Annotated in this window: 48 protein-coding genes (1 of these 48 running past the window's edge); 11 read left to right on the forward strand and 37 right to left on the reverse strand. The window is 67.6% G+C overall.

Translation table 11 applies throughout. The features are described from left to right. Positions 1-80: the 3' end of an amidohydrolase family protein gene (locus tag AC30PD_RS23320; RefSeq protein ID WP_489538096.1), read on the forward strand. The gene continues 832 nt to the left of window position 1, outside the view; the window shows 80 of its 912 coding nt (coding positions 833-912); its start codon lies beyond the left edge, outside the window; it ends in the stop codon at positions 78-80. Positions 81-158: 78 nt separating this feature from the next. On the opposite strand, the gene AC30PD_RS23325 is transcribed toward AC30PD_RS23320, so the two are convergent. From AC30PD_RS23325 to AC30PD_RS23365, 9 genes are all read right to left on the reverse strand, one after another. Continuing rightward, positions 159-575: an SWIB/MDM2 domain-containing protein gene (locus AC30PD_RS23325; RefSeq protein ID WP_489538097.1), complete on the reverse strand. Its 417-nt coding sequence runs from the start codon at positions 573-575 to the stop codon at positions 159-161. Between the two features lie 215 nt (positions 576-790). Further along, on the reverse strand, positions 791-1,342 hold the full coding sequence (locus AC30PD_RS23330) for a cytochrome b/b6 domain-containing protein (RefSeq protein ID WP_489538098.1): 552 nt from the start codon (positions 1,340-1,342) through the stop codon (positions 791-793). Positions 1,343-1,352: 10 nt separating this feature from the next. Next, on the reverse strand, positions 1,353-1,622 hold the full coding sequence (locus tag AC30PD_RS23335) for a PepSY domain-containing protein (protein WP_489538099.1): 270 nt from the start codon (positions 1,620-1,622) through the stop codon (positions 1,353-1,355). Positions 1,623-1,661: 39 nt separating this feature from the next. Further along, positions 1,662-2,351: a Fe2+-dependent dioxygenase gene (locus AC30PD_RS23340; RefSeq protein ID WP_489538100.1), complete on the reverse strand. Its 690-nt coding sequence runs from the start codon at positions 2,349-2,351 to the stop codon at positions 1,662-1,664. A gap of 53 nt (positions 2,352-2,404) precedes the next feature. Then, a complete protein-coding gene (locus AC30PD_RS23345) occupies positions 2,405-4,741 on the reverse strand; it encodes a TonB-dependent receptor (RefSeq protein ID WP_489538101.1) in 2,337 nt (778 codons plus the stop codon). A gap of 134 nt (positions 4,742-4,875) precedes the next feature. Next, entirely contained in the window at positions 4,876-5,097 is a 222-nt protein-coding gene (hemP, locus tag AC30PD_RS23350; protein ID WP_489538102.1) for a hemin uptake protein HemP, read from the reverse strand. A 4-nt stretch (positions 5,098-5,101) separates the two neighbouring features. After that, complete coding sequence (locus AC30PD_RS23355) at positions 5,102-5,524, reverse strand: ExbD/TolR family protein (protein ID WP_489538103.1); 423 nt, start codon at positions 5,522-5,524, stop codon at positions 5,102-5,104. Between the two features lie 16 nt (positions 5,525-5,540). Continuing rightward, positions 5,541-6,296, reverse strand: a complete 756-nt coding sequence (locus tag AC30PD_RS23360; protein ID WP_489538104.1) for a MotA/TolQ/ExbB proton channel family protein — start codon at positions 6,294-6,296, stop codon at positions 5,541-5,543. Positions 6,297-6,299: 3 nt separating this feature from the next. Then, complete coding sequence (locus tag AC30PD_RS23365; RefSeq protein WP_489538105.1) at positions 6,300-7,046, reverse strand: energy transducer TonB; 747 nt, start codon at positions 7,044-7,046, stop codon at positions 6,300-6,302. Between the two features lie 162 nt (positions 7,047-7,208). Here AC30PD_RS23365 and AC30PD_RS23370 point away from each other — a divergent pair, with 162 nt between their 5' ends. After that, positions 7,209-7,559 (forward strand): phage holin family protein, encoded by a 351-nt coding sequence (locus tag AC30PD_RS23370; RefSeq protein WP_489538106.1) that lies wholly within the window; start codon positions 7,209-7,211, stop codon positions 7,557-7,559. Here the strand turns inward: AC30PD_RS23370 and pbpC are convergent. The 3 genes from pbpC to AC30PD_RS23385 are packed head-to-tail and all read right to left on the reverse strand — an operon-like array spanning position 7,556 to position 17,255. After that, on the reverse strand, positions 7,556-9,694 hold the full coding sequence (pbpC, locus tag AC30PD_RS23375; RefSeq protein WP_489538107.1) for a penicillin-binding protein 1C: 2,139 nt from the start codon (positions 9,692-9,694) through the stop codon (positions 7,556-7,558). The two genes, AC30PD_RS23370 and pbpC, sit on opposite strands and share 4 nt — an antisense overlap. Next, positions 9,691-15,561, reverse strand: a complete 5,871-nt coding sequence (locus AC30PD_RS23380; protein WP_489538108.1) for an alpha-2-macroglobulin family protein — start codon at positions 15,559-15,561, stop codon at positions 9,691-9,693. The genes pbpC and AC30PD_RS23380 overlap by 4 nt, the downstream gene beginning before the upstream one ends. 59 nt (positions 15,562-15,620) lie before the next feature. Then, positions 15,621-17,255, reverse strand: a complete 1,635-nt coding sequence (locus tag AC30PD_RS23385; RefSeq protein WP_489538109.1) for a M48 family metalloprotease — start codon at positions 17,253-17,255, stop codon at positions 15,621-15,623. Between the two features lie 40 nt (positions 17,256-17,295). On the opposite strand from AC30PD_RS23385, the gene moaC reads away from it, so the two are divergent. Beyond that, on the forward strand, positions 17,296-17,790 hold the full coding sequence (gene moaC, locus AC30PD_RS23390; protein WP_489538110.1) for a cyclic pyranopterin monophosphate synthase MoaC: 495 nt from the start codon (positions 17,296-17,298) through the stop codon (positions 17,788-17,790). Between the two features lie 7 nt (positions 17,791-17,797). Here moaC and AC30PD_RS23395 read toward each other — a convergent pair whose 3' ends face one another. The 5 genes from AC30PD_RS23395 to AC30PD_RS23415 all read right to left on the reverse strand — a co-directional run bounded on the left by AC30PD_RS23395 (position 17,798) and on the right by AC30PD_RS23415 (position 21,781). Then, on the reverse strand, positions 17,798-18,175 hold the full coding sequence (locus AC30PD_RS23395) for a type II toxin-antitoxin system VapC family toxin (RefSeq protein ID WP_489538111.1): 378 nt from the start codon (positions 18,173-18,175) through the stop codon (positions 17,798-17,800). Continuing rightward, positions 18,175-18,384, reverse strand: coding sequence for an AbrB/MazE/SpoVT family DNA-binding domain-containing protein (locus tag AC30PD_RS23400; protein ID WP_489538112.1), 210 nt, complete (start codon positions 18,382-18,384; stop codon positions 18,175-18,177). The genes AC30PD_RS23395 and AC30PD_RS23400 overlap by 1 nt, the downstream gene beginning before the upstream one ends. 61 nt (positions 18,385-18,445) lie before the next feature. Further along, entirely contained in the window at positions 18,446-20,230 is a 1,785-nt protein-coding gene (locus tag AC30PD_RS23405; protein WP_489538113.1) for a PglL family O-oligosaccharyltransferase, read from the reverse strand. A gap of 138 nt (positions 20,231-20,368) precedes the next feature. Beyond that, on the reverse strand, positions 20,369-21,136 hold the full coding sequence (gene tfpZ / locus AC30PD_RS23410; RefSeq protein WP_489538114.1) for a TfpX/TfpZ family type IV pilin accessory protein: 768 nt from the start codon (positions 21,134-21,136) through the stop codon (positions 20,369-20,371). A gap of 90 nt (positions 21,137-21,226) precedes the next feature. Next, on the reverse strand, positions 21,227-21,781 hold the full coding sequence (locus AC30PD_RS23415; protein WP_489538115.1) for a pilin: 555 nt from the start codon (positions 21,779-21,781) through the stop codon (positions 21,227-21,229). A 367-nt stretch (positions 21,782-22,148) separates the two neighbouring features. Between AC30PD_RS23415 and AC30PD_RS23420 the strand changes: the two genes are divergently transcribed. Together AC30PD_RS23420 and AC30PD_RS23425 are read left to right on the forward strand one after the other, a co-directional pair. Beyond that, a complete protein-coding gene (locus tag AC30PD_RS23420) occupies positions 22,149-22,280 on the forward strand; it encodes a hypothetical protein (protein WP_489538116.1) in 132 nt (43 codons plus the stop codon). Positions 22,281-22,569: 289 nt separating this feature from the next. Next, positions 22,570-22,761 (forward strand): hypothetical protein, encoded by a 192-nt coding sequence (locus AC30PD_RS23425; protein ID WP_489538117.1) that lies wholly within the window; start codon positions 22,570-22,572, stop codon positions 22,759-22,761. A gap of 54 nt (positions 22,762-22,815) precedes the next feature. Here the strand turns inward: AC30PD_RS23425 and AC30PD_RS23430 are convergent, their stop codons facing one another. The 13 genes from AC30PD_RS23430 to recA all read right to left on the reverse strand — a co-directional run bounded on the left by AC30PD_RS23430 (position 22,816) and on the right by recA (position 35,716). Next, a complete protein-coding gene (locus tag AC30PD_RS23430; RefSeq protein WP_489538118.1) occupies positions 22,816-23,595 on the reverse strand; it encodes an MBL fold metallo-hydrolase in 780 nt (259 codons plus the stop codon). After that, entirely contained in the window at positions 23,592-25,844 is a 2,253-nt protein-coding gene (locus AC30PD_RS23435) for a CHASE2 domain-containing protein (RefSeq protein WP_489538119.1), read from the reverse strand. Before AC30PD_RS23435 ends, AC30PD_RS23430 begins: the two co-directional genes overlap by 4 nt. Positions 25,845-25,902: 58 nt before the next feature. Further along, positions 25,903-26,583: an FHA domain-containing protein gene (locus AC30PD_RS23440; protein WP_489538120.1), complete on the reverse strand. Its 681-nt coding sequence runs from the start codon at positions 26,581-26,583 to the stop codon at positions 25,903-25,905. An 89-nt stretch (positions 26,584-26,672) separates the two neighbouring features. After that, the gene (locus AC30PD_RS23445) at positions 26,673-27,455 is read right to left on the reverse strand and encodes a Stp1/IreP family PP2C-type Ser/Thr phosphatase (RefSeq protein WP_489538121.1); all 783 of its coding nucleotides are present in this window, start codon (positions 27,453-27,455) and stop codon (positions 26,673-26,675) included. 44 nt (positions 27,456-27,499) lie between these two features. Next, positions 27,500-28,642, reverse strand: coding sequence for a serine/threonine-protein kinase (locus AC30PD_RS23450; protein WP_489538122.1), 1,143 nt, complete (start codon positions 28,640-28,642; stop codon positions 27,500-27,502). A gap of 235 nt (positions 28,643-28,877) precedes the next feature. Then, entirely contained in the window at positions 28,878-29,327 is a 450-nt protein-coding gene (locus tag AC30PD_RS23455) for a hypothetical protein (protein WP_489538123.1), read from the reverse strand. Between the two features lie 21 nt (positions 29,328-29,348). Beyond that, positions 29,349-30,047 (reverse strand): TerC family protein, encoded by a 699-nt coding sequence (locus AC30PD_RS23460; protein ID WP_489538124.1) that lies wholly within the window; start codon positions 30,045-30,047, stop codon positions 29,349-29,351. 302 nt (positions 30,048-30,349) lie between these two features. Further along, positions 30,350-31,042, reverse strand: coding sequence for a TerC family protein (locus tag AC30PD_RS23465; RefSeq protein ID WP_489538125.1), 693 nt, complete (start codon positions 31,040-31,042; stop codon positions 30,350-30,352). 108 nt (positions 31,043-31,150) lie between these two features. Continuing rightward, positions 31,151-32,044: a succinate--CoA ligase subunit alpha gene (sucD, locus tag AC30PD_RS23470; RefSeq protein WP_489538126.1), complete on the reverse strand. Its 894-nt coding sequence runs from the start codon at positions 32,042-32,044 to the stop codon at positions 31,151-31,153. Positions 32,045-32,157: 113 nt separating this feature from the next. Beyond that, positions 32,158-33,321 (reverse strand): ADP-forming succinate--CoA ligase subunit beta, encoded by a 1,164-nt coding sequence (gene sucC / locus AC30PD_RS23475; protein ID WP_489538127.1) that lies wholly within the window; start codon positions 33,319-33,321, stop codon positions 32,158-32,160. 19 nt (positions 33,322-33,340) lie between these two features. Beyond that, positions 33,341-33,925, reverse strand: a complete 585-nt coding sequence (locus tag AC30PD_RS23480; RefSeq protein ID WP_489538128.1) for a DUF2889 domain-containing protein — start codon at positions 33,923-33,925, stop codon at positions 33,341-33,343. 154 nt (positions 33,926-34,079) lie between these two features. Continuing rightward, positions 34,080-34,631, reverse strand: coding sequence for a regulatory protein RecX (locus AC30PD_RS23485; protein WP_489538129.1), 552 nt, complete (start codon positions 34,629-34,631; stop codon positions 34,080-34,082). Continuing rightward, the gene (gene recA / locus AC30PD_RS23490) at positions 34,631-35,716 is read right to left on the reverse strand and encodes a recombinase RecA (protein WP_489538130.1); all 1,086 of its coding nucleotides are present in this window, start codon (positions 35,714-35,716) and stop codon (positions 34,631-34,633) included. Before recA ends, AC30PD_RS23485 begins: the two co-directional genes overlap by 1 nt. A 118-nt stretch (positions 35,717-35,834) precedes the next feature. On the opposite strand from recA, the gene AC30PD_RS23495 reads away from it, so the two are divergent. Together AC30PD_RS23495 and AC30PD_RS23500 are read left to right on the forward strand one after the other, a co-directional pair. Then, complete coding sequence (locus tag AC30PD_RS23495) at positions 35,835-36,506, forward strand: response regulator (RefSeq protein WP_489538131.1); 672 nt, start codon at positions 35,835-35,837, stop codon at positions 36,504-36,506. Positions 36,507-36,602: 96 nt separating this feature from the next. Beyond that, positions 36,603-38,075, forward strand: coding sequence for a sensor histidine kinase (locus tag AC30PD_RS23500; protein ID WP_489538145.1), 1,473 nt, complete (start codon positions 36,603-36,605; stop codon positions 38,073-38,075). On the opposite strand, the gene rodA is transcribed toward AC30PD_RS23500, so the two are convergent. The 5 genes from rodA to AC30PD_RS23525 all read right to left on the reverse strand — a co-directional run bounded on the left by rodA (position 38,066) and on the right by AC30PD_RS23525 (position 43,941). Then, complete coding sequence (gene rodA / locus AC30PD_RS23505) at positions 38,066-39,223, reverse strand: rod shape-determining protein RodA (protein ID WP_489538132.1); 1,158 nt, start codon at positions 39,221-39,223, stop codon at positions 38,066-38,068. The two genes, AC30PD_RS23500 and rodA, sit on opposite strands and share 10 nt — an antisense overlap. A gap of 10 nt (positions 39,224-39,233) precedes the next feature. Then, positions 39,234-41,300 carry a penicillin-binding protein 2 gene (gene mrdA, locus AC30PD_RS23510; RefSeq protein ID WP_489538133.1) on the reverse strand — a complete coding sequence of 689 codons (2,067 nt, stop codon included), beginning with the start codon at positions 41,298-41,300 and terminating at the stop codon, positions 39,234-39,236. 8 nt (positions 41,301-41,308) lie between these two features. Continuing rightward, positions 41,309-41,830: a rod shape-determining protein MreD gene (mreD, locus tag AC30PD_RS23515; protein WP_489538134.1), complete on the reverse strand. Its 522-nt coding sequence runs from the start codon at positions 41,828-41,830 to the stop codon at positions 41,309-41,311. 31 nt (positions 41,831-41,861) lie between these two features. Beyond that, complete coding sequence (gene mreC / locus AC30PD_RS23520; RefSeq protein WP_489538135.1) at positions 41,862-42,788, reverse strand: rod shape-determining protein MreC; 927 nt, start codon at positions 42,786-42,788, stop codon at positions 41,862-41,864. A gap of 109 nt (positions 42,789-42,897) precedes the next feature. Further along, entirely contained in the window at positions 42,898-43,941 is a 1,044-nt protein-coding gene (locus AC30PD_RS23525; protein WP_489538136.1) for a rod shape-determining protein, read from the reverse strand. Positions 43,942-44,241: 300 nt separating this feature from the next. Here AC30PD_RS23525 and gatC point away from each other — a divergent pair, with 300 nt between their 5' ends. The 3 genes from gatC to gatB are packed head-to-tail and all read left to right on the forward strand — an operon-like array spanning position 44,242 to position 47,493. Continuing rightward, positions 44,242-44,541, forward strand: a complete 300-nt coding sequence (gatC, locus tag AC30PD_RS23530; RefSeq protein ID WP_489538137.1) for an Asp-tRNA(Asn)/Glu-tRNA(Gln) amidotransferase subunit GatC — start codon at positions 44,242-44,244, stop codon at positions 44,539-44,541. Continuing rightward, entirely contained in the window at positions 44,538-46,040 is a 1,503-nt protein-coding gene (gatA, locus tag AC30PD_RS23535; protein ID WP_489538138.1) for an Asp-tRNA(Asn)/Glu-tRNA(Gln) amidotransferase subunit GatA, read from the forward strand. Before gatC ends, gatA begins: the two co-directional genes overlap by 4 nt. A 7-nt stretch (positions 46,041-46,047) precedes the next feature. After that, positions 46,048-47,493, forward strand: coding sequence for an Asp-tRNA(Asn)/Glu-tRNA(Gln) amidotransferase subunit GatB (gene gatB, locus AC30PD_RS23540; protein WP_489538139.1), 1,446 nt, complete (start codon positions 46,048-46,050; stop codon positions 47,491-47,493). A 26-nt stretch (positions 47,494-47,519) separates the two neighbouring features. Here the strand turns inward: gatB and AC30PD_RS23545 are convergent, their stop codons facing one another. Next, the gene (locus AC30PD_RS23545; RefSeq protein ID WP_489538140.1) at positions 47,520-48,248 is read right to left on the reverse strand and encodes a hypothetical protein; all 729 of its coding nucleotides are present in this window, start codon (positions 48,246-48,248) and stop codon (positions 47,520-47,522) included. Continuing rightward, positions 48,249-48,938, reverse strand: coding sequence for an orotate phosphoribosyltransferase (pyrE, locus tag AC30PD_RS23550; protein ID WP_489538141.1), 690 nt, complete (start codon positions 48,936-48,938; stop codon positions 48,249-48,251). Positions 48,939-48,951: 13 nt separating this feature from the next. Between pyrE and AC30PD_RS23555 the strand changes: the two genes are divergently transcribed. Continuing rightward, positions 48,952-49,737, forward strand: coding sequence for an exodeoxyribonuclease III (locus tag AC30PD_RS23555; RefSeq protein ID WP_489538142.1), 786 nt, complete (start codon positions 48,952-48,954; stop codon positions 49,735-49,737). Positions 49,738-49,759: the final 22 nt, after the last annotated feature.

The raw sequence follows: 49,759 nt of genomic DNA on the forward strand, positions 1-49,759 counted from the left end.
CCAAGGGCATCGCGTGGGGCAATGCCGCGGCGTTGTTCGGCCTCAAGGAGCCAGCCGACACGCGCAACTCGCGCCCGTGAAGAACGCGCCCTCGGCGCGTTCGGCCATGAAAAAAGCCGGTGCAAGCACCGGCTTTCTGTTCAGGCGCGAAGCGCCGTTCAGCTCAGGTGACCGTTGATCAGCTTGGTCATCTCGAACATCGACACTTGAGCCTTCTTGAAGATTTCCTTCAGCTTGGCGTCGGCGTTGATCATCGTGCGCTTGGCTGCGTCTTGCAGCTTGTTGGCCTTGATGTACTCCCAGACCTTCTTCGTGACTTCGGTGCGCGGCACCGGCTTGGAGCCGATGATGGCAGCGAGGGCAGCGCTCGGGGTCATGGCCTTCATGAAGGCGGCGTTGGGAGTGCGCTTCTTGGCGGGGGCCTTCTTCGCAGCGGCCTTCTTTGCAGGAGCCGCCTTCTTCGCAGCCGGAGCCGCCTTCTTTGCAGCGGCCTTCTTCGCCGGAGCCTTCTTGGCGGCCGGAGCCGCCTTCTTCGCTGCCGCTTTCTTCGCGGGAGCTTTCTTCGCAGTTGCCATGTTGATTCTCTCCATCAAGTAAGTTGTTGATGTGCTCGGTTTGGGCGAGAGCCGCGTGGACTCTCATTTCTCCATAGCACCGCGCGGAGCGAATGGTAATACCTGTATAGGGCAAAGAGAAGAAGTTTTCACTGTGAAAGTACGCATTCTTTCGAGGGAAAGCGCGCTTTTGTCGCTGCAATGCGTCACTGGCGCATCGCGCGGGCTCGTGTCGATCACATCACGTCGTCGCCTTGCGGTGCGCGCTTCGTGCCGTCGAGCATCGCGCGCACGAGGTTTTCGCGTTGCCGCAGGCTCGTGAAAATCACGCCGCCGACATGCAGCACGACGAGGCCGAGCAGCCCCCAGGCGAAGACGCGGTGCAGCCATTCGACCGTCTCGTCGCCCCACAACGCATCGGTCGTGTAGAGCCAGCCGGTCACGCAGAGCGCGACCACGCTCGCCAGCAAGGCGACGATCATCCAGGCGCCGAGCGGGTTGTGGCCCAGGTGGCGCGGTTCATCGCCGCGCTGCATGCGGCGCAGGTAGGCGAAGGTGGCGCGCGGTGCGCGCACGAACTGCGTGAAGCGCGCGTGGCGGCTGCCGGCAAAGCCCCAGACCAGGCGCGCCACCACCGCCACGAGTGCGACCCAACCGACCGGCTGGTGCGCGCCGAACCAGAGAAATGTGGTGAGCCAGCCGAGCGCGATCGAGGCGACGAGGGTCCAGTGCAGCAGGCGCACCGGACGGTCCCAGACCTTCACGGCCGGCACGGCGGGCCGCTTCATCCGCCGCGCGTCACTTCGGCGCGGTGACGAGCTCGAAAGTCTTCGGGTGGAAGAAGACCTCGACCTTGCCGTTCTTCTCGTCGCGGCCGTAGACCTCGTAGCAGCCGTTGGTGATCTTTACGCGGCTGATCTTCCAGCCCTGGTTGGTGAGCTTGCGTTCGAGTTCGGCCTGCGGCTTCCACTCTTCCTTGGGGATCGGGTCGCACTTTTCGGCGTGTTGCGCGAAGGCGCTTCCGGCCAGGGCGACCAGGGCGGCGCAGACGATCAGGGTTCGTTTCATCACGGGTTCCTCGAGGGGTTGATCAGAAAGGTGCAGCGTTCAGACGTCGGCCCACAGGCGCAACAGGTTGTGGTACGTGCCGGTCAGGCCGATCACCGCCGGGTCGGTTTCGCCGACGGAATTGCGCAGGCGCATGAGGTGCGAGTCCATCTCGAACAGCAGGCGGCGCTGCTCGTCGCTGCGCACCATGCTCTCGAGCCAGAAAAAACTCGCAAGCCGGAAACCGCGCGTCACCGGCTCGACGCGGTGCACGCTGGTGCCGGGGTAAAGCACCATGTCGCCGGCCGCGAACTTGATGCGCTGAGCGCCGTAGGTGTCTTCCACGACCAGCTCGCCACCGTCGTAGTCGGCAGGTTCGTTCAGGAACAGGGTGCAGCTGATGTCGGTACGCACGCGGTCGCCGAGCGTTCCGGGGATGAAGCGAACGGCGTTGTCGATGTGGTTGCCGAAGGTGTTGGCGGCACCACCGTAGCGGTTGAAGAACGGCGGGTACACGCGCTTGGGCAGCGCCGCCGAGAAGAACGTGGCGTGCCGGTTCAGCCCGCCGAGCACGATCTGCTGCAGCGCCTTGGCTTCGGCGCTGTCTTGCGGCAACTGCTCGTTGTTCTTCACGTGAGCCGACTGCACGCCCGACGTGGCGCGGCCGTCGACCCAGCTCGCCCGCTGCAGGATGGCGCGGGCTTCGCGCAGTTCTTCGGCGGTCAGGACTTCCTTGACATGGAGCAGCATGGCTGGCCTCAGGGCTGGCTGGGGCCGCCCCGGGGCCCGGGGCGGCATGTCTTCTAGAACCTCGCGGTCATCGTGAGCTGGACCTTGCGGCCCAAGCCCGGGATGTAGTGCCCGGTGTAGAGCGAGTCGGCGTAGAGTTTATTCGTCACGTTGTTCACGTTGAGCTTGAAGCCGACCGCGTCGCTCATCGTGTACTCGGCCAGCAGATCACCGGTCACGAAGCTCGGTGCGACGATGCCGACCGGGTTGCGGTTCGGCGTCTGCGAGCTGCGCGCGTTCAGGCCGGCGCCCAGGCGAACGCTGCTCAGCACCTGGTAGGTGGTCCAGATCGTGCCGCTGTGGCGCGGCGTGAGCGAAGGCCGGTCGCCGACACGTTCACCCGAGAGCGCCACGCCGCTCGGCGGGCCCTTGTCGATCTTCGCGACCGGAATCCACGCGTACGAACCGAACACTTCCCAGGCCGGCGTGATGCGGCCGGCCAGGTCGAACTCCAGGCCCGCGGTGTGGCGCTTGCCCGAGAGCACATAGGCTTCGAGCGGCGTGCCGTCGGGGCTGTCGCGGTTGCGCTCGTTGAACTTGTTCGAGTGGAAGGCCGCCACGCGCGCGCTCATCCGGCCCTCGAACAGGTCGAGCTTGGCGCCGAGCTCGAAGTTGCGGCTGCCTTCGGGGTCGGTGTTCGAACCGGGCAGGTCGTACTGGTAGGTGTCGCCCGAGGTGTTGAACGAGGTGCCGTACGAGAAGTGGTACGACTGCGTGTCGCTCGGCTGGAACAGCACGCCGAAACGGTGGCTGAACAGGCTGTCGGAGCGGTTGCGCGAAGCGGTTTCGGTGCCGACCGGCACGGTCGCGCTGTTGGCGCTCTGGTAGGTGCGGTAGTCGCCCTTGAAGTAGTCCCAACGCAAGCCGCCGAGCAGCTTCCAGCTCGGCGCGACCTGCACCAGGTCTTGCACGTAGACGCCCACCGACTTGGCGTCGAACGCGGCTTGCCGGCGCACCAGGCGCTGGCTTTCGTCGACAAAACCGGTGCCGTCGTTCGGCGTGCCGATCGTCGTGCGCGGTGTGTTCTTGTCGAGCACCACACCGGTCGGCAACACGCCCGCGAAGCCGTTGAACTGCTCGTGCGCCACGTCGACGCCGGTCAGCACCTCGTTCTTCATGCCGAACCAGGTGAACTTGTTGCTGTAGTCGGTCTGACCATAGGTGGTGGTCATGTCCTGGATCTTGTTCTGCGTGCCGCGCGTCAACAAGGTCGAGTCGGTCACGTAGGTCGGCCCTTCGGAACCGGGCGCGTAGACGATCGGCCCGTTCGCCGCATTGGTGTTGGTGAAGAAGCGGATCGTGCCGGCACGCTGGTCGCGGAAGTAGCGGCCCTGGCGGATCGCCGACTTGAGCTCGCCGCCGTCGTCGAAGCGGTGCGTCCAGCCGGCGGTGGCCAGCGACGCGCCGCCCTGGTTGTAGTCGCTCGCGGCACCGTAGTAGTTCTTCGGGTCGAGGCCTTCGATCAAGCCGGCCGGGTTGTTGGCGCTCGAGTCCAGCGGCGCGCCGGCGGCGGCACCCTTCTTGCGCAACCACGGCAGGCCGTAGTTGATGCCGTTGTTGTTGCGCAGGTAGTAACCCGACACGTAGAACTCGTCGTTCGTGCCGATGCCCCAGCGGAAGGTCGGCGCCAGGCCCTGCTTGTCGAGCTTGTCGTTGCCGCCGCCACCGTCCGCGGTGGTGCTCATCACGTTGACACGCAGCGCCGCGGTGTCGCTCGTCTTGATGTTGAAGTCGCCGCCGAAGCGCAGGAAGTTGCCGTTGCCGACGGTCAAGTCGACCTGGCTCACGTTGGTCAGCAGCGCCTGCTTGCTCACCTGGTTCACGACGCCGCCGGTCGAACCGCGCCCGAACAGCATCGAGGCCGAGCCGCGCAGCAGCTCGATGCGCTCGAAGCTGAAGGTGTCGCGCTCGTAGAAGGCCGGGTCGCGCAGGCTGTCGACATAGATGTCACCGCTCGCCGCCAGCGAGAAGCCGCGCAGGCGGATGTCTTCTTCGCCCCCTTCGGCCGCCAGGAAGGTCACCCCGGCGGTCTGGTGCAGCGCTTCTTTCAGCGTGTCGATGCGGCGGTCGTCCATCAGCTTCTCGGTGATCACGGTCACCGACTGCGGAATGTCGCGCAGCTCCTGGTTGCCTTTGCCGATGGTCGAGGTGGTGGCGCGCACCGAGTTGGCGTCGGTCTCGACCTTGGCCTTCACCGGGATCGCCGGCAAGGTCGCTTCGGACTTGGGCGCAGACGCAGCAGCGGCCGGCGCCGGCGCCGTCTGCGCGAACGCGCCCACGTTGAACAGGCCGAAGCCGGCAGCCAAAGCGCCGAGCGGCAGCAGGCGCGAAGGCGGTGTGGCGGCCGGCACCACGGCCGGTGTCGGCGGGCGGTGCGGGGAGCGGGGTTTTCTTGTTTGGCGCAGCACGTGGTTTTCCTTGGGGTTGGGCACGGGCTGGCGACGGGCGGGCTGGTGCGGTGTCTTTGTTATGGGTGAAGGGGTCGCTACTTGGTGAGGATCAGTTTCCCGAGCGATGTTTTTTTCAGGCGGTAGAGCGCACCGTGGTGGTCGATTTGCACTTCGAGTGCGCCAGCGAACAGTTTTTCGCTGCTGATCTTCACGGTGGTCGAAGGTGCCGCCGGGCGCGGCGCGGCAGCGGCCGGCACGGCAGGCGCGGCCGCGGCGCCTGCGGGCGTGTCGTCCGGGTTCGGCGTGTTCTGGCTCATGGCTTCAGCGCGCCGCTTCGGGCTCGCTGATGAAGCCGACCTTGGTGAGGCCCGCCTTCGACGCGTCGGCCAGCGTCTGCGCCACGAAGCGGTAGGCCACGGCCTGGTCAGCGCGCAGATGCACTTCGGGCTGCGGCTGCTTCTTGCCTTCTTCCACGAAACGCTGGCTGGCCACGGCGCGCGACACGGTCTCGCCGTTCCAGTACAGAAGGCCGGCGGCGTCGATCGCGAATTCGATCTTCTCGGGCCGCAGGTCGTTGACCTGCGAGCTCGCCTTGGGCAGCTCGAGCTTCACGGCCTGGGTGAGCAGCGGCGCGGTGATGATGAAGATGACGAGCAGCACCAGCATCACGTCGATCAGCGGCACCATGTTGATGTCGGACATCGGCGCGCTGGCGCTCTTCGAATCGAAACTGGCGAAGGCCATGGTTCGTGCCCTCGCTTCAGGCCGTGGCCGGTCGCGCCGGGATGGCACGCACGTTGGCGGCCGGTACGGCTTCGGCCCCGTGGCCGAGCGCCTGACCCATCGACACGAAGGTGTGCAGCTCGTAGGCAAAGGCGTCGAGCTTGGCGGCCATCACGCGGTTGCTGCGCGTCAGCCAGTTGTAGCCCATGACCGCGGGGATCGCGACCGCGAGGCCCAGGCCCGTCATGATGAGCGCTTCGCCGACCGGGCCGGCCACCTTGTCGAGCGTGCCGGCGCCGCTCATGCCGATCGCCACCAGCGCGTGGTACACGCCCCAGACCGTGCCGAACAGGCCGACGAACGGCGCGGTGGCACCCACGGTGGCCAGCACCGCCAGGCCGTTCTCGAGCCGCGTGGTTTCTTCATCGAGCACCTTCTTGATGGTGCGCGTGACGAACTCACTCGACGAACCCGCCTCTTCCAGCTTGGCTGCGCCGTACTTGGCGTGGTGCGCCTGCGCCTGCATGGCGTGCGCGGTGAGGTGCGAGAACGGGTCGTGCGCGCCGTGGGTGCTGATCTCACCGGCCACCGCGTCGAGCGAAGTCGCGTTCCAGAAGAAGTTCAGGAAGGTGTTGCTGCGGCTCTTGCGCGCCAGCAACGAAGCGCCCTTGATCGCGATGATCGCCCACGAGGCGATCGACATCACGATCAGGATCACCAGCAAGGTCTTGCCGACCACGTCGCTCTGCGCGATGAAGTGGCCGAAGCCCAGGTTTGCAGCGTCTGCGTTCACGATTCACTTCTCCAGCTCGAAAGGAAAGGGCATGCGGACCCAACCGGCCACGGGCCTGCCGTTCTCGGTGTAGGGCTTGAAGCGGGTCTTGCGCACCGCGGCCATCGCGGCTTCGTCGAGGCGCACGAAGCCGGACGACTTCTCGACCTGCACCTGGTGCGGCATGCCCGCTTCGTCGGCGAAAGCACGCACGATGACCGTGCCTGTTTCACCGTTGCGGCGCGACAGGCGCGGGTACTCGGGTTCGGGCGGCACGAGGTACTGGATGGCCGAGGCCGGGATCATCTTCGGCTCCGGCGCCGGTGCCGGGGCTGGCGGCGCCGGGGGCGTTTCGACGACGGCGACAGGCGCCGGTGGCGTGGGCAGCTGCGGTGCTTCGGGTGGGGCCGGCACCACGAACGCGGCGGGCGCCGGGCTCGGTGCCGCGGCGATCACCGGCGCGGGCGTCTGCTTCTTCTGGATCGGCTGCGGCGCAGGCGGTGGTGGCGGGGCGGGTGGCGCGGGCGGGGCGAGCAGGTCCACGAACATCGGCGCGGCTTCACGCACGGCGTCACGCACCTGCTGCACCTGCAACAAGCCCCACACGCCGGCCACGTGCGCAGCGAGGATCGCCACCACCATCAGCCGGCGCTGGTTCGGCGACAGGCCGTCGGCGCCGTCGCCCGGCCGCGGCAGGGGCGGCGGCCGATAGCTCGGCGGCGGCGCGATGCCGGCGGCCACGGGGTTCAGCGGAAAGGTCGGGGGGCTCATGAGACGGTGTCGAAGCGCGACGCCACAAGGCGCGCGGCAAGTTCTTCAACAAATTTAACACAAATGCGAATGATTCGTGTTGAAATACCTGCCGCGCCCACGGAAATGCGGTGCCGCGCGCTATCCCGGCGCGTCGTCGCGTTTGCGCGCTATTCTTTCGGCATGAAAATCATCGTTCGCTGGCTTCTTCTGGCCGCCGCCCTGCTGCTGGTGGCTTACCTCTACCCCGGTGTCACGATCACGAGCTTCGGCTCGGCGATGATCGCGGCCTTCGTGCTGGGCTTGCTCAACACGCTGCTGCGGCCGATCCTCGTGCTGCTGACGCTGCCGGTCACCATCGTCACGCTGGGCCTGTTCCTGTTCATCATCAACGCGCTGATGTTCTATTTCGCGGCGTCGATGCTCGACGGCTTTCAGGTCAGCGGTTTCGCCGCGGCGCTGATCGGCTCGCTGCTCTACAGCCTGTGCGGCATGGTGATCGACGCGGCGATGGAGCGCATCTTCAGCCGCTAGCGTTTGCCAGGCCGAGCGTTGCGCGCCTCGGCCCCGCGCACTTCGAAACGCACCGTCTGCAGCGCCTGGCCATTGGCGGCGAGCAGCTTCAGTTCGTGCCGGCCGGGCCACGGCGCCCACGACCACTCTCTGGCGCTGCCCAGGCGTTTGCCGTCGAGCACCCACGCGCCATGCTCGCCTTCGAAGCGGATGCGCTGAGCAGCCGGCGGGATGTCGGGGTCGATCGCGAAGAGGCTGCCGTCGCGCGGGCTCGTGATGCCGTAGCGCCGCGCGTTCGCCACTTGCGTGCCGGCCGTTTGCCGGGCTTGTTCGGTGCCGCGCATGAAGAACTCTTCGCGCGCCGGCTCGCGGGCCGCATCGAACGCCACCTGCTCGCGCACGACACCCGCCGGCATGGCCGGCCACGCCGACGGCCGGCCGCGGTGCAGGTGTTCGACCAGTGCGCGCCACACCGGCGCTGCGCCGCTGATGCCGCTCACGTCGTGCATCGCCGCACCGCTGGCGTTGCCGACCCACACGCCGACGGTGTAGCGCTCGGTGAAACCGATGCACCAGTTGTCGCGCAGGTCCTTGCTGGTGCCGGTTTTCACCGCGGCGAAACCACGCGTCGCGAGCAGGCTGGTCTGGCCGAAGGTGCGCACGCGCGCGTTGTTGTCGGCCAGGATGTTTGCCACCAGGTACACCGCGGCCGGGTCGGCGACACGCGACGGCGTGGCCTGTGTGGGTGCACCCCGGAGCGCCACCGGCGTGAACATGCCGCCATTGGCCAGCGCGCGGTAGGCGTTCGTCAGCGCGAGCAGCGTCACGTCAGCGCCACCGAGCGCGAGCGCGTTGCCGTAAAAACCACCGCTCTGTGGCAACGCCAGGCCGAGCGCGTTGAGCCGCTGCACCAGCGCCTCAGGCCCGAGCATCGCGCCGACGCGCACGGCCGGCACGTTCAGGCTCGCCCCGAGCGCGGTGCGCGCGCTGACCCAGCCCTTGAAGTCGCGGTCGTAGTTCTGCGGCAGGTACAGGCCGCCGGCGGTTTCGATCTGCGCGGCCGAATCGTCGAGCAGGCTGGCCGGCGTGATGAGCTTTTGCTCGAACGCGAGCTCGTAGACGAAGGGCTTCAACGTGGAGCCCGGCTGGCGCCGCGCGAGCACGCCGTCGACCTGCGCCGCGCCCGAGAAGTCGCCGCTGGAGCCGACCCAGGCCAGCACCTCGCCGCTGGCATTGTCGAGCACGACGAGTGCGCCGTCTTCGACGTTGCGGCCGCTGAGCTCGGCGAGCTGGCGGCGCAAGGCAGAGACCGCCACGCGCTGCAGGCCGGCGTCGAGCGTGCTGCGTTGCGTGGCGGCGCCGTCGGCGGCGATCAACTGGCGCGCAAAGTGCGGTGCGAGCTGTTCGCCGAGTGGCATGCCGCCGCGCCGGGCGAGCGCGGTTTCGGTCAGGGCCAGCACACCGGTGCAACCCATGGCCTGAAGCTGAAGCACACCACAGGCCCGCTGCGCAACGGTCGCGGCCGGCGCGTTCGGGCCGCGCACCAAAGCCGCGGCGAGTGCGGCCTCTTGCGCGTCGAGCCCGCTCGGGTGTTTGCCGAACAGCGTTTGCGCCAGCGCGTCGATGCCGATGATCTCACCGCGGAAAGGCACCGAGTTCAGGTAGGCCTCGAGGATCTCGCTCTTCTTCCAGCGGGTCTCGAGCTGCGTGGCGGTCAGCGCCTGGCCGATCTTCTGCACCACGCTGCGGCCGGCGGCGGGGCGCGCCAGGCCTTCGTCGATCAGCCCGGCGAGCTGCATCGTCAGGGTCGACGCACCGCGGGTCTTCTGGTTCCACACATTGCCCCAGGCGCTGCGCGCCACCGCGCTCCAGTCGACCCCGCTGTGTTCGTGGAAGCGCCGGTCTTCGCTGAGCACGATGGCCTGCAGCAGCGCCGGCGACATGTCGGCCAGCGGCACCCAGGGCAGGCGCCGCACGGTCTTGTCGGCACGCAAGGTCTGGATCGGAACGCCGTGGCGGTCGAGCAGCGTGATGTCGGAAGGCCGATGCGCTGCCTTGACTTCGGCGAACGTCGGCAGTGCCTGCGCGGCCGCTGCGCAGGCAGCGAGCGACAACACGGCGACGCCGCGCGCCCATCTCAAGGCCCGACAACTCATGGCCCGACCTCGAGCGCCGCGTTCGGCGCTTCGCCGAAGGTTTCGGGCGCGTACATCGCTTCCACGCGTGTCGGCGGCAGCGCGAACTTGCCGGGGTTGTTCAGCCGCACGGTGTATTCGATGACGTGCTTGCCGCGCGGCAAATACTCGTAGTAGCTGCGGAAGGCCTCGAAGCTGCGCTCCTCGAACGCGGGCCAGGCGTTGCCGGCGCGCTTCTCGCCACCGCTGGCGATGGCCGAATCGCGGCCCAGGCCCGAGCCGAGGATCGTCGCGCCGCCGGGCACCGGGTCGCTGACCACGACCCAGGTCATGTCGCTCTGCGCATCGACCTCAAGGCGCACGCGCAGCACGTCGCCGCGCGACCACTTGGCTTTGTCCTTCTGCTCGACCGCGATCACGCTGCGCACGACGCTGTAGCCGGCACGAATCGGCGCTTTCAGCGGCACGGCGGCCAGGCTTTGCACGGTGAGCCAGGGTTTGCCGCTGCCTTCCTGCGCCACCGTCAACGACGAAGGCTGCGCGGGCCACGCGAGCTTGATCGACCCGCCTTCGATGCTCTTCGCCCAATCGACGGCGCCGCTCGCTGCCGAGAGTGCGGCCGTCGTGCGGCCCGCCACCTTCACCGATTCGAACTTCGCCGAGAACTTGTCGAGCGCGAGCGAGCCCCAGAGATTGGCTGTGGTCGTGAGCCACGCACCACCGCGCTGGCGGCCGAGCGAGCCGACGACCAGGCGCGGAATGTCGTCCTTCCACGCAGGGTCGTCGAGCACAGCCAGGATCAGGCGCGCCGCGTTGGCGTCGGCGCTGTCCATCAGCCACCACCAGAAGTCGTCTTCTTCGTTGCTGAACTTCAGCGTGGTGCCGGCGTAGGTGAGGCGGCTGCGCAGGATCTGGTTCGCCTCGTCGATGCGTTTTGCTGCGTTCGGAATGCCGTCGACCTTTTTCAGGATGCGCAGCCAGTCGATCACCGCGGCCGTCGGCCAGACGTTCGGCGTGAGGTTGATCGAGCCGAGCATCTTCGCTTGCGCGCGGCCATGACGCGACAAGGCTTCGATGGCCGCGAGCTTGCGCACGTCGAGGTCGGCTTTCGGTGACCAGAACTTGCGCTCGATGCGGCCTTCGACGAACGCGGTCAGGCCATCCAGCATGGCGCTGCGTGTCGTTGCGGGCAGCTCGAAGCCGGCCTCGTGCGTGGCCGCGATCACGTAGGCGGTGAGCTTGTCGCTGCCGCGCGGGCCGTCTTCAGCGCGCGGCGGGAAGTAGCTCGCCAGGCCGTCGCTGTCGAGGTAGGTCGGCAAGGTGTTGGCGACGGCGCTCCACAGCGCCGCGTCTTTCAGGCCGACGGCTTTCGAGGTCTTCTGCTCCAGGCAAATGAAAGGGTAAGTCTCGAAGAAACCTCGCATGCCGGGCAGCGCGCCGCTGAGCTTCGGCTGCACGCCGACCACGATGCCGCCACGTTTCACGCCGGTCTCGGGCAGCGCGTCGCCCGGCGCGGCGACGGGCAAGCTGAAGCTGCCTTCGAGCTGCTGCAGCGTGGCCTGCAGCACACGCACCGGCACGGCGGGCGAGACGAGCTGCGTGACCTTGAGCCGGTCCTTGGCACGCTCGGGCGCCGCGGCGCCACCCTGCTCTTCGGCCGCAGCCTCCCAGCTCACGCTGAAGATGTCGGCCGGCACGCTGACCGGCCAGCCGATCTCCTTGGCCGAGCCTGCGGCCAGCACCACGTCCTGCGGTGCGAAGGCCAGCGGCGTGCGCGCGATCTCGCCGCCCGCGGCGGCGGGCGCATTCGCCACAGCCTGCAACGTGGCCCGCACCTTCATCTCGCGCGCCGTGGTGTTGCGCAGCGTCAGCATCGCGTTGAAGCTGTCGCCCTCGCGCACCAGCGGCGGCAGGCCCGAGAGCAACTGCAGGTCTTGCGTCACGCGGATGCTGGTGCTGCCGGTGCCGAATTGCTGTGTGCCCGCATCGGCGATCGCCACGAGCTTGAAACTCGTCAGCGAATCGTTGAGCGGCACCTCGACCACGGCTTCGCCGTTGGCGTCGAGCACCACGCTCGCTTTCCACACCAGCAGCGTGTCGAACAGCTCGCGTGTGCTGCCCCGCCCGCCACCACCACCTGCCGCCACGGCCTTGCGGCCGTAGTGGCGGCGGCCGATGATTTCGCTCTGCGCCGTGGCCGTTTCCACGCCCCAGGCACGCTGGCGGATCATGGTGTTCAGCAGGTCCCACGAGTCGTTGCTGCGCAGGGCAAGCAGCCCTTCGTCGACGGCCGCGAACGCCACCTCGGCGCCGGCCACCGGCTTTCCTTCGAACTGCACCTTGATGCGCGCGCTCGCCTTCTGGCGCACCGCGTACTGCGGCTTGTCGGCCACCACGCTCACCTGCAGCTCGTGCGCGCGGATGCCCACCTGCAGCGCGGCCACCCCGAGCTTGAACGCCGGCTTGGCCAGGTCGACCATCGCCGTCGGCGCCTGGTACTCGCGGCCGTCGTACCAGAAGCTGCGAGCCCAGGCGAGCGGCTCCTTCCAGCCCCACGTGAAGAAGGAATACCAGGGCGTGTCGCGAATGCGGCCGCGCAGCGCGAGCACGCTCACGTACACGTTCGGGCCCCAGGTCTTCTCGATCTTCAGGTCGATGGTCGGGTCGTCGCCGCGCAGCGTGATCACGCGCGATTCGATGATGCCTTCACGCTCCACCGCGAGCAGCGCGGTCGCTTCGCGGAACGGCGAGCGTACCTGCAGCCGCGCGGTCTCGCCGGGTTCGTAGCGCTTCTTCTCGGGCAGCACGTCGATGCGGTCGTCGTTGTCCTGCGCGAACCAGAGCTCGCCCTGTTTCGTGACCCACACGCTGCTGGCGGCCTGCACCGGGTTGCCGGCCGCGTCTTGAGCGCTCGCGATCAGCTCGACCTGGCCGGCGTTGCTCAGTTCGGCTTCGCAGAGCAGCAGGCCGCGGTCGTCGGTGCTGCCGCTGCACAGCGCGCCGAGGTCTTTCACTTCGGTGCGGTTGTCGTAGGCATAGAAGCCGCCGACCATGCGCTTGCGCGTGCTGATGGTCTGGCTCAGGCGGCCGCGCACGTCCACGCTCTGGCCCTTCAGCGCCGCACCTTTGGTGTCGAGCGCGAGCACGGTGAACTTGACCTTGCCTCGGCTGCTCGCCCACGAACCGGTCTTCACGCCCAGCACCACCGCGCTCGGCCAGAGCGGGACGCTGCTGGCAATGGTCAGCACTTCGCCGTTCGGGTCGTTGTAGGTCACCTCGGCGCTGACTTCGCTCGGCCGCGTGATCTTGGGCAAGTCTTTCAGCGTGAAGCTCGCGGCGCCATTCTTGTCAGTGGTGAGCGGCAACTTGTCGGCGACGAGCCTGCTGTCGCTGGCACTCGTTTCGGATTCGCTGTCTTCGCCGCCGCTCTGCGCCTTGGCGGCATCGCGCGGCGGCTCGAACGAATACTCGTCGTAGCCGGTGAAGCTGGTCGCGCGGCTCCTGAGCACGGCGCTGGCGCGCGCCGCCACCTGCGCCATCGGGCCGCCCGAGAAGTAGTTCAGCTGCAGCTCGAGAGGCAACTCCTTCGGCGCCACGGCCACGGCCTTCGGGCCGCTCAGGCGCGCGTCGACCAGCGGCAGCCTGAACTCTTCGACGCGGAAGTTGCCGCTCGTCCACTGCCGGCGCCGGTTCTCGCTGCCGGTCTCGCGTTCGAGCAGCACGTTGTAGACACCGAGCTTGGCAGCGGCAGGAATGTTCCACACCGAGACCGCGTGGCGCGTGCCGTTCCACTGCAGCGGCTGCACGAATTCCTGGCCCGTGCCTTCGTGCACGATCTTCATGCGCGTCGGCAGCTCGTCGGGCTTCGCGTTCGCCAGCCCCGTCGAAGTTTCGAAGCGGAGGAAGTGTTTCATCGAGACCGTTTCGCCCGCGCGGAACAGCGTGCGGTCGAACACCGTGGCCGCGCGCGCGTCGGGCTCGGCACCGCGCCCGGTCGGCACGTTGAAGCGCCAGGCCTCGATGCCTTTCTGCCAGCTGCTGAACACGAACGTGGTGTCGACCACGCCCTTGGCGTCGGCCTTCCGGGCGCTGACGAACAGGCCGCTGTCGGCCAGGCACTTGTCGAAGCGGGTGTCGAAAGCCTGGGCCGCACGGGCGATGCCCTGCGCGTCGGTCTGGCCGGCCCACAGCTTGTGGCCGTTGCAGTCGCTGACCACCACGTCGGCGCCCGCCACCGGCAGGCCGCGGTCGAGCGAGGTCACCCACACCACGCTGTTCTCGCGCCCGAGCTTGAAGTGCACGCCGAGGTTGGTGACGAGCACGCCGGTGCGCACGAACATCGGTGCTTTCTTGTCGAGCAGCGATTCGCCCAGGCGTGCCGATTCGATCTCGACGACGTGGTAGCCCGGCTCGGGCAAGGGGATGCCGACGACCTCGAACGGCCGCGGGTCGCCGCCCGCGAGTTGCGGCAGGTCGAGCCGCTTCGCCGCAGCGTCCTTGTTCAGCAGCGAGAGTTCGCGCGTGGCCACGTAGCGCTCGATGCGCTGGCGCACTTTGCGGCCCTGCGCATTCGTCGTCTCCTCGAACGAATACCAGTCTTTCTCGGGCAGCCCCGCTTCGCGCGCCGAGAGCTGGCCGTCGTCGTACTGGCGCAGCCGCGCGTACCACGCGAGGATGTCGGCGTCGGTCTGCAAGCGGCGCACGCGCACCTGCCCGCCCGGTGCGGCCGGCCGCATGTCGCCCTGCACGTGGCGCAAGGTGACGGGCAGCACCGGCTCGGCGTTCAGCTCGATCACGCCGAAGGGCGCCGCGGCGAACTTGGCGATGGGCGGCGCATCACCGGTCGCCACCTTGAGCGGAAAGCTCGCGGCGTTCGAGAGCGCGCGCCCCGCGTTGTCTTTCAGATCACGCGGCAGCTCGACCGTGAACGTGGCGTTCTCGGGCAGCGGTTTCTGGAAGCTGATGTCGCTGAGCTCGACGGCCTTGTCGTCCTTGTCGAACACCGGCTTGAAGGTTTCTCCGCCGGCTGCCTTCAGCCGCACGGCGGCCGCCGCTTCGCGCGAGATCGGCGCCGAAAAGCGCAGGCTCATCGGGCGGATCGGCAGGCAAGGCGCGTTGGCGCGCTCGCGTTCGCACGAGAACTCGGCCGTGAAGGCCGGCCGCACCGTGAAGCGAAAGCGCTGCTCGGCGCTGGTCAAGATCTTCGGGTTGGCCGCCGCGCCGATGCCCTTGCCCCAGATGAAGCGCACCGCGCTGCCGTTCGGCAAAGGGCGCGTGCAGCCGAGCACGAGCGTGCGCTCGGCCTGGGCCTTGTTGTTGATGTTGCGCGCCTTGAGCAACTGCGCGCGCGGCTCGCCGTCGACGATGCGCACCGGCAAACGTTCGCCGATGCCTTCGACTTCGCACCAGGCGTTGGCCAGCACCGCGCTCGGCACGGCCGCGCCGTTCAGGCGCAGCAGGAAAAACTGGTCTTCGTCGATCTGGCCGCCGTCGTAGGGCTGCATCGAGATCACCGCCGGGCCGCCGGTCGTGAAGCTGTATTCGGTGACGCCGGTCAGCGTGCCGCTGCTCGGCTTCCAGTCGCCTCTCGCCTTCAAGGTGCAACGGGTGCCCGGGCCGGGCGCCTCGCTGAAGTCGTACAGCCAGACCCGGTCGTTGGCCCAGCGGCCCGCGCCGCTGGGCACCACGCCCTGGCAGGCGACGCTCATCGGGTCGGGCAGGCGCAGGTCGCCGAACGGCACGACCGCTTCAGAGAACTTCACCGTGATCTGGCGAACCTGCGCCACTTCGCCCTGCGGGCTCACGCTGGTGATGGTGGCGGCATGACCCACCACCGCCCAGAGTGCGCCGACGACGAGCGCCGCCTTTCCGATGAACCCTTGTGGCATTCCGACTCCCGGCCTGTGAATGCCGGCAAGTCTAAGAGCGCGGGCTCAGGCCCGATCGTTCAGCGCTGCCCCTTCTCGTCGGCCTTGATCTGCTTGCGCAGCAACTCCACGTCGCGCAGCCGCGCGTCGATGACCGACGCGTCGATGAAGTCGACCGCACCACCGCTGCGTGCGCGGCGCTGGCCGGCGTGCAGCCGGTCGACGGCGCCCACCAGGTCGCCAAGCGCGAAACGCGCTTCGGCGTCGGCGCGGATCGCACGCAGCGGCTGGCCGAGGCGTTCACTGACCTGGCTGAGCGCCGTCCACGCCAGCGGGTCGAGCGGGTTCACGGCCACCCAGGTCTGCAGATCAGAAGCGCGCTGCTTGAGCGCTGCGTCGTCGGGCCGCGGCGTGCCCGCGGGCGACTCGGCCAGCACGGCCTGCGTGGTGAGCAAGAGCACCGGGCGCGAGCCGTCGCCGGCGTAGGGCTGCAGCGCCGCGTTGGCCTTGGCCACGTCACCGCGCGCCAGCAGCGACTGCGCGTTCAGCAGCGCCACCGCGCGTTCGGCGCGGGCGTCGCTGCGCGGGCTGGTGCGCACGATGTTGAGCGCCACCGCGATCGACGCGTCGGCGCGCGCAAAGTCGCGCAGCAGCGTGGAGCCGAGCGCACTTTCGTAGGCGCTGGCGAGCTTGTCGGCCACGCTGCCCGAGGCCCGCTCGGCGTCGAGCGCCTGCCAGCGGCGCAAAGCGTCGACGCGCGTGTCCATCAGCACACGCGCTCGGGCCTGCGCTGCCGAGTGTTCGAGCACGCTGACGAGCGGCGCGGGTGGCGCGGCGCCGAGCCGGGCGCGGGCCTCGCCGATGCGGTCGGTGGTGAGCGGGTGGCTGCGCAGGTAGGGGAAACCGCCGCTGTCGTTCAGGCGCGAAGACTGGTCGAGCTTCTCGAACATGGCGGCCATGCCACCCGGCGCGAAACCGGCGCCCGACATCATCGCGAAGCCGACGCGGTCGGCCTCGCGCTCCATGTCGCGCGAGAAGTTGAGCTGGCCCTGGATCGCCAGCGCCTGGCCACCGGCGATCGCCGCGTTGGCGGCGTCGACGCTGCTGTTGCCGGCGCGTGAGGCCGCGAGCACACCGACGATCAGGCCTGCCAGGCTGACCAGCGACTGGCGCTTGCTGTTGGCGATGCTGCGGGCGATGTGGCGCTGAGTGACGTGCGAGAGTTCGTGCGCGAGCACCGACGCCAGCTCGTCCCGCGTGGCGGTGATGGCCATCAGCCCGAGGTGCACGCCCACGTAACCACCGGGCAGCGCGAACGCGTTGACGCTGCGGTCGCGCACGAGAAAGGGCTCCCAGGCCATGCGCTGATCGATGTCGGACGTGATGTTGCCGCGCACGCGCGCCTGCGCCACCAGCGGCTGCCACAGCGACTGCAGGTATTCGAGCAGGACAGGGTCGTCGAGGTAATCGGGGTCGGCGCGGATCTCGCGCATGATCTCGTCGCCGAGCTTGCGTTCGGTGCCGAGGTTGAAGTCTTCGGAAGCCGGGTCACCGAGCGCCGGCAACCGGTTCTGCGCCGACGCCGGCGCGCTGATCAGCAATGCAGCAGCACACGCCGCGGCGACGAGGCGCACGCGCAGTGGTGAAGGGCGGAAGCGGGTGTCGGGCAAGGCAGGTCGGCGCGCGCGCAGAGTCTCGGGGGGTGAGTCGTGCATGGCATCATGCCGCACAAAGCTTTCGAGAGTGTTTCGCCCCATGAGTTCAACACCGTCTTCGCCGCTGACACATTTCGACGCGCATGGCCAGGCCCACGTGGTCGACGTGTCGGCCAAGAGCGAAACCCACCGCGTGGCGCGCGCCAGCGGCGTGATCCGCATGCTGCCGGCCACGCTGGCCTTGATCGAAGCTGGCACGGCGAAGAAGGGCGACGTGATCGGGGTGGCGCGCATCGCGGCCATTCAGGCGGCCAAGCGCACGTCGGAGCTGATCCCGCTGTGCCACCCGCTGCCGATCACGCGCGTGACGGTCGACTTCGAGATCGATGCGGCGAGTGCCAGCGTGCGCTGCACCGCGCAGGTCGAAACGCTGGGCCGCACCGGCGTCGAGATGGAAGCGCTCACGGCCGTGCAGATCGGCCTGCTCACCGTCTACGACATGTGCAAGGCCGCCGACCGCGGCATGGTGATGGGCGAGATCCGCGTGCTCGAAAAACACGGCGGCAAGTCGGGCGACTGGGTCGCGCCGGGCTGAACACCGATCAGGTGCGCTTGCGAAAGTAGGCTACGCCGGGCAGCCCTTCGAAGTGCTTGTCGCAGGTGAGCAGGTCGGCGCCTTGCCGCTGCGCCGTGGCGTAGACGATCGCGTCGGCGGTGGCCAGCTTGTGGCGTTGGTGCAGCTCGGCGGCGAGCAATGCGATGTGGGTGTCCAGTGGCACGACCACGCACGTCTGGGTGTGGGCTATCACGCTGTCGGCGCGGTCTTCATCGGCCTCACGAAGCAGCCACTTCGAGAGTTCGAGCTGAACGATGGTAGGTACGACACAGGCGTCTTGCACCGGAAACTCGGCCGCCAGTCGTTTGCCCAACGCGCTGCCGATCAGCCACTCGACCCAGGCCGACGTGTCGACCACGCGCATCAGAAACGATCGTCGCGATCGCGGTAACCCGTGGCCTTGGCGCCTTTGGCGATGCCCTTGAGTTGTTCGAGCGCCGGCACCGGCACCATCAGTACGCCCAGCGCTTTGGGGATGAACACGAACTGTTGGCCCGCCTCCCAGCGCTGCTGCTCGCGCACGCCCTTGGGCACGGAGATCTGGAACTTTTTCGACAAGGTGGCGATGCTCATGGTCTTACTCAAGTTTGATCGATCGCACTTTGGTAAGAGTATCACCAACCGGTACGGGCCGCTACCGGAAGTCCTCGAACCCAAGCAAGCGCTGCGGCGCTTCGCACTGGAAGGGCGGCGGCTCGGCCGCTGAGGCGTCGGCGCAAGGCTTGAAGAACTCTTCCGACTGCGCGTTCCTGAACTCCTTCAGGCGCTGCGCGACGAAGCGCGCTTCGTCGACCTTGCCTGATTCGTTCAAGGCCTGGGCCCAGGCCTGCATCAGGCGCGCGTCGAGCAGGTAATGCGGCGCGCGTGCGAAGGCAGCCATCGCTTCCGACGGGCGCTCGGCGGTGGTGGCCGCGGCATAGTCGGCGTGGTGCGCGAAGAACACGCTGCGCTGGCCGTCTTTGATGCGCTCGGCCAGCGGCGCCGCCGTCTCGGCCGGCATGAAGATCTTGACGACGCGCAGGTAGTCGGCCACCGACAACAGGCCGCCCATCATCAACACCATCGCAGCCACGAGCAGGGGCCGGGTTCGCTGTCGGTCGGGCGAAGTAGCTCGCACGCCCGTGTCGGCGGGTTGCTCGACGCCCAGGCCGAAGGCGAACGCCGCGGGCAGCAGGAAGTAGGCGTACCACAGCGGGTATTCGAGCAGGCTGTGCATCAGCACCATCAGCACGATCACGAAGGCGGCACGGTGCACGCCCGCGCCTTCGGTCGCCGCGCTCGGCGCTGTGCGCAGCGCCTGCCAGAGGTTGCCCCACAAGGCCCACAGCAGCAAGGCGCTCACCAGCGCGGCGAGCGGCAGGCCGAGCTCGACCGCGAACTGCAGCGGCAAGGTGTGGGTGTGGTCGAAGAACGCGACCGGGCGGCCCGGAAAGGGCGTCAGCGTCCACGCAAAATTGAACTCGCCGAAACCGACGCCGAACCAGGGGTGGGTCTTGATCAGCGCCAGCGTGTTGGCCCAGATGCCGAAGCGCGAACTCGAGATGTCGCTCTTGTTGAACTGCGCATCACCACCGAAGACTTCGTGGCTGTGGTGGCTCCAGGCCGCAGCACCCCACCAGAACAGCGCGAACACCACTGGCACGAGCACGAGCGTGGCACGCGCTTCGCGCGAGAGGCGGCGGTCGAGCACACCCCACAGCGCCAGCAGGCCGGTGCCCAGCATGCCGGTGCGCGAGCCGCTGAGCACCAGGCCGAAGAGCATCAGCAACACCGCGGCGCGCGCCGCGGTGCGGGCATTGCGGCTGGCGGCGGCCACGTTGCCGAGCCACACGGCGGCGATCACGCCCCACAGCAGCAGGCTGCTCATGTGGTTGGGTTGGCGCATGTTGCTGACCGCGCGGCCAGGAATGCCGCTCGGGGCAATCCAGTTGCCGTCGGCCCAGGCCGGCCAGTACACCTGCACGATGCCGATCAGGCTGCTGGCCACCCCCGCCACGGCCAGGGCGATGCACAAGGACCGAAACGCCAGCAGCCCGTACCCGGCGCGTTGCACTGCGGCGCCGACCAGCGCCGTGATCGACGCCGCCCCGATCAGGCCAGCCGACGAAAGCGCCAGCGACCACGGCGCGCCAGCCCACAGCGGCGCCGCCAGTGCGGCGAGCAGCAACACAGCGAGTGCGGCCTGCAACGCCACCGCACCACTCGACCAGCGAGCACCGAGGCCCTGCATCGAGCCCGCGAACACCGTGAGCAAGGCGCCCCAGCCCACCAGCGCCGTCGCCTGGTTCAGGAAGGTGGAAGAAGGCGGCAGGTTGAAAGCGAGCAGTGCCGGCAAGGCGACCGCGTTCACGGCCAGCGCTGTCAGCAGCAGCTTCAGGTCGGGGGCCGCAGGTGCCACGCCGGTGTGGGCTTCACTCACGAAAAGACCGCCGTCGGTGCCCGTGCCCGGCCCGTGGGCTCACTCGTGTCTGCGCGCATGGCGGCGGATTCTAGAGGCTGGCTGGCGCCGCTTCGGGCCGGCCTCTGCGCGGAGCGCAGGCCGCTCTGGCGGCCCGGCTCAGAAGAAGCCTTCGGCCTGCACGTAGTGCACCGGCTGCCCGGCGCCGTCGAGGATCGCGACCCAGTCGCCGCCGCGGCCGATCAAGGGCAAGAACTTCGCGCTCGCCTCGTCGACCTTGAGCGCTTTCAGTTCGGCTTTGACGTCGCTGGAAAGCGCCGGGTACTTGGCCAGCAGCGTCGCCAGGGGGCGCGCGCGGGCGAGCGCGTCGGCGGTGGAGTCGGCGTAGGGTTGCCAGAAAGGCGGGCGTTGGGCGCGGTCGATCCCGCGCAAGCCTTTGAACAGCGCTTCGTTCGCTTCATCGCCGGGCTTGGGCGCTCGCGCGCCGAGCAGCCAGGGGCCGGTGAGCGGCAGCTGCCGGTACTCGGGTCGCGCTTTCGGCAGCTCGTCCATCTCGACCTGCGCCACCGTGATGACGCGGAACCGGTCGGTCTCGAACACCATCGCCACCGGCCGCGCGCCGTACACGGCGATCAGGCCGTAAATGAGCGCGGCGAGCTGGATCACGCCGATGATGGCGAGGTCGCGGCGCAGATGCGGCCAACCCTTCTTGAGGTTGAACACCGCGAAAGTGAGCAGCGGGCCGAGCACCACGTCGACGCTGGTGATCAGGATGAAGAGGTCACGACCGCCGGCCACCTGGCGGTAGATGCCGGGGAACCAGATACCGAAGACGAGGGCGGCTGCAATCGCGGCCACGCCAGCAGAAATGAGCAGGTGGATGCCGGCGGCACGGGCACGGCGAGCGAGGTCGAGATTTTGGAGCATCGGGGTCCGAGTTTATGGCGCATGCACAAGTCGGTTCGCGCAAAACGAAAAAGGGACGCCGAAGCGCCCCTTCCGAGAACTGAAGAATGCTTAGCGGCACTCGCTCGGAGCGTACTTGGCGAGCAGGCCAGCGGCACCGGTTGCTGCAACGACGGGCATCTGACGGGTTGCGCTTGCGCTGGTCGTGTTCGTCTCCGATGCGCAGCCCCAGTCGATCGAGCCGGTCACGCCCGAGGTGTACGAAGTCGCCAGCTGAGTGGGGGCGCCAGCGCCGGAACGGATGTAAGGCGTCAGACGGATGATGTTTCGGGCAGCGATGCTACCGACGTTGGCAGCGTTGTACGTCACAGTAATTTCGCCATCCGCAGCATTCATAAGAACGCTCGTCACATACTTGCTGGTGGCACCCAAGTTGCCGGCTTGCGCATTCCAGGTGGCGGCAGTGGCGCCCAGATCGGCGAGAGTGGCCGAGCCTGTGCCGATTTGCGTCTTCGCATCACCAGCCAACGACAGGCCTTCCGTCACACGGGCACGGATCGTGTAGTCCTGATAAGCCGGCAGCGCAACCGCTGCCAGAATGCCGATGATCGCCACGACGATCATCAATTCGATGAGGGTGAAACCCTTCTGGATGGAACGCTTCATGTAGAACTCCTGGAGAGATGGTTGGGGGGGACGGGGTCTTATATGCAGCGTCTGTGCCACGGCAAACCTACCCGAAACGCGTGAATTTGACCCACAAAGCTGACACAAACGGTCATCGGCCTTTTGATGCCGGCGACGCACTCTGGCGCCACTGACACAAATGGTCACTCTGGCGTGCCGGTTCTCACGAACCTGATTCCGGTCGCCAACTCCGGCCCGCACATGAAGATTAGCGCGCGGCGACCACCCCGAATCGGTCGAAAAGGTGGGGGACTTCGTGCCAGCTCTGCGCCAGTGCTACCAGGCGCCCAAACGAAACGACCGAGAAGAAAGTGTGATGTTTGATGCGACCACCGGAGCCTGCAACATGCGAACCACGTTGACGATTGACGACGATGTGCTGGCGGCGGCCAAAGGGCTGGCGGCCCGGCAGATCAAGAGCCTCGGCGAGGTGATTTCTGCCCCGTCGCGGCAAGCGCTGAAACCCGCCACCACGTGACGGCACACTCGCAATGGCATGCTTCTACTGGCGGTGCGCGCAGATGGCGTGCCAGTCACGCCGGAGCTGGTGAACCCACTCCGCGGCGAGCTGCCGTGACCACGTCTTTGCCAGACGTGAATGTCTTGATCGCCCTGCTCGACCCTTCACACACCCAACACGACGCGGCACACAACTGGTTCGAGCGCCCAGGCCACGAGGCCAGGGCCACTTGCCCGCTGACAGAAGACGGCGCGTTGCGCATCATCGCCACGCGCGTTACCCCAAGTCACCGGATACGCCTGCCGCCGTGGCAAAGCTGATGAAAACCCTGCGCGGCCTGCCAGGCCATGCGTTCTGGGCCGACAACATCGGCCTGCTCAACAACGAGCACGTGGATTCGACACGTTTGTTGAGCTCAGGCCAGGTGACAGACAGCTATCTGTTGGCGTTGGCGTGTGCACCGGCGGCCAGCTGGCGGGCTTCGGTCGGCGCTTGGTGACGGACGCAGTGCGCGGCGGCAAGAGGGGCCTGCACCTGATCGCTTGAAGGCAACTCAGCCGAGCGTCATCGTGTCGCCCGCCGTCATCGCATGAATGCGGTGCGGCGTGCCCAGGCGGCCGATCTCGGCCATCACGGCTTCGACTTCGCCGGGCTTGATGTGCGTGATGTGCACGTCGACGCTGCCTTCGAGCTGGGCCAGTTCGTGGCCGAGCGCCGCAGGGCACAGGTGGCGGCTGATGCGTGCGAGCTGGCGTTCTTCGTCGCTGAAGGCGGTTTCGATCACCAGATGCGCGACCTTCATGCCGTGCAGGCGCTGCCACAGGGCCGGGTTGGGGCCGGTGTCGCCGGTGAAGACCCAGTGGCCAGCTTCGCCGCCATCGACGGCAAAGCCGACGGCGGGCACGGTGTGCGATGCGCTCAGCACTTCGACCCGTTTGCCGTTGAGCGTGAGCACGTCACCCACGGTGAACGGCACGAGTTCGAGCACCGGGTGCTCGGCGCTCGGCAGGCGCGTGAAGTCGGGCCAGATGACGCCGTTGAAGATGTGGGCGCGCAGCGCCGCGATGGTTTCGGGCAGCGCGTGCACCTGGATCGGCGCGCTGCCGGCAGCCCGGCGCAGGCGCATCACGGCATCGGCCAGCAGGCCGATCGAGAGCACGTGGTCGAGGTGCGAGTGGGTGATGAGCACATGGTCAACGCGCGCCAGCGCGTCGAGTGCCATGTCGCCCACGCCGGTGCCGGCGTCGATGAGCACGTCGTCGTCGAGCAGGAAAGCCGTGGTCTTGCAGCCCGCGGCGATCGACCCGGAGCACCCGAGCACTTGGAGAATCATTTGCTGTCGAAGGTATGGGCCCCGTCCCAATCGGCGGGCGGGGGCACGCTGCGGTGGTGTTGGATGCGCCCGCTGAACTGTTGATACAGGCCGAGCAGGGGCGAGCTGTCGAACCGGGTCTGGAGCGTGGCCAATCGGGCTTGGGCTTCGTCCCAATGTTGAAGGCGGTAGTGGGTGAGCACAAGGTCCCAAAGTCGCATTTCTTCGTCAAACATGAGGGGCCGCAATGCGGCTTCACCTACCGGTGTGAAAAGCGTCACGGGCTTCTTTTTGCCCTTGACGCGAACGCGGTCGACCTCGACCCAGCGGAAGCCCGCAGCTTCGGCGTTGCGCGTTGCCTGGAAGCTGGCTTCGCCGGCCAGCACGTCGACACCGTAGTGCCGTGTGAGCGCCTCGATGCGCGAGGCCAGGTTCACCGCGTCGCCCATCACGGTGTAGCTGCGGCGCATGTCGGAACCCATGTCGCCCACACACACCAGGCCGGTGTTCAGCCCGATGCCCACACCGATCTGCGGCAGGCCACGCTCGCGCAGGTCGCTGTTGAGCGCATTCAGGCGCTGCACCATCGCCAGGGCTGCCTGCACGGCGTGCAGGGCGTGGGCTGGGTCGTGCAGCGGCGCGCCCCAGAAGGCCATGATCGCGTCGCCGATGTACTTGTCGAGCGTGCCGCGGTGGGCGCGGATGGCGGTCGTCATGCTCGAAAAGAAGCGGTTGACGAGGCCGCGCACGTCTTCGGGTGCGAGGCGTTCCGAGACCTGGGTGAAGTTGCGCATGTCGCAGAACATCACGGTGAGCTCGCGGTTCTCGGCGCGCATGTCGTAACGCGCGGGGTCGCGCGCCATTTCTTCGACGAGCTCGGGCGGCACGTAGGTGCCGAACAGGCGTGCCAGTGAACGACGGCTTCGGCCTTCGACGATGTAGGCCCAGACGGTGGTGCCGAGGTAGACCAGCAACACCAGCAGCAGCGGCGCCGCCAGCGGCAACACCCAGCCGCGAGCACCTTGGGCCCACAGGTTCAGCAGCACGAGCGCCACGACCAGCAGTGCCGTGAACTGCGCGGCGCGTGCGGCGCGCAGGCGCGGCAGGGCGACGACGAGCACGGCCGCGATCAGCAACAACAGCAGGATCTCGTATCCCGCCGCCCAATCGGGCTGCACCGGCACCCGCGCGTCGAGCAGGCCCGAGAGCAGGCTGGCGTGCACCTCGACGCCGGGATAGACGGCCGAGACGGGTGTCGAGCGCTGGTCGTAGACGCCGGGCGCGGTGGAGCCGACCAGCACCAGTTTGCCGGCCAGGTGGGCGGCCGGCACGCGGCCTTGCAGCACATCGCTCGCAGAAACGTACTCGAACGATCCGCCACCCGGCCCACCCCCGCCGCGAAACGGAACCCGCACGAGCCCATGCTCGTTCAGCGGAATCGCGTGGCGCCGGCCGGCCTGCTCAAGCACGACGCCGACCAAGGTGCCGCCGCCCGGGGCGTCGAACTGCGGCTGAACGCGCGGGGCACCGGTGAATCTGCGGAACATCGCCAGCGCCAGGGCTTCGTGGTGTTCGTTGCCCACGCGGGCAAGGAGCGGCAGGCTGCGCACCAGGCCGTCGGCGTCGGGTGCGAAGTTGAAGTAGCCGGCCGCTGGCGCAGCGCGGGCAAGCACGTCGATGTTGGCCGCGTAGCCGTCCCAGCGTGTGAAGGGGCCGGGGCTGTTCCGCAGGAAGGCAGCATCGATCGCCGGGGCCGGCAGCGTGCCGGTCTGGCGCCCGCCGCGGTCGCTCGTCAAATAGAAGCCGAGCACGGCTTCGCGGCCGCTCAAGGCTGCAGCGAAGCGGCGGTCGTGGTCGAGCTCGTTGCGCCAGCCTGGCAGGCGGGGTGCGAGTTCGGGCAGTTCGCTGGCCAGGCGCTCGAGCACCGGCAGTGCAGCATCGGCATCGGGTTCGGCGAACAGCATGTCGAAGCCGACCACGGCCGCCTTCTGCCGCGTGAACAACTCGTCGGTGAGCGCGGCCATGCGCTCGCGGCCCCAGGGCCAGCGGCCGACTTCGGCCAGGCTCTTCTCGTCGACGTCGACGATCACGATCCGTGCATCGAGCGTGCGTGGCATGAGCGCCCGCAAGCGCGCGTCGGCCATCGCCAGATCGAGCTGGCCGACGAACCTGAGCGGCAGGTACCCGGCAGCGTGGGCGATGGCGCCCAGCAGTACGCCGAGCAGCAACGCAGCCCGCAGCACGCTCCAGAGCAGGGAGCGCGAATTCATGCGAAACGCGGAAATCAGCCGCTCGGCAAGGCGGCGCGGCAGGGGGCTCTAGGCGCGATCAGGCCTGGACGAACTGCATCTGCGTGCCGGCGAGTTCGATCACGTCGCCGTTTTTCAGGTGCACGGTTTCACCCACGACCGCGCTGCCGTTGACGGTGGGTTGCAACGAGCCTTCGACATGGGCGAGCACGTAGCCGCCCGGTCGCTTGGTGATCGACGCGACCTGCACGCCGGGCTTGCCGACGGTGGTGACGACCTTGGTCAGCACCACTTCGCGGCCGGCGGCCGCCCCGTTGAGCACCTTGATCGAGGCCGGCGTGTTGGCGGAACCGAGCGCGCCGAAACCCGACGAGCTCAGCCCGGTGGTGCGCGCATAACCCGACCCGGAAGAAGCGGCCGGCGCCGGCATGGTGCCCGGCTTCATGATCATGGTCTTCTCGTAGTCGGTGCCGTCTTCGACCAGGAACTTGATCTTGTATTTGCCGATCTCGACGGTGTCGTTGTGCGTGAGCAGCTGCTTCTTGACGGCCTTGCCGTTGATGTAGGTGCCGTTGGTGCTGTTGAGGTCTTCGATGAAGACGTCGGCGCCGACCATCTGCAGCACGGCGTGCTCGCCGCTGACCGCGAGGTTGTCGATCACGATGTCGTTGTAGGGCCGACGGCCAAGCGTGGTCTTGTCCTTGGTGATCTGAACTTCCTTGATCACCACACCGTCGAGCGATACGACCAGTTTGCCCATGCTTGTTGACCTTTTCTGTAAGACCGTGCCGTCTCTTCAAGTCTCTTGTGCCCGGCCCCCACGGCCGCCGCGCTCAAAAAGCAACATCATCAACGCCTGAACGGCCACCACGATTTGGCCGTGCCGCTCGGGCCGCGCACACGCGCGAGAACCACCGAAATATTGTCCTTGCCACCCGCGTCGTTGGCCGCTTCGACCAGCGCGTGAGCCGCCTCGGGCAAGGTTTCGCAGCCCAACATGAGCTGGGCGATGCTTTCATCGTCGAGCATGTCGGAGAGGCCGTCGGAGCATAGCAGGTAGGTGTCGCCGGGCAGCACGTCGTGCAGGTGCGTTTCGAGCAAAACCGTGTCTTCCACCCCAACCGCGCGCGTCACCAGGTTCTTGTTGGACGAGAACGCGGCCTGCTCCGGCGTGATGAGGCCGGAGTCGATCTGCTCCTGCAGCAGCGAATGGTCGTGCGTGATCTGCACCAGCCGCGAAGCGCGCAGGCGGTAGGCGCGCGAGTCGCCCACGTGGCCCATCAGCAGGCGCGAATCGCGGAACACGCCGACCACCAGCGTGGTGCCCATGCCGGCGTACTGCGGGTTGGAGTTGGCGGCGTTGAATATCGCGCGGTTGGCGTTGTCGACACAGATGTCCATCGCGCGGCGCACGTCGGTGTCGGTGGCGTTTTCGGAGGCTTCGCTGAGCCAGCGGCCGAGCTCGGTCTTGATGAACGAGGTGACCATGCCGCTGGCCACTTCGCCGGCGTTGTAGCCGCCCATGCCGTCCGCCAGGATCACGAGGGCCGTGGATTCGTCGACCGCCACCGAATCTTCGTTGTTGTTGCGAGCCCGGCCGGTGTCGGTGGCGCTGAAGAATTCGAAGGTCATGGTCGAGAGGCCTGTTCGGGCATGTGCGCGGGCTGCAGCGGGCGTCAGAGCTCGGAATTGTGCCTTGGATCGGGGACACAAATCTTCGTGGTCGCCTCGAAACTACCTGAACCCGGTGTCGAGCCCGGCGCCACCGGCTGCGGCGCAGCGGGTGCATCGCCGAGCCCGGCGCGGATCGCGCGCAGGGTGGCGCCCATCAGCGCGCCGTCGGCGGGCCGAAGCTCCGGCCGCTTTTCGAGCGCTGCCGCGATCGCCTGCGCCAGACCCTCGGGCAACTCGGGGCGAAGGCTGCGCACATCGGGCGCGGGCTCATGGGCGATCTGGTGCATCAGCCGCGCCATCGAGTCCGACGCGTGCGGCAGCGAGCCCGTGACGAGCTGGAACAGCATCACGCCGAGCGAGTACAGGTCGGAGCGGCCGTCGACCCGGCCGCCCGCCATCTGTTCGGGCGACATGAACGACGGCGTGCCGAGCACCCGGCCGGTGCGGGTGCGGCTTGCGTCGGCCACACGGGCAATGCCGAAGTCGGTGACCTTGACCGTGTCCGATACCGTGTCGACCATCACGTTGGCCGGCTTGATGTCTCGGTGGACCACGCCCTGCCGGTGGGCGTAGGCCAGCGCTTCGGCCACGCGGGCGCCGATCTGGAGCACGTCGGCCAGCGGCAGCAGCCGCCCGGGCACCGTGTGCCTCAGCAGGTCGCGGCCCGCGACGAACTCCATCGCGATGTAGGCCAGGCCGTCTTGTTCGCCGGCGTCGTAGATCGTGACGATGTCGGGGTGCTGGAGCCGCCCGGCCATCTCGGCTTCACGGAAGAAGCGGGTTCGCGCATCGACCAGCTCGGTGCCGGCGAACTCGCGGCCGAGCGCCATGGTCTTGATCGCGACCGGGCGGCCGATCTGCGGGTCTCGGCCGAGGTAGACCGCCCCCATCGCGCCTCGCCCCAGCTCGCGCTCGATCCGGTAGCGGCCCAGCATCGCGCGTTCAGGCGGTGGCGTCGCCTCGCCAGCAGACGGCGGCGACGACGGTTCGGTGGCAGTGACCTCCTCAGCCCGGCCTTCGCCGGCGGTGGCTGTCGACTGGCGGCCGCGGAGCCACCAGCCCCACTGACCGAACACGAGCGCCGTCAACGGCCACAAGCACCCGCTGGTGACCCAGAAGGCCATGCCGGCAAGGACGATGGCCAAGGCAGCCGTCATTCCACCCGCTTGGGCAGGCGCGACGCGCGGCAGCACCCAAGCCAGGTGGCCCAGGACCGCGGCCCAGGCGACTGCGAGAACGGCGACCGTTTCTGCCGTCATCGGCATCGGTCGGACCGCCCGGGTCGGCAACGTGGGCCAGTGATCGTGCGCCTGCTCATGCGGCGGCACGGTAGCACACGCCCACACCGCGGGGCGTGTGCGTGCGGGCAGCGTCAGCGGGTCAGTCGGCGAGCGCCAACATCGCCGCCAGACCCGTGGTGGCAGCCACCGGGGCGGCCCAGCGCGAACCGTCTGCGGCGGGTTGTTCGGCCGTGATCGGCTCGTCGGCCTTGCCCAGGCGCGGGCGCCGCGCGTCGAGCAGGCGCACGTTGTGCAGGCGCGTCTGCAGGCGGGCCGAGACGTCGATCAGCGGGCGCCCCGCGAGCATCTTCTCGACCCGGCCGCCTGGCCGCGCGGCCAGCGCCGGCTCGAGCTTGGCGAAGATCTCGGCGGCCCAGCGCTCGCGCCATTGCTGGCGGGCCGATTGCGACACCCAGCGCCCGATATGGCGCGACAGCGTGGGCGGGCACCCGATCAGGACCCAGTGGGTGGGCTCGTCACCCTGGAGCATGGGTTGCAGCAGGTGCTGCGCGTACTCGGCGTCGTTGACGAACACAGCGATTTTTTCCATTGTCGTTCTCCAGAAGGAAGGTCAAGCGGCGGGATGGGGGGTGGTCGACGACGCGGCGGCGCGGCGCGAAGCCCACCAGCCGGCACCGAGAACACCGGCGATCAGAACCACGTGGGTGAGCACGCGGTAGAGCTGGTTGGGGTCGTAGATGTCGTCGAGCAGGGGCTCACCGACGATCATGTGCGCCGCCGTGTAGGCCAGCACACCGGCGCCGATGTAGATGATGATCGCGAAGCGTTCGACCAGCTTCAGCACGAAGGTGCTGCCGAACACCACGATGGGCACGCTGATCAGCAGGCCGATCACGACCAGGTCGAAGCTGCCGCTGGCGGCACCGGCCACGCCGAGCACGTTGTCCACGCCCATCAGCGCATCGGCAATCACGATGGTGCGCATCGCGGCCCAGAAGGTCGTGGCCTTCACGTCGTGGCCCGCCTCACCGCTCTGTGGCGTCAGCAGTTTGTAGGCGATCCACACGAGGCCAATGCCGCCGATCAGCATCAGGCCGGGGATCTTGAGCAGCCAGACGACGCCGATCGTCATCAGGCTGCGCACGGCGATGGCACCGACCGCGCCCCAGACGATGGCGCGGCGTTGCAGCCGGGCAGGAAGCTGGCGCGCGGCCAGGGCGATCACGATGGCGTTGTCGCCAGCGAGGACGAGGTCGATCAGGATGATGGCCAGCAGGGCCGATAGCCAGGGGGCTGAGAAAGGTTCCATGGGAGCTCCGGTGTGAGTTGCACGACAAACGGTGCAAACCGCACGAGAACCGCAGGATCGGGTCGCTGTTTCGCCAGGAAACGCATGCCAGCCTCGAGCCTGCCGCTCACGCGGCCTGCATCGAAGGTCTTGCTCGGCATGGAGTGAATGTTATGGCCTGGCAAACCGGTGGCGCCTCTTTGTGAAAGCACCACGTAGTGACGGCTTGCCTTAACTTGCCACTGCCGCGCGGTGAACGCCGGCAGAGCGAAGTCGAGCTACTCCCCTTCTGGCCCCGATTAGGCCGACGAAGGCTGGCAGTGTCAAGTCGAAGCGCTGGCCTTCTCGCGGCCACGGCGCTGCAGCCACATGCCCACGACCACCACGATCGCTGCACCCACCGCCCCGGCCAGGGTGACCATGTCGTGCGGGATTTCGCCAAACCGCGAGGTCACGGCCGGGTCGGTGAAGAACATCTCGCCCGCCAGGAAACCGAGCAGCGCCGCGCCGAGCGTGATGATGATCGGGAAGCGGTCCATGACCTTGAGCAGCAAGGTGCTGCCGAAGATGATCAGCGGAATGCTGACCGCCAGGCCGATGATCAGCAGACCGGTGCTGCCCTTGGCGGCAGCCGCCACGGCCAGCACGTTGTCCAGGCTCATCACCAGGTCGGCCACCAGAATGGTCTGGATCGCGGCACGCAGCGAGCCGATCTCCTTGTGCCCCTCTTCGCCGCCGGTGTCTTCGCTCAGCAAAGAAATGCCGATGTACAGCAGCAGCAGCGCTCCGATGATCTTGAGGTAGGGCCACTTGAGCATCTCGACGGCGATCAGCGTGAGCACGATCCGCATCACGATCGCGGCAGCACTGCCCCAGAAGATCGCCTTCTTCTGCTGGTGCGCCGGCAGCGCGCGTGCGGCCATCGCGATCACGACGGCGTTGTCGCCCGACAGGACGATGTTGGCCAGGATGATCGAGCCGAGAGCTGCCCAGAATGGGCCACTGGTGAGATCCATTCTCGTAGTCTCCGTTGTCGTTCGAGTTCTTGAGCCGCGCTCGCTCCAAGGCTCGCGACGGACTCCGGTAGCGGATTCTCTGGCCCGGCTTCGGGCAGGGCTCTTGACTTACAGCAAGTTTCTCAAAAGCTTGCCCATCTCGGAAGGGTTGCGCGTCACGGTGAACCCGCAGGCTTCCATCACCTCGAGCTTGGCATCGGCCGTGTCGGCGCCGCCCGAGATCAGCGCGCCGGCATGGCCCATGCGCTTGCCGGCCGGTGCGGTCACGCCGGCGATGAAGCCGACGATCGGCTTCTTCATGTTGGCCTGGCACCAGCGCGCCGCGTCGGCTTCGTCGGGGCCGCCGATCTCGCCGATCATGATCACGGCGTCGGTGTTCGGGTCGTCGTTGAAGAGCCGCATGATGTCGATGTGCTTCAGCCCGTTGATCGGGTCGCCGCCGATGCCGACCGCGCTCGACTGGCCGATGCCCAGCTCGGTGAGTTGCGCCACCGCTTCATACGTCAGCGTGCCCGAGCGCGAGACCACGCCGACACGCCCGGCCTTGTGGATGTGCCCCGGCATGATGCCGATCTTGATCTCGTCGGGCGTGATCAGCCCGGGGCAGTTCGGCCCGAGCAGCAGCGTCTTCTTGCCGCCCTTGGCTTCCTTGGCCTTCATGCGGTTGCGCACTTCGAGCATGTCGCGAACCGGAATGCCTTCGGTGATGCAGATCGCCAGGTCGAGGTCGGCCTCGACGGCTTCCCAGATGGCCGCGGCGGCGCCTGCCGGCGGCACGTAGATGACGCTGACCGTGGCACCGGTGGCCTTGGCGGCTGCGGTCACGTTGGCGTAGATCGGGATGCCTTCGAAGTCTTCGCCGGCCTTCTTCGGGTTCACGCCGGCCACGAAACAGTTCTTGCCGTTCGCGTAGTCGCGGCACATGCGGGTGTGGAACTGGCCCGTCTTGCCGGTGATGCCTTGCGTGATGACCTTGGTGTCTTTGTTGATCAGGATGCTCATGGTGCCCCTCGTGTGCGGTGTACCGCACCCGATCCCCCGAGGGGATCACGCCCGTCTTGGGGCGGCCCGGCGACGGGCGTGGTGCGATGTAGAAGTTTGGTGACTGTTCGGTGCTAGTTGGCGAGCGCGGCCATCACCGCCTTGGCGGCATCGGCCATCGATTCGGCGGTGATGATGGGCAGGCCCGAGTCCTTGAGCATCTTCTTGCCCAGGTCTTCGTTCGTGCCTTTCATGCGCACCACCAGCGGCACATTCAGGTTGACGGCCTTGCACGCGGCGATCACGCCTTCGGCGATGGTGTCGCAGCGCATGATGCCGCCGAAGATGTTGACGAGGATCGCCTTGACCTTCGGGTTGCCAAGCATGATCTTGAAGGCTTCAGTGACCTTCTCGGCGGTGGCGCCGCCGCCCACGTCGAGAAAGTTGGCCGGCTCGCCGCCGAACAGCTTGATGGTGTCCATGGTCGCCATCGCCAGGCCGGCGCCGTTCACCAGACAGCCGATGTTGCCGTCGAGCTGGATGTAGGCCAGGTCGAACTTGCTGGCTTCGATCTCGGCCGGGTCTTCTTCATCGAGATCGCGGTAGGCCACGATCTCGGGGTGGCGAAACAGCGCGTTGCTGTCGAAGTTGAACTTCGCGTCGAGCGCCTTGATGTTGCCGTTGCCTTCGAGGATCAGCGGGTTGATCTCGGCCAGCGAGCAATCGGTGTCCATGTAGCACTGGTACAGCTTCTTGAACACGTCGATCGCCTGGGCTTGCGAGGCAGCGGGAACGCCGATGCCGTTGGCGAGTTCGGCGCCTTGTGCGTCGGTGAGGCCGGTGGCCGGGTCGACGAAGACCTTCAGGATCTTCTCGGGGGTGGCGTGGGCCACTTCCTCGATGTCCATGCCGCCTTCGCTGCTGGCCATGATCGCGACCTTCTGCGTGGCGCGGTCGGTGACGGCAGCGACGTAGTACTCCTTCTTGATGTCAGCGCCTTCTTCGATCAGCAGGCGGCGCACCTTCTGGCCTTCGGGGCCGGTCTGGTGGGTCTTGAGTTGCATGCCGAGAATCTCGCCCGAGATCTTCTTCACGTCGTCGAGCGAGCGCGCCAGCTTCACGCCGCCGCCCTTGCCACGGCCACCGGCATGGATCTGCGCCTTCACGACCCAGACCGGGCCGCCCAGCTTCTGGGCGGCTTCGGAGGCTTCGAGCACGCTGAACGCGGCGTAACCGCGCGGCACCGGCACGCCGAACTGGCGCAGGATTTCCTTGCCTTGGTATTCGTGGATCTTCATGGTCGGGTCTCTCGGACTTTCAGTTGTCGGACGGGGTGAGGGCGGCTGGCGTGTTCGCGGCGCGGTACCAGCGCGGGTAATACGTCTGGACCGTGGGGCTGTCGGCGCGAAGCGCGTGGCATCGGTCGATCTGGAAAGGCTGGGTGCTGTCGGCGCTGGCGCCGTGCGTGTCGATCACGTCGCCGGCGAAGGCCTGCACCACCGCGGTGGGCAGCACCTGGGCGAGTTCGGTGATGTGGGTGCAGGCCTGGGCGCCGCCGACACGTTCTTTCACGGCCTGGCGAAAGCCCTTCATCAGGTTCAGCCCGACGAGCCGGGAGTAGACATCGCCGTAGGTGTCGCACTGGCCGGGGTAGGGCATCGCCATGGTCTGCGCACCGGCTTCGACGATGTTGCAGCGTTCGTCCACCACGAGGCGCAGCAGCATGTCGTGGATCGGTTGGCCTGCGGGCAACACGCCGTTGACCATGTGCGCTTCCCGGGTGCGAACGTCGGTGATGTGCGCGTCGACCTCCCAAAGCCCGTTGCCACGCGCGAAGATCTGCACGTCGATGCTGCGGCGGTGCTTGAGCTCGCGCTCGCGGGCGGCGGTCGGCAGGGCCATCGTGGAAAGTGCGTTCGCGGGCGGGGTTGGATGAGTGCGCAGCGAGCGGGCGCCGGTGCCGGCGATCTGCGCCGAACCAAGCCCACAACAGCCGGCGAATGTAGCATGCTGCTCTGCACCAAAGCTGACGCGCCGCGCACGGCGCCATGGCCGCTCAGTCCGGCGACGGGCCGGGTTCCGCAGCTTCCGTGTCGGTGCACCGCGCATCGCGCAGCACGCGGCGGATCACGTCGGGCGAGAAGCCGCGGCCCATCAGGAAGCGCATCTGGCGTGCCTGTTCGGTGCTGCTTGCGGGCGCCTCGCCGAACTTGCGGGCACGCACCGCCCGCGCGCGGTCGAGCTCTGTGTCATTCAATGCCTGCGCCGCGCCGGGCGCCAGCGCGACGGCATGCTGTTTCAGTTCCTGGTGAATCCGCACGTTGCCGAACCGGGCCGACCGGGCGTGCACACGTGACTCGACGAAGCGCTCTTGCGAAAGGTAGTCGTGGGCGGTAAGCCAGTCGAGCACAGCTTCGACCCGGGCCGAGGCGCCCGGCGACGCCGGCATGTCGCCCGCATCGGCTTGGCCCGACTCGGCAGATGACGCCAGCGCCAGTTCTTCGGCCCGGGCGTGCGGAAGCAACTTGCGCCGCAGCTCGAGCCTGCTTTGCTCGCGCTGCGCCAGATACTGCAGCGCGCGGGCCTTGAGCGAGCGCTGTGGTTTCACTATTCCTTGACGACCTTCAGCTTGGCCGGCTTGGCTTCGGCCGAGTCGGCACCCGGCAGCAGCCGAACGCCGAGCTCGGTGCGCACCTTGTTCTCGATCTCGAAGGCCAGAGAGGGGTTCTCTTTCAGGAACTCGCGCGCGTTGTCCTTGCCCTGGCCGATCTTCTCGCCGTTGTAGGCGTACCAGGAGCCGCTCTTCTCGAGCACCTTGGCCTCGACGCCCATGTCGATGATCTCGCCTTCGCGGCTGATGCCGGCCCCGTAGAGGATGTCGAACTCGGCCGTCTTGAACGGCGGAGAGACCTTGTTCTTGACGACCTTGACCTTGGTCTCGTTGCCGATGACTTCTTCGCCCTTCTTGATGCTGCCGATGCGGCGGATGTCGAGCCGCACCGAGGCGTAGAACTTGAGCGCGTTGCCTCCGGTGGTGGTTTCGGGCGAGCCGAACATCACACCGATCTTCATGCGGATCTGGTTGATGAAGATCACCATGGTGTTGGTGCGCTTGATGCTGCCGGTGAGCTTGCGCAGCGCCTGGCTCATCAGGCGCGCCTGCAGGCCGGGCAGCGAGTCGCCCATTTCGCCCTCGATTTCGGCCTTGGGCGTGAGCGCGGCGACCGAGTCGACGACGACCAGGTCGACCGAGGCCGAGCGCACCAGCGCGTCGACGATCTCGAGGGCCTGCTCGCCGGTGTCGGGTTGGCTGATCAGCAGGTCTTGCAGGTTCACACCCAGCTTCTGCGCATAGCCGATGTCGAGTGCGTGTTCGGCGTCGATGAAGGCGCAGGTGCCACCGACGCGCTGCATCTCGGCGATGACCTGCAGCGTGAGCGTGGTCTTGCCGCTCGACTCGGGGCCGTAGATCTCGACGACGCGGCCGCGTGGCAGGCCGCCGACGCCGAGTGCCATGTCGAGGCCCAGCGAGCCGGTGGAGACGACTTCGATGTCTTCGATCACCTCGCCTTCGCCGAGGCGCATGATCGTGCCCTTGCCGAACTGCTTTTCGATCTGGGCGAGCGCGGCCTGCAGGGCCTTGGCCTTTTCGGTATTGACGGCGGGGGTGGCGACTTTGGCGGTTGCGTCCAAGGGGTTCTCCTGAAAGTTGCTCGCATTATCCAGAAAGCTGGATGTTTGTACAGTACCTTGAACGTTCATTTGCAGGCCATCCCTACAATCGATGGGCCCGAAGGGCGAGGAGACAAGCATGCGCATCCTGATCGCCGAAGATGATCAAGTGCTGGCCGACGGGCTGCTGCGCGCGTTGCGCAATGCCGGCTACGCTGTCGATCAGGTCGGCAGCGGCACCGAGGCCGACGCGGCGCTGGCGTCGCACGAATTCGACTGCGTGATCCTCGACCTGGGCCTGCCCAAGCTGCACGGCCTCGAAGTGCTGCGCAAGCTGCGCGCCCGCGGGTCGAGCGTGCCGGTGTTGATCCTGACCGCGGCCGACAGCGTGGAGCAGCGCGTGAAGGGCCTGGACTTCGGCGCAGACGACTACATGGCCAAGCCGTTCTCGCTGCAGGAACTCGAGGCGCGCGTGCGCGCGCTGACCCGGCGCGGCCTGGGTACCGCTTCCACGATCATCAAACACGGCCCGCTCAGTTTCGACGCGACCGGCCGCGTGGCCTACATCAACGACCAGATGATCGAGCTTTCGGCGCGCGAACTGTCGTTGCTCGAGGTGCTGCTTCAGCGCGCCGGGCGCCTCGTCAGCAAGGACCAGCTCGTCGAGCGGCTGTGCGAGTGGGGCGAAGAGGTCAGCAACAACGCGATCGAGGTCTACATCCACCGGCTGCGCAAGAAGATCGAGCAGGGCCCGGTGCGGATCGCCACGGTGCGCGGGCTGGGCTACTGCCTGGAGCGGATCCCCGCCTAGCACCCGTCAACGTCGCACGTGCCGAACTCCGCTGCCCGCCAACCCGAGCCCCGCCCGCGCGAGCAGCGTTCGTTGTTCGGCGAGATCCTCGACTGGATGCTCGCCCCGCTGCTGCTGCTGTGGCCGATGAGCGTGGTGCTCACCTGGCTGGTGGCGCAGGGCATCGCCAACAAGCCCTTCGACCGCGAGCTCGGCGAAATGGTGCGGGTGCTGTCGAAAGAAGTGGCGGTGAGCGGTTCGCAGGCGGTGTTCCGGCTGCCGGCGGGCGCCTCCGAGATCTTGCGCACGGACGAGGCCGACGACATCTACTACCAGGTGCTGGGCCTGCGCGGCGAGTACCTGAGCGGCGACACCGCGTTGCCCGTGCCCGGCGACGAAGACCGCGCGCCCCGCGGCGAGGTTCGGTTTCGCGACGACACGCTCAACAACGACAGCGTGCGCGTGGCCTACATGTGGGTCAACGTGGCCGAGCGCGGCGCCGACACCGACGGTGCCAGCGCGCCGCTGGTGCAGGTGGCCGAGACGCTGGGCAAACGCTCGCGGCTGGCCACCGAGATCATCAAGGGCGTGATCCTGCCGCAGTTCGTGATCCTGCCACTGGCGGTGCTGCTCGTGTGGCTCGCGCTGGCGCGTGGCATCGCGCCGCTCAACGAATTGCAGCAGCGCATCCGCCACCGCGACAGCAACGACCTGAGCCCGATCGACGCCGCGCAGGCGCCGGAAGAAGTCTCGCCGCTGGTGCGCGCCATCAACGACCTGCTGGCACGGCTCGACCAGTCGATGCAGGCGCAGAAGCACTTCCTGGCCGACGCCGCGCACCAGCTCAAGACGCCGCTGGCCGGGCTGCGCACGCAGGCCGAGCTGGCGCAGCGCCAGATCGACGCCGGCCAGCACGACCCGCAGGCGCTGAAGCGGCCGCTGCAACAGATCGCGCGTTCGAGCCAGAGCGCGGCGCACATGGTCAACCAGCTGCTCGCGATGGCACGCGCCGAGAACCAGCAGCACGTCTCGCAGCAGCAGGTGGTCGACCTCGCCGTGCTGGCGACCGAAACCGTGCGCGACTTCGTGCCGCGCGCGCTCGAAAAGCGCATCGACCTGGGCTTCGAGGGCCCGGAGTCGGTGGCCGAGTCGCGCCACCGCCAGGGCCCGCTGGTGCTGGGCCACCCCCTCTTGCTGCGCGAACTGATCCGCAACCTCGTCGACAACGCCCTGCAATACACACCGGCCGGCGGCACCGTGACCGTGCGCGTGCTCGACGACCCCTTCGGGCAGGTCGTGGTGCTGCAGGTGGAAGATTCCGGGCCGGGCATTCCGGCGGCCGAGCGTGAGCAGGTGTTCCAGCCGTTCTACCGCTCGCTCGGCACCAACGTCGACGGCTCCGGCCTCGGCTTGGCGATCGTGCGCGAGATCGCGCAGCAACACGACGCCGAAGTGACGCTGGAAGATGCCAACCTGCGCCATCGGCCGGGCCTGAACGAGCAGGCCGGCGCGGCCTTCGGGCCCGGGGCCCGCTTCACGTTGCGCCTGCCCGCCGCACCGGAGCGCGCAAGTTCCGCTGATCAGCTCTGAATGAGCCTGCGGCTCTTCGAGATCGCCATCAGGATGCCCAGGCCCAGCCCCAGCGAGACCATCGCCGTGCCGCCATAGCTGATGAAGGGCAAGGGCACGCCCACCACCGGCAGGATGCCGCTGACCATGCCCATGTTGACGAAGGCGTAGGTGAAGAAGCTGAGCGTGATGGCGCCCGCGAGCAAGCGCGTGAACACGGTCGGCGCCTCGGCCGCGATCATCAGCCCGCGGAAGATCAGGAAGATGAAACCGAGCAGCAGCGCGGCGCAGCCGACCAGGCCGAACTCTTCGGAGAACGCGGCGAAAACGAAGTCGGTCGTGCGCTCGGGGATGAACTCGAGGTGCGTCTGCGTGCCCTTCATGAAGCCCTTGCCCTCGATGCCGCCGGAGCCGATGGCGATCATTCCCTGGATCGTGTGGAAGCCCTTGCCGAGCGGGTCGGTGCTCGGGTCGAGCAGCGTGCAGACACGGTTCTTCTGGTAGTCCTTTAACAAGGGCTGCCAGCTCACTTCGGGCTGGCAGATGCGGTCTTCCGAGACGACGATCGCGGTGATGCCGACCGCCCCCACGAGCAAGACCGGCACGATCAGCTTCCACGACAAGCCTGCGAAGAAGATCACGTACAGCCCGGCCGAGAACACCAGGATCGCGGTGCCCAGGTCGGGCTGCTTGACGATCAGGCCGACCGGGATCGCCAGGATCAGCAGCGCGATCATGAAGTCGGGCGCACGGAGCTGGCCCTCGCGGCGCTGGAACCACCACGCCAGCATCAGCGGCGTGGCGATCTTCAGGATCTCGCTCGGCTGGATCACCATGCCCACGTTGAGCCAGCGTGTCGCGCCCTTCTTCGTGATGCCCACCACCGCCACGGCGACGAGCAGGCCCACGCCCACCAGATACAGCGGCACCGCGATCTTCATCAGCGTCGTCGGCGAGACCTGCGCCACCACGAACAGCACGACCAGCGCCAGCAGCATGTTGCGGCCGTGGTCGACGAAGCGCGTGCCATGGTCGAAACCGGCCGAATACATGGTCAGCAGCCCGGCGGCGCCGAGCAGCAGCATCGCCACGATCAGCGGGCCGTCGTAGCCGGTGAAAACCGGCTTCAGGCGCTGCAGCAGCGAGGGTTTGTCAAACACCGAGCTCATGGCGGCCCCTTCACCGCGGCTTCTGCAGCGCGACCTGCTGTGCGGCCGATGCCGCCGACGCCGGCGCAGTCGCAGGGGCAGGGGCAGGCGCGTTGATGCGTTGAGGCCCGAGCGAGGCGGTCGAGCCGTCGATCGTCACGCCCGGCAGCGGCACCGAATCGGCCGGGCGCGGCGTGCCGGTCGGCGCACTCGACTGGCCCAGCTTCGTGGCGGCCAGATCGGCTTCGCTCGGGTAGACGCCCTGTAGCACGAAGTCCAGCACCCGACGCGCGATCGGTGCCGCCGAGGTGCCGCCGAAGCCCGCGTTCTCGACCACCATCGCCAGCGCGATGCGGGGCTCGTCGAGCGGCGCAAAAGCGGTATAGAGCGCGTGGTCGCGGTGGCGTTCGTCGATCAGGTTGGCGTTGTACTTCTCGTTCTTGCCGATCGAGATCACCTGCGCCGTGCCGGTCTTGCCACCCGACTGGTAAGGCGCGCCCGCGAACGACCGCGCCGACGTGCCCTCTTGCGTCACACCGAACATCGCGCGCCGGATGAAGGCCACGTGTTCGGGGTTCCACGGCAGTGTCGGCAGCGTTTCACCGACCTGGCGCTTCTGCGCCCGCGTCTCGAAGTTCTCGACCACCTTCACCAGGTGCGGGGTGTAGCGGTGACCGCCCGACGCCAGTGCGGCGGTGGCCTGCGCCAGCTGCAGCATCGTGAACGCGTTGTAACCCTGGCCGATGCCGAGCGAGATGGTCTCGCCCGCGTACCACTTCTGCTGCTCTTTCTTACGGTAGCTGCGGCGCTTCCATTCGGTCGACGGCAGGGTGCCACGCAGCTCGCCCTGCACGTCGATGCCGGTCAGCTGGCCCAGGCCGAGCGGCGCCATGAAGTCGTGCATGGCGTCGACGCCCATGTCGTTGGCGAGAATGTAGTAGTAGGTATCGCACGACTGCACGATCGACTTGTACATGTCGACGCTGCCGTGCCCGCCTTCCTTGTCGTCGCGAAACCGGTGGTTGCCGAAATTGAAGTACCCCGGGTCGCTGATCGACTGCTGCGGCGTGCGCTTTCCGAGCGTGAGCGCGGCCATCGCCATGAGCGGCTTGTAGGTCGAACCCGGCGGGTAGGTGCCACGCAGCGCCCGGTTCAGCAACGGCTTGTCGGGTGATTCGTTGAGGGCCTTCCAGCTTTCGCTGTCGATGCCGTCGACGAACAGGTTGGGGTCGAAGTTGGGCTTGCTCACGAAGGCCAGCACCTCGCCGTTGCGCGGGTCGATCGCCACCAGCGCACCGCGTCGGTCGCCGAACATTTCTTCGACCAGGGCCTGCAGCCGGATGTCGATCGACATCACGAGCGCGTTGCCCGGCGTGGCCGGGTTGCTGCGCAGCCGCCGCACCGGGTGGCCGCTGGCGCTGGTTTCCATCTCTTCGAAGCCGGTCGTGCCGTGCAGTTCGGCCTCGTAGCTCTGCTCGATGCCGAGCTTGCCGATGTATTCGGTGCCGCGGTAGTTGGCCTCGTCCTCCGACTCGTCGATCTTCTCTTTCTCGGCTTCGTTGATGCGCCCGATGTAGCCGATCAGGTGGCTGCCGACTTCGCCGAGCGGGTAGTTGCGAAACAACCGGGCCTTGATGTCGACACCGGCGAAGCGGAAGCGCTGGGCGGTGAAACGCGCCACTTCGTCGTCGCTCAGCTTGGTGCGGATCGGCAGCGACTCGAAGCTCTTGTTCTCTTCCATCAGGCGCTTGAAGCGCTTGCGGTCGCGCGGCAGGATCTCGACGATCTGCGCCAGCCGGTCGATCGTGGCTTCGAGGTCGGCGGTCTTGCCCGGCGAGATCTCGAGCGTGTAGGCCGAGTAGTTGTTGGCCAGCACGACGCCGTTGCGGTCGAGGATCAGGCCCCGGTTCGGCACGATCGGCACCACCGCGATGCGGTTGTTCTCGGCCTGCGTCATGAGCTCTTCGTGCTTGTAGATCTGCAGGTAGACGAGGCGTGAGGCCAGCAACCCGAACGCGATCAGGACGAACACGGCGGCAGCCGCCAGGCGCAAACGAAAGCGCCCGACTTCCTGTTCGACGTTCTTGAGCTCTGTCATTTTTTGCCCTACAGGGGCCGATTCTGATCCGGGTCAGGGGCGCGGCGCTGGGGCGCGAGCAACAACCACGTGACGATGGGCCACAACAGCGCCTCGAACACCGGCGCCAGCAGCATCTCCCAGCCCGGGAACATGCCACCGGCGACCATGCGCACGAGCAGCGACACGGCGTGCGCGGCGAAGAACAGCGGCAGGATCTGCACCGCCTGCGAAGGCACGGTGAACCACAGCAGGCGACGGTGGATCGTGATCGCGAAGAAGCTCAGCAGCGTGTAGGCCAGCGCATGCTGGCCGAGCACGGCGCCGTCGTGCACATCCATCACCACGCCGAACATGAACGCCAGGCCGACGCCGACACGGCGCGACTGGTGCACGTTCCAGAACACGAGCACCAGTGCCAGCAGGTCGGGCATGGCCGGCGCGCGGCCGAGCGGCACCAGGTTGACGAGCAGCGCGAACACCAGCGTGAACGCCACGAACAGCGGGTTGACCGGCAACAGCAGCTGGTCGGACGAGCGCGGCATGATCATGGCGCACCTCGCTGCGGACGGGCGGCGGCGGTCACTTGCGGCCCGCCTTGCGTGACGGCCGCGGCTTGGCCTCTTCGGCCGGTTCGGGCGGTGGCGGCATCTGCAGGCCGACCGGCTCGAGCACCATCACGTGGCGCACACCGTCGGGCAGGGCGGTCGGGGTCAACACGATGCGCGCGAAGCCGGAGTCGACCTTGCGGTCGACCAGGGCCACCTTGGCCACCGGCAGGCCGGGGGGGTACACGCCGTCCACGCCCGAGGTGGTGAGCGTGTCGCCGACCTGCACGTCGGCGTTGCCGGCCATGAAACGCATCTCCATCGCCTCGCCCAGACCGGCGGCACTGCCGAAGGCGGCACTGCGCGCCTGGCTGCGCGCGTTGAGCACGGGGATGGCGGCATCCTTGTCGGTGAGCAGCGTCACTTCGGAGGACAGCGGGAACACCCGCGTCACCTGGCCGAGCACACCGGCCTCGTTGATCACCGGCGAGGCGAGCACCACGCCGTTGGTCGCACCACGGTCGATCACGACCTTGCGCGAGTAGGGGTCGGAAGCCTCGTACAGCACCTGCGCCGTTTGCGAGCGCACCGTGAGGCGCGGTCGCAGTTCGAGCAGCGCGCGCAAGCGTGCGTTCTCGCCTTGCAGTTGCTCGACCTGCAAGGCGCGCTCGGCCTGGCCGGCGAGCTGGGCCTTGGCCAGCGCCGCGCTTTCGAGCGCCCGCTTCAGGCCCATGAAGTACTCGCCGACATCGCCCCACGCCTGCACCGGCACGAGCAAGGCCTGCTGCGGGTAATAGAGCACCGTGGCCAGGCCGGCGCGCAACTGGCGCGCGATGGTGAAGCGGTTGTCGGCGACCATCAGAAACAGCGCCAGCGCCGAAAAGAGGATCAGCTTGGTCAGCGCCGACGGGCCCTGTCGGAAGAAGGGCGGCGGGGTGCGGTCGATGGTGCCGAGAGACATGGTTACGCGCCGCCGGCGTGCCGCTCGGGCCAGCGCCGGGCCGCTCGCAAGCCGCCCGAGCACCCGCTTGGCGGGTGGTGGCGGTACTCCGCCGCCGGGTGCGCCATTTCTACTCGGAGGTGAAGATGGAGCCGAGCCGCTCCATGCGCTCGAGCGCCATGCCACACCCGCGCACCACGCAGGTCAGCGGGTCTTCGGCCACCAACACCGGCAGGCCGGTTTCTTCGGAGAGAAGGCGGTCGAGGTCGCGCAGCAGGGCGCCGCCGCCGGTCAGCATCATGCCGCGCTCGGCGATGTCGGCGCCGAGCTCGGGCGGGGTTTGCTCGAGCGCGTTCTTCACCGCCGAGACCATCTGGTTCAGCGGGTCGGTCAGCGCTTCGAGGATTTCGTTGCTGCTGATCGTGAAGCTGCGCGGCACGCCTTCACTCAGGTTGCGGCCCTTGACTTCCATCTCCTTCACCTCGGAGCCGGGGAAGGCACTGCCGATCTGCTTCTTGATGCTCTCGGCCGTGGGCTCGCCGATCAGCATGCCGTAGTTGCGGCGGATGTAGTTGATGATGGATTCGTCGAACTTGTCGCCACCGACGCGGATGCTGCCTTTGTAGACCATGCCGCCGAGCGAGATGACGCCGACTTCGGTGGTGCCACCGCCGATGTCGACGACCATCGAGCCACTGGCTTCCGACACCGGCAGGCCGGCGCCGATGGCCGCGGCCATCGGCTCTTCGATCAGGTACACATCGGAAGCACCGGCGCCAAGCGCCGATTCGCGGATCGCGCGGCGCTCGACCTGCGTGGACCCGCAGGGCACGCAGATGATGATGCGCGGGCTCGGGCGCAGCACCGAGCGCGGGTGAACCATCTTGATGAACTGCTTGAGCATCTGCTCGGTGACGGTGAAGTCGGCGATCACGCCGTCTTTCATCGGGCGGATCGCCTCGATGTTGCCCGGCACCTTGCCGAGCATGGCCTTGGCTTCGGCGCCGACGGCCTGGATGGTCTTCTTGCCGTTGGGCCCGCCTTCATGGCGAATGGCGACGACCGAAGGCTCGTCGAGCACGATGCCCTTGCCACGCACATAGATCAGCGTGTTGGCGGTACCGAGGTCGATGGCCAGATCGGTCGAGAAGTAGCGACGAAAGGATCCGAACATGGTGTGTGAGTGGTGTCGCCCGACCCCCTGCGGGCGGTGGCGCGTGCGCAGCAGGGCGGGCGAAAGCTGTGTTGGGCGTTGTTGTTGGTCTTCGGCCTGCCGCAACGGCGGGCCGAAGCGGCGAAAAGGGCGGCCTCGATTCAGGGTCACCAAGCCGCCAGGGCGCGTGGCGAACTGCCGGGCTGCGCAGTCCCTCGGGGCTTGTGGATAACCGGGGATAATACCGCAAGCCCCGGGCAGAACGACCCGTTCACACCCTGTATCCAGCCCTTTCCGGCACCCCACTGCAAGCGCATTTTCATGGCCCTGACCCCGCAAGACGTGAGCCGCATCGCCCACCTCGCCCGGCTCGAACTCCAGAACACCGAGCAGGCAGCGATGCTCGCGCAGCTCAACGGTTTTTTCTCCATCGTCGAGAAGATGAGCGCGGTCGACACGAGCGGCGTCGAGCCGCTGTACACCCCGCTCTCGGCCGTGCAGGAGGTGAGCCTGCGGCTGCGTGAAGACGCCGTCACCGAACAGGCCGACCGCGCGCTCAACCAGCGCAGCGCGCCGGCCGTGGAAGACGGCCTGTACCTCGTTCCGAAGGTCATCGGATGACGCAGCAACTGCACGACATGGGTGTGGCCGAACTCGGGCGGGCGCTCGCCGCGAAGGCCGTTTCCAGCACCGAACTGACGAAACATCTGCTCGCACGGGTTGCGGCTCACGAACATCTTGGCGCCGTGCTCGCCGGCGACCCGGCGCTCGCCCTGCAGCAGGCTGCGTCGGCCGATGCGCAGCGCGCCAGTGGCCGCCAGGGCGCGCTGCTCGGCGTGCCGCTCGCCCACAAAGACATCTTCGTCACGCGCGACTGGCCCACCACCGCCGGCTCGAAGATGCTGGCCGATTACCGCAGCCCGTTCGACGCCACCGTGGTCGCGCGTCTCGGTCTGGCCGACGGCGGCGCCGGCATGGTCACGCTCGGCAAGCTCAACTGCGACGAGTTCGCGATGGGCTCCGGCAACGAGAACTCGGCCTTTCGGCCGGTGCAGAACCCCTGGGACGTGACGCGTGTGCCGGGTGGCTCGTCGGGCGGCTCGGCCGCTGCGGTGGCCGCCCGCCTGATGCCCGCCGCCACCGGCACCGACACCGGCGGCTCGATCCGCCAGCCCGCCAGCTTCACCGGCGTGACCGGCATCAAGCCGACCTACGGCGTGTGCTCGCGCTACGGCATGATCGCCTTCGCTTCCAGCCTCGACCAGGCCGGGCCGTTCGCGCGCAGCGCCGAAGACTGCGCGCTGCTGCTCGGTGCGATGAGCGGCTTCGACATGCGCGACGCCACCAGCGCCGAGCGCGCGCCGCAAGACTTTCACGCCGCGATGCTGAAGGCCCGCACGGGCGCCACCGCCGCCCAGCCACTGAAGGGCCTGCGCATCGGCCTGCCGAAAGAGTTCTTCCCAGCGGCGCTGGCCGCCGACGTGAACGGCGCCGTGCGCGCCGCGCTGGCCGAGTTCGAGAAGCTCGGCGCCACGCTCGTCGACGTGAGCCTGCCACGCACCGAGCTGTCGATCCCGGTCTACTACATCATCGCGCCGGCCGAGGCCTCGTCGAACCTGAGCCGCTTCGACGGCGTGCGTTACGGGCACCGCGCGGGCGAGTACGCCGACCTGCAGGGCCTGTACGAAAAGAGCCGCAGCGAAGGCTTCGGCCCCGAGGTGAAGCGCCGCATCATGATCGGCACCTACGTGCTCTCGCACGGTTACTACGACGCCTACTACCTGCAGGCGCAAAAGCTGCGCCGCATGATCGCCGACGACTTCCAGGCCTGCTTCCGCGAGTGCGACGTGATCGCCGGCCCGGTGGCACCCACCGTGGCCTGGAAGCTCGGCGACAAGAGCGACGACCCGGTCGCGAGCTACCTGGCCGACATCTTCACGCTGCCCGCCAGCCTGGCCGGCCTGCCCGGCATGAGCCTGCCGGCCGGCTTCGGCGCGGGCCACATGCCGGTCGGGCTGCAGCTGATCGGCAACTACTTCGACGAGGCCGTGCTGCTGCACGCCGCGCATGCATTCCAGCAGGCCACCGACTGGCACAACGCCAAGCCGGAAGGCTACTGAATTCCCCATGGCAAAACCCGCACTCATTCGCGGCTTCGAAGTCGTCATCGGCATCGAAACGCACGCGCAACTTTCCACGCAGTCGAAGATCTTCAGCGGCTCGAGCACGCAGTTCGGCGCCGATGCGAACACGCAGGCATCGGCCGTCGACCTGGCCCTGCCCGGCACACTGCCGGTGATGAACCGCGGCGCGGTCGAACGCGCCATTCGTTTCGGCCTGGCGGTGAACGCGAAGATCGCGCCGCTGTCGATCTTCGCGCGCAAGAATTACTTCTACCCCGACCTGCCCAAGGGCTACCAGATCAGCCAGTACGAAACGCCGGTGGTGCAGGGCGGGTATGTCGAGTTCCTGGTCGGCGACGTGCCGTACAAGGTCAACCTCACGCGCGCCCACCTCGAAGAAGACGCCGGCAAGTCGCTGCACGAGGACTACCAGGGCCAGACCGGCATCGACCTGAACCGCGCCGGCACGCCGCTGCTCGAGATCGTGACCGAGCCCGACATGCGCTCGGCTGCCGAAGCGGTGGAATACGCGAAGACGCTGCACCAGCTCGTGCGCTGGATCGGCATCTGCGACGGCAACATGCAGGAAGGCTCGTTCCGCTGCGACGCGAACGTGTCGGTGCGCAAGCCGGGCGCGCCCTTCGGCACGCGGCGCGAGATCAAGAACCTGAACAGCTTCAAGTTCATGCAGCAGGCGATCGACTACGAAGTGCAGTGGCAGATCGACCTGCTCGAAGACGGCGGTACGGTGCAGCAGGCGACCGTGCTGTTCGACCCGGCGAGCGGCGAAACACGGGCGATGCGCAGCAAGGAAGACGCGCACGACTACCGCTACTTCCCCGACCCCGACCTGCCACCGCTGGTGATAGGCGCCGACTGGGTCGAGCGGGTGCGTGGCGAGATGCCGGAACTGCCGAGCGTGATGGCGGCGCGCTTCCAGCGTGACTACGGCTTACCCGCCTACGACGCCGTGAGCGTGACACAGAGCCAGGCGTTCGCCAGCTACTTCGAGACGGCCGCCAAGGCCTGCGGGCAGCCCAAGCTGGTGGCGAACTGGTTGATGGGTGAGGTGGCGATGCGCTTGAACGCGCAGGGCACGACGATCGCAGAGTTTCCGATTGCCGCGGAGAAGCTTGGGTCGTTGATTCATCGGATAGTCGATGGCACCGTCTCAAACAAGGGCGCCAAGGACGTGTTGGACCAGTTGTGCATGTTCGGCGGCGAAGTGGATGCCGTAATCGAGGCCAAGGGCTTGCGCCAGATGAGCGACACCGGCGAGCTCGAAACCATCATCGACGCCGTGCTGGCCGCCAACGCCAAGTCGGTCGAGGAATACCGCGCCGGCAAGGACAAGGCCTTCAACGCGCTGGTCGGCCAGGCCATGAAGGCCACCAAGGGCAAGGGCAACCCCACGCAGGTGAACGAGCTGCTGAAGAAAAAGCTCGGCTGAGCGCGGGCCGGGGCGGCCCGCGTGGCTTACTTCGGCGTCGAGGCGCCTGCCGCTTCGGGCGCGCTTTCACCCACCGGCAGCGGCCCGAGCGAACCCGCCGGCGCGCCGCGCCACAGCTTCTTCAAACGCTCCAGCTCGGCGTCGTAGAGCTTGTTGATGCGCACCACCTCGAGCTGCTGGGTCTGGATCAGCGATCGCTGCGCTTCGGTTGATGTTTCGTTGCCTTCGATCTGGGCCTTCAGCGTGGCCGGCAAGGTCTTGGCGTTGTAGAACTCGGCCTCGTCGTTGAGCGGCTTGCGCGCCTTGGCCAGCAGCTCGAGCCGCGCCTCGGAAGCCTTGAGCGCGGTGCGCATGCCGTCGAGCGCGGCATTGCGCGCCTTGCGGTGCGCGGCCTCGTCGGGAAAGCGCGCGATCAGGTTGCGGTCGCGGCGCACGGCGTCTTGTTTGGCGGCGAGCGCGGCGGCGGCATCGCGGTCGCGCGCTTCCTTGTCGGCGCGCTCGTCGGCGGTGAGCGTGGGGCCGAGCACGTTGCGCACCGAGCCGTCGGCGTTGAGCACCCGCTGCTCGCGGGTCGTGCAGTCGGCGATCGGGCGGTCGGAGGTGAGCTTCTTGCCGTTGGCGTCGGTGCAGGTGTAGATGGCGCTGCGCCCTTCCTTCTGCGCGCGGGCTTCGTGCGCGGGCGGCAGCAAGACGAGGCTGCACAACGCCACCGGCACCAGCCCCCGCACCACCAACCCGAACTCACGCTGCTTCATTCAGACTCCATACCTCTCGCGGTAGGCCGCCACGCGCCCGACATGTGCACTCAGGGCCGGGTCGTCGCTCGCCTGCAGATAGTGCAGCAAGTCGGCCAGCGTGGCGATCGCCACGACCCGCAGCCCGAGCTGCCGCTCCACGAACTGCACTGCCGACATCTGCGCGCCTTCGCCTTCGTCGCTGGCCTTCTCCTGGCGGTCGAGCGCGATGGTGACGGCGTGCGGCGTGCCGCCCGCGGCCGTGATCATCGAGATCGATTCGCGCACCGAGGTTCCGGCCGAGATCACATCATCGATGATGAGAACGCGCCCGGCCACCCCGGCGCCGACCAGCGTGCCGCCTTCGCCGTGATCTTTTGCTTCTTTGCGGTTGTAGGCGAAGGGCAGGTTGTGCCCGAGGCGCGCCAGCTCGACCGCGACCGTGGCTGCCAGCGTGATGCCCTTGTAGGCCGGGCCGAACAGCATGTCGAAGGCCAGGCCGCTCTCGGCGCGCGCCTGCAGCAGACGCCGCGCATAGAATTCTGCGAGGCGGCCGAGCTTGGCGCCGTCGTCGAACAGGCCGGCGTTGAAGAAGTAGGGCGACAGCCGCCCGGCCTTGGTCTTGAACTCACCAAACCGCAGCACGCCGGCCTCGACCGCGAACTTCACGAAGTCTTGCGCGAGGGCGGTGGTCGGCGCGGCTTGGCTCATCGGGAAGTCTTTCGTGTTCCGTCTCGTCTCGTTGAATCTGAACGGCATCCGCTCGGCGGCGACCAAAGGCTTCGAGGCCTGGGCCGAAGGCGTGGCCGCCGATTGTATGGGGGTGCAGGAGATCAAGGCCCAGGCCGACACGGTGGTCGGCCGGTTCGACACCGTGGCCGGCATGAAGGGCCACTTTCACTACGCCGACAAGAAGGGCTATTCCGGCGTGGGCCTGTACTCGCGCAAGACGCCGAGCGCGGTGATCCTCGGCATCGGCAACCCGGAATTCGACGCCGAAGGGCGCTACGTGGAAGCGCGCTTCGACACACCCAAGCGCAAGCTCAGCATCATCAGCTGCTACTTTCCGAGCGGCTCGAGCGGCGAAGAGCGGCAGCAGGCGAAGTTCCGCTTCCTGGCGCTGATGGCGCCGCGCCTGATCGCGCTGGCCGCCGAACGTGAGCTGATCCTGGTCGGCGACATCAACATCGCGCACAAGGAAATCGACCTGAAGAACTGGCGCAGCAACCAGAAGAACAGCGGCTTCCTGCCCGAAGAGCGCGCATGGATGACGAACTTGCTCGACCAGATCGGCCTCGTCGACGTGTTCCGCACGCTCAACCCGCACCCCGAGCAATACACCTGGTGGAGCAACCGCGGCCAAGCCTATGCCAAGAACGTGGGCTGGCGGCTCGACTACCACCTGGCCACGCCCAAGACCGCCGCCAAGGCCAAGGCCGAGCACATCTACCTCGAGCAACGCTTCAGCGACCACGCACCGCTGGTGATCGACTACGACTTCACGCTTTGAACGGACAGCACCCCATGACCCG

The organism is Rhizobacter sp. (assembly GCF_032229685.1).
Classification (GTDB): domain Bacteria; phylum Pseudomonadota; class Gammaproteobacteria; order Burkholderiales; family Burkholderiaceae_C; genus LMDS01.

Excerpts from the sequence above, each read along its gene's own strand:
- AC30PD_RS23325 (WP_489538097.1), bottom strand. The coding sequence starts at position 575 with ATGGCAACTGCGAAGAAAGCTCCCGCGAAGAAAGCGGCAGCGAAGAAG.
- AC30PD_RS23330 (WP_489538098.1), bottom strand. The coding sequence starts at position 1,342 with ATGAAGCGGCCCGCCGTGCCGGCCGTGAAGGTCTGGGACCGTCCGGTG.
- AC30PD_RS23335 (WP_489538099.1), bottom strand. The coding sequence starts at position 1,622 with ATGAAACGAACCCTGATCGTCTGCGCCGCCCTGGTCGCCCTGGCCGGA.
- AC30PD_RS23340 (WP_489538100.1), bottom strand. The coding sequence starts at position 2,351 with ATGCTGCTCCATGTCAAGGAAGTCCTGACCGCCGAAGAACTGCGCGAA.
- hemP (WP_489538102.1), bottom strand. The coding sequence starts at position 5,097 with ATGAGCCAGAACACGCCGAACCCGGACGACACGCCCGCAGGCGCCGCG.
- AC30PD_RS23355 (WP_489538103.1), bottom strand. The coding sequence starts at position 5,524 with ATGGCCTTCGCCAGTTTCGATTCGAAGAGCGCCAGCGCGCCGATGTCC.
- AC30PD_RS23365 (WP_489538105.1), bottom strand. The coding sequence starts at position 7,046 with ATGAGCCCCCCGACCTTTCCGCTGAACCCCGTGGCCGCCGGCATCGCG.
- AC30PD_RS23370 (WP_489538106.1), top strand. The coding sequence starts at position 7,209 with ATGAAAATCATCGTTCGCTGGCTTCTTCTGGCCGCCGCCCTGCTGCTG.
- pbpC (WP_489538107.1), bottom strand. The coding sequence starts at position 9,694 with ATGAGTTGTCGGGCCTTGAGATGGGCGCGCGGCGTCGCCGTGTTGTCG.
- AC30PD_RS23380 (WP_489538108.1), bottom strand. The coding sequence starts at position 15,561 with ATGCCACAAGGGTTCATCGGAAAGGCGGCGCTCGTCGTCGGCGCACTC.
- AC30PD_RS23385 (WP_489538109.1), bottom strand. The coding sequence starts at position 17,255 with ATGCACGACTCACCCCCCGAGACTCTGCGCGCGCGCCGACCTGCCTTG.
- moaC (WP_489538110.1), top strand. The coding sequence starts at position 17,296 with ATGAGTTCAACACCGTCTTCGCCGCTGACACATTTCGACGCGCATGGC.
- AC30PD_RS23395 (WP_489538111.1), bottom strand. The coding sequence starts at position 18,175 with ATGCGCGTGGTCGACACGTCGGCCTGGGTCGAGTGGCTGATCGGCAGC.
- AC30PD_RS23400 (WP_489538112.1), bottom strand. The coding sequence starts at position 18,384 with ATGAGCATCGCCACCTTGTCGAAAAAGTTCCAGATCTCCGTGCCCAAG.
- tfpZ (WP_489538114.1), bottom strand. The coding sequence starts at position 21,136 with ATGCTCCAAAATCTCGACCTCGCTCGCCGTGCCCGTGCCGCCGGCATC.
- AC30PD_RS23415 (WP_489538115.1), bottom strand. The coding sequence starts at position 21,781 with ATGAAGCGTTCCATCCAGAAGGGTTTCACCCTCATCGAATTGATGATC.
- AC30PD_RS23420 (WP_489538116.1), top strand. The coding sequence starts at position 22,149 with ATGCGAACCACGTTGACGATTGACGACGATGTGCTGGCGGCGGCCAAA.
- AC30PD_RS23430 (WP_489538118.1), bottom strand. The coding sequence starts at position 23,595 with ATGATTCTCCAAGTGCTCGGGTGCTCCGGGTCGATCGCCGCGGGCTGC.
- AC30PD_RS23435 (WP_489538119.1), bottom strand. The coding sequence starts at position 25,844 with ATGAATTCGCGCTCCCTGCTCTGGAGCGTGCTGCGGGCTGCGTTGCTG.
- AC30PD_RS23440 (WP_489538120.1), bottom strand. The coding sequence starts at position 26,583 with ATGGGCAAACTGGTCGTATCGCTCGACGGTGTGGTGATCAAGGAAGTT.
- AC30PD_RS23445 (WP_489538121.1), bottom strand. The coding sequence starts at position 27,455 with ATGACCTTCGAATTCTTCAGCGCCACCGACACCGGCCGGGCTCGCAAC.
- AC30PD_RS23455 (WP_489538123.1), bottom strand. The coding sequence starts at position 29,327 with ATGGAAAAAATCGCTGTGTTCGTCAACGACGCCGAGTACGCGCAGCAC.
- AC30PD_RS23460 (WP_489538124.1), bottom strand. The coding sequence starts at position 30,047 with ATGGAACCTTTCTCAGCCCCCTGGCTATCGGCCCTGCTGGCCATCATC.
- AC30PD_RS23465 (WP_489538125.1), bottom strand. The coding sequence starts at position 31,042 with ATGGATCTCACCAGTGGCCCATTCTGGGCAGCTCTCGGCTCGATCATC.
- sucD (WP_489538126.1), bottom strand. The coding sequence starts at position 32,044 with ATGAGCATCCTGATCAACAAAGACACCAAGGTCATCACGCAAGGCATC.
- sucC (WP_489538127.1), bottom strand. The coding sequence starts at position 33,321 with ATGAAGATCCACGAATACCAAGGCAAGGAAATCCTGCGCCAGTTCGGC.
- AC30PD_RS23480 (WP_489538128.1), bottom strand. The coding sequence starts at position 33,925 with ATGGCCCTGCCGACCGCCGCCCGCGAGCGCGAGCTCAAGCACCGCCGC.
- AC30PD_RS23495 (WP_489538131.1), top strand. The coding sequence starts at position 35,835 with ATGCGCATCCTGATCGCCGAAGATGATCAAGTGCTGGCCGACGGGCTG.
- AC30PD_RS23500 (WP_489538145.1), top strand. The coding sequence starts at position 36,603 with ATGCTCGCCCCGCTGCTGCTGCTGTGGCCGATGAGCGTGGTGCTCACC.
- rodA (WP_489538132.1), bottom strand. The coding sequence starts at position 39,223 with ATGAGCTCGGTGTTTGACAAACCCTCGCTGCTGCAGCGCCTGAAGCCG.
- mrdA (WP_489538133.1), bottom strand. The coding sequence starts at position 41,300 with ATGACAGAGCTCAAGAACGTCGAACAGGAAGTCGGGCGCTTTCGTTTG.
- mreD (WP_489538134.1), bottom strand. The coding sequence starts at position 41,830 with ATGATCATGCCGCGCTCGTCCGACCAGCTGCTGTTGCCGGTCAACCCG.
- mreC (WP_489538135.1), bottom strand. The coding sequence starts at position 42,788 with ATGTCTCTCGGCACCATCGACCGCACCCCGCCGCCCTTCTTCCGACAG.
- AC30PD_RS23525 (WP_489538136.1), bottom strand. The coding sequence starts at position 43,941 with ATGTTCGGATCCTTTCGTCGCTACTTCTCGACCGATCTGGCCATCGAC.
- gatC (WP_489538137.1), top strand. The coding sequence starts at position 44,242 with ATGGCCCTGACCCCGCAAGACGTGAGCCGCATCGCCCACCTCGCCCGG.
- gatA (WP_489538138.1), top strand. The coding sequence starts at position 44,538 with ATGACGCAGCAACTGCACGACATGGGTGTGGCCGAACTCGGGCGGGCG.
- gatB (WP_489538139.1), top strand. The coding sequence starts at position 46,048 with ATGGCAAAACCCGCACTCATTCGCGGCTTCGAAGTCGTCATCGGCATC.
- AC30PD_RS23545 (WP_489538140.1), bottom strand. The coding sequence starts at position 48,248 with ATGAAGCAGCGTGAGTTCGGGTTGGTGGTGCGGGGGCTGGTGCCGGTG.
- pyrE (WP_489538141.1), bottom strand. The coding sequence starts at position 48,938 with ATGAGCCAAGCCGCGCCGACCACCGCCCTCGCGCAAGACTTCGTGAAG.